Source organism: Kitasatospora sp. NPDC001175, assembly GCF_053598215.1.
In genome coordinates, this window is the sequence record NZ_JBSFJU010000039.1 from 1 (window position 1) to 57671 (window position 57671).

General features: G+C 73.0%; 48 protein-coding genes, 1 tRNA gene and 1 pseudogene. 30 read left to right on the forward strand and 20 right to left on the reverse strand.

Translation table 11 applies throughout. The features are described 5' to 3' along the window. The coding region (locus ACWDAK_RS25205; RefSeq protein WP_449806503.1) for a sensor histidine kinase at nt 1-1626 on the reverse strand (1626 nt) is incomplete at its 3' end. Then, nucleotides 1623-2348: a response regulator transcription factor gene (locus ACWDAK_RS25210; protein ID WP_344635168.1), complete on the reverse strand. Its 726-nt coding sequence runs from the start codon at nt 2346-2348 to the stop codon at nt 1623-1625. The genes ACWDAK_RS25210 and ACWDAK_RS25205, both read right to left, overlap by 4 nt. 222 nt (nt 2349-2570) lie before the next feature. Here ACWDAK_RS25210 and ACWDAK_RS25215 point away from each other — a divergent pair, with 222 nt between their 5' ends. Genes ACWDAK_RS25215 through ACWDAK_RS25225 form a run of 3 tightly spaced genes read left to right on the forward strand, consistent with a single transcriptional unit; the run spans nt 2571 to nt 5173 of the window. Then, nucleotides 2571-3947, forward strand: coding sequence for a ferredoxin reductase family protein (locus ACWDAK_RS25215; RefSeq protein ID WP_344635167.1), 1377 nt, complete (start codon nt 2571-2573; stop codon nt 3945-3947). Nucleotides 3948-3965: 18 nt separating this feature from the next. Further along, nucleotides 3966-4442, forward strand: coding sequence for an FMN-binding protein (locus tag ACWDAK_RS25220; protein ID WP_344635166.1), 477 nt, complete (start codon nt 3966-3968; stop codon nt 4440-4442). Nucleotides 4443-4462: 20 nt separating this feature from the next. After that, nucleotides 4463-5173, forward strand: coding sequence for an FAD:protein FMN transferase (locus ACWDAK_RS25225; RefSeq protein ID WP_344635416.1), 711 nt, complete (start codon nt 4463-4465; stop codon nt 5171-5173). Between the two features lie 114 nt (nt 5174-5287). On the opposite strand, the gene ACWDAK_RS25230 is transcribed toward ACWDAK_RS25225, so the two are convergent. Further along, nucleotides 5288-5515, reverse strand: a complete 228-nt coding sequence (locus tag ACWDAK_RS25230) for a hypothetical protein (protein WP_344635165.1) — start codon at nt 5513-5515, stop codon at nt 5288-5290. A 20-nt stretch (nt 5516-5535) separates the two neighbouring features. Next, nucleotides 5536-7677, reverse strand: coding sequence for a 4-alpha-glucanotransferase (gene malQ, locus ACWDAK_RS25235; RefSeq protein WP_425557545.1), 2142 nt, complete (start codon nt 7675-7677; stop codon nt 5536-5538). A gap of 346 nt (nt 7678-8023) precedes the next feature. On the opposite strand from malQ, the gene ACWDAK_RS25240 reads away from it, so the two are divergent. Next, nucleotides 8024-11860, forward strand: a complete 3837-nt coding sequence (locus tag ACWDAK_RS25240; protein ID WP_427394714.1) for a beta-N-acetylglucosaminidase domain-containing protein — start codon at nt 8024-8026, stop codon at nt 11858-11860. Nucleotides 11861-12186: 326 nt separating this feature from the next. On the opposite strand, the pseudogene ACWDAK_RS25245 reads toward ACWDAK_RS25240, so the two are convergent. After that, nucleotides 12187-12681, reverse strand: a pseudogene (locus tag ACWDAK_RS25245) (HNH endonuclease); the annotation flags it as partial. A gap of 323 nt (nt 12682-13004) precedes the next feature. Between ACWDAK_RS25245 and ACWDAK_RS25250 the strand changes: the two are divergent. From ACWDAK_RS25250 to ACWDAK_RS25285, 8 genes are all read left to right on the forward strand, one after another. Then, nucleotides 13005-14126, forward strand: coding sequence for a mechanosensitive ion channel family protein (locus tag ACWDAK_RS25250; protein WP_425557544.1), 1122 nt, complete (start codon nt 13005-13007; stop codon nt 14124-14126). A 219-nt stretch (nt 14127-14345) separates the two neighbouring features. After that, complete coding sequence (locus tag ACWDAK_RS25255; RefSeq protein ID WP_427394713.1) at nt 14346-15551, forward strand: ROK family transcriptional regulator; 1206 nt, start codon at nt 14346-14348, stop codon at nt 15549-15551. 91 nt (nt 15552-15642) lie between these two features. After that, complete coding sequence (locus ACWDAK_RS25260) at nt 15643-16989, forward strand: extracellular solute-binding protein (RefSeq protein WP_344635162.1); 1347 nt, start codon at nt 15643-15645, stop codon at nt 16987-16989. A 1-nt stretch (nt 16990) separates the two neighbouring features. Next, complete coding sequence (locus ACWDAK_RS25265; protein ID WP_427394712.1) at nt 16991-17968, forward strand: carbohydrate ABC transporter permease; 978 nt, start codon at nt 16991-16993, stop codon at nt 17966-17968. A 1-nt stretch (nt 17969) separates the two neighbouring features. After that, on the forward strand, nt 17970-18860 hold the full coding sequence (locus ACWDAK_RS25270) for a carbohydrate ABC transporter permease (protein WP_344635160.1): 891 nt from the start codon (nt 17970-17972) through the stop codon (nt 18858-18860). Beyond that, nucleotides 18860-20146: a 6-phospho-beta-glucosidase gene (locus ACWDAK_RS25275; protein WP_344635159.1), complete on the forward strand. Its 1287-nt coding sequence runs from the start codon at nt 18860-18862 to the stop codon at nt 20144-20146. The genes ACWDAK_RS25270 and ACWDAK_RS25275 overlap by 1 nt, the downstream gene beginning before the upstream one ends. A gap of 93 nt (nt 20147-20239) precedes the next feature. Then, nucleotides 20240-21286 (forward strand): N-acetylglucosamine kinase, encoded by a 1047-nt coding sequence (locus ACWDAK_RS25280; protein WP_427394711.1) that lies wholly within the window; start codon nt 20240-20242, stop codon nt 21284-21286. Between the two features lie 84 nt (nt 21287-21370). Continuing rightward, nucleotides 21371-21658, forward strand: a complete 288-nt coding sequence (locus ACWDAK_RS25285) for a hypothetical protein (protein WP_427394710.1) — start codon at nt 21371-21373, stop codon at nt 21656-21658. Here the strand turns inward: ACWDAK_RS25285 and ACWDAK_RS25290 are convergent. Further along, entirely contained in the window at nt 21622-22611 is a 990-nt protein-coding gene (locus tag ACWDAK_RS25290) for a GlxA family transcriptional regulator (RefSeq protein WP_427394709.1), read from the reverse strand. The genes ACWDAK_RS25285 and ACWDAK_RS25290 overlap by 37 nt on opposite strands. Before the next feature lie 71 nt (nt 22612-22682). Between ACWDAK_RS25290 and ACWDAK_RS25295 the strand changes: the two genes are divergently transcribed. Continuing rightward, the gene (locus ACWDAK_RS25295) at nt 22683-23279 is read left to right on the forward strand and encodes a cysteine hydrolase family protein (RefSeq protein ID WP_427394708.1); all 597 of its coding nucleotides are present in this window, start codon (nt 22683-22685) and stop codon (nt 23277-23279) included. Nucleotides 23280-23334: 55 nt separating this feature from the next. On the opposite strand, the gene ACWDAK_RS25300 is transcribed toward ACWDAK_RS25295, so the two are convergent. The 4 genes from ACWDAK_RS25300 to ACWDAK_RS25315 form a co-directional block, all read right to left on the reverse strand. Beyond that, nucleotides 23335-24114, reverse strand: coding sequence for a GNAT family N-acetyltransferase (locus tag ACWDAK_RS25300; RefSeq protein ID WP_427394707.1), 780 nt, complete (start codon nt 24112-24114; stop codon nt 23335-23337). 28 nt (nt 24115-24142) lie between these two features. Beyond that, a complete protein-coding gene (locus ACWDAK_RS25305) occupies nt 24143-24694 on the reverse strand; it encodes a hypothetical protein (protein WP_344635153.1) in 552 nt (183 codons plus the stop codon). 10 nt (nt 24695-24704) lie between these two features. Then, nucleotides 24705-25832, reverse strand: coding sequence for a PP2C family protein-serine/threonine phosphatase (locus tag ACWDAK_RS25310; protein ID WP_427394706.1), 1128 nt, complete (start codon nt 25830-25832; stop codon nt 24705-24707). 117 nt (nt 25833-25949) lie between these two features. Then, nucleotides 25950-26525 carry a nucleosidase gene (locus ACWDAK_RS25315; RefSeq protein WP_344635151.1) on the reverse strand — a complete coding sequence of 192 codons (576 nt, stop codon included), beginning with the start codon at nt 26523-26525 and terminating at the stop codon, nt 25950-25952. A 304-nt stretch (nt 26526-26829) separates the two neighbouring features. Here ACWDAK_RS25315 and ACWDAK_RS25320 point away from each other — a divergent pair, with 304 nt between their 5' ends. The 10 genes from ACWDAK_RS25320 (at nt 26830) to ACWDAK_RS25365 (ending at nt 39748) form a co-directional block, all read left to right on the forward strand. Then, on the forward strand, nt 26830-28239 hold the full coding sequence (locus ACWDAK_RS25320) for a hypothetical protein (RefSeq protein ID WP_427394705.1): 1410 nt from the start codon (nt 26830-26832) through the stop codon (nt 28237-28239). An 11-nt stretch (nt 28240-28250) separates the two neighbouring features. Next, nucleotides 28251-29198, forward strand: a complete 948-nt coding sequence (locus ACWDAK_RS25325) for a glutamate ABC transporter substrate-binding protein (protein WP_427394704.1) — start codon at nt 28251-28253, stop codon at nt 29196-29198. A gap of 84 nt (nt 29199-29282) precedes the next feature. Further along, nucleotides 29283-30629: a hypothetical protein gene (locus ACWDAK_RS25330; protein ID WP_427394717.1), complete on the forward strand. Its 1347-nt coding sequence runs from the start codon at nt 29283-29285 to the stop codon at nt 30627-30629. Further along, entirely contained in the window at nt 30626-33097 is a 2472-nt protein-coding gene (locus ACWDAK_RS25335) for a serine/threonine-protein kinase (protein WP_425557543.1), read from the forward strand. Before ACWDAK_RS25330 ends, ACWDAK_RS25335 begins: the two co-directional genes overlap by 4 nt. A 5-nt stretch (nt 33098-33102) precedes the next feature. Then, the gene (locus ACWDAK_RS25340; protein ID WP_344635147.1) at nt 33103-34239 is read left to right on the forward strand and encodes a PP2C family protein-serine/threonine phosphatase; all 1137 of its coding nucleotides are present in this window, start codon (nt 33103-33105) and stop codon (nt 34237-34239) included. Nucleotides 34240-34327: 88 nt separating this feature from the next. Continuing rightward, nucleotides 34328-35653: a vWA domain-containing protein gene (locus ACWDAK_RS25345; protein WP_344635146.1), complete on the forward strand. Its 1326-nt coding sequence runs from the start codon at nt 34328-34330 to the stop codon at nt 35651-35653. A 46-nt stretch (nt 35654-35699) separates the two neighbouring features. Beyond that, nucleotides 35700-36986 carry an FHA domain-containing protein gene (locus ACWDAK_RS25350; RefSeq protein WP_427394703.1) on the forward strand — a complete coding sequence of 429 codons (1287 nt, stop codon included), beginning with the start codon at nt 35700-35702 and terminating at the stop codon, nt 36984-36986. Between the two features lie 141 nt (nt 36987-37127). Continuing rightward, nucleotides 37128-38045 carry an ABC transporter ATP-binding protein gene (locus tag ACWDAK_RS25355; protein WP_344635144.1) on the forward strand — a complete coding sequence of 306 codons (918 nt, stop codon included), beginning with the start codon at nt 37128-37130 and terminating at the stop codon, nt 38043-38045. Next, nucleotides 38042-39175, forward strand: a complete 1134-nt coding sequence (locus tag ACWDAK_RS25360; protein ID WP_344635143.1) for an ABC transporter permease — start codon at nt 38042-38044, stop codon at nt 39173-39175. Before ACWDAK_RS25355 ends, ACWDAK_RS25360 begins: the two co-directional genes overlap by 4 nt. A 168-nt stretch (nt 39176-39343) precedes the next feature. Next, nucleotides 39344-39748, forward strand: a complete 405-nt coding sequence (locus ACWDAK_RS25365) for a globin (protein ID WP_344635142.1) — start codon at nt 39344-39346, stop codon at nt 39746-39748. 113 nt (nt 39749-39861) lie between these two features. On the opposite strand, the gene ACWDAK_RS25370 is transcribed toward ACWDAK_RS25365, so the two are convergent. The 5 genes from ACWDAK_RS25370 to ACWDAK_RS25390 form a co-directional block, all read right to left on the reverse strand. Further along, entirely contained in the window at nt 39862-40578 is a 717-nt protein-coding gene (locus ACWDAK_RS25370; RefSeq protein WP_344635141.1) for a hypothetical protein, read from the reverse strand. 139 nt (nt 40579-40717) lie between these two features. Then, the gene (locus tag ACWDAK_RS25375) at nt 40718-41191 is read right to left on the reverse strand and encodes an acyl-CoA thioesterase (protein ID WP_344635140.1); all 474 of its coding nucleotides are present in this window, start codon (nt 41189-41191) and stop codon (nt 40718-40720) included. Nucleotides 41192-41336: 145 nt separating this feature from the next. Next, nucleotides 41337-43001: an energy-dependent translational throttle protein EttA gene (gene ettA, locus ACWDAK_RS25380; protein WP_344635139.1), complete on the reverse strand. Its 1665-nt coding sequence runs from the start codon at nt 42999-43001 to the stop codon at nt 41337-41339. Between the two features lie 308 nt (nt 43002-43309). Next, nucleotides 43310-44698 carry a Cys-Gln thioester bond-forming surface protein gene (locus ACWDAK_RS25385; RefSeq protein ID WP_344635138.1) on the reverse strand — a complete coding sequence of 463 codons (1389 nt, stop codon included), beginning with the start codon at nt 44696-44698 and terminating at the stop codon, nt 43310-43312. 342 nt (nt 44699-45040) lie between these two features. Beyond that, entirely contained in the window at nt 45041-45619 is a 579-nt protein-coding gene (locus ACWDAK_RS25390) for a single-stranded DNA-binding protein (protein WP_344635137.1), read from the reverse strand. 597 nt (nt 45620-46216) lie between these two features. Here ACWDAK_RS25390 and ACWDAK_RS25395 point away from each other — a divergent pair. Further along, nucleotides 46217-46292, forward strand: a tRNA-Arg gene (locus tag ACWDAK_RS25395). A gap of 210 nt (nt 46293-46502) precedes the next feature. Here ACWDAK_RS25395 and ACWDAK_RS25400 read toward each other — a convergent pair. Next, complete coding sequence (locus ACWDAK_RS25400) at nt 46503-47123, reverse strand: TetR/AcrR family transcriptional regulator (RefSeq protein WP_427394702.1); 621 nt, start codon at nt 47121-47123, stop codon at nt 46503-46505. 151 nt (nt 47124-47274) lie between these two features. Between ACWDAK_RS25400 and ACWDAK_RS25405 the strand changes: the two genes are divergently transcribed. From ACWDAK_RS25405 to ACWDAK_RS25415, 3 genes are all read left to right on the forward strand, one after another. Further along, on the forward strand, nt 47275-47844 hold the full coding sequence (locus ACWDAK_RS25405; RefSeq protein ID WP_344635135.1) for a GNAT family N-acetyltransferase: 570 nt from the start codon (nt 47275-47277) through the stop codon (nt 47842-47844). Nucleotides 47845-47955: 111 nt separating this feature from the next. Next, a complete protein-coding gene (locus tag ACWDAK_RS25410; RefSeq protein ID WP_344635134.1) occupies nt 47956-48375 on the forward strand; it encodes a RidA family protein in 420 nt (139 codons plus the stop codon). A 128-nt stretch (nt 48376-48503) separates the two neighbouring features. Next, on the forward strand, nt 48504-49292 hold the full coding sequence (locus ACWDAK_RS25415; protein ID WP_344635133.1) for an enoyl-CoA hydratase/isomerase family protein: 789 nt from the start codon (nt 48504-48506) through the stop codon (nt 49290-49292). Between the two features lie 171 nt (nt 49293-49463). On the opposite strand, the gene ACWDAK_RS25420 is transcribed toward ACWDAK_RS25415, so the two are convergent. Beyond that, entirely contained in the window at nt 49464-50711 is a 1248-nt protein-coding gene (locus tag ACWDAK_RS25420) for an acyl-CoA dehydrogenase family protein (RefSeq protein ID WP_427394701.1), read from the reverse strand. Nucleotides 50712-50894: 183 nt separating this feature from the next. Between ACWDAK_RS25420 and ACWDAK_RS25425 the strand changes: the two genes are divergently transcribed. Then, nucleotides 50895-51572 carry a TetR family transcriptional regulator gene (locus ACWDAK_RS25425; RefSeq protein WP_344635131.1) on the forward strand — a complete coding sequence of 226 codons (678 nt, stop codon included), beginning with the start codon at nt 50895-50897 and terminating at the stop codon, nt 51570-51572. A gap of 78 nt (nt 51573-51650) precedes the next feature. Continuing rightward, nucleotides 51651-53099 (forward strand): glycoside hydrolase family 5 protein, encoded by a 1449-nt coding sequence (locus tag ACWDAK_RS25430; RefSeq protein WP_427394700.1) that lies wholly within the window; start codon nt 51651-51653, stop codon nt 53097-53099. Nucleotides 53100-53112: 13 nt separating this feature from the next. On the opposite strand, the gene ACWDAK_RS25435 is transcribed toward ACWDAK_RS25430, so the two are convergent. After that, nucleotides 53113-54075 carry a helix-turn-helix domain-containing protein gene (locus tag ACWDAK_RS25435; RefSeq protein ID WP_427394699.1) on the reverse strand — a complete coding sequence of 321 codons (963 nt, stop codon included), beginning with the start codon at nt 54073-54075 and terminating at the stop codon, nt 53113-53115. 249 nt (nt 54076-54324) lie between these two features. On the opposite strand from ACWDAK_RS25435, the gene ACWDAK_RS25440 reads away from it, so the two are divergent. Beyond that, complete coding sequence (locus tag ACWDAK_RS25440) at nt 54325-55038, forward strand: G1 family glutamic endopeptidase (protein ID WP_344635128.1); 714 nt, start codon at nt 54325-54327, stop codon at nt 55036-55038. 64 nt (nt 55039-55102) lie between these two features. Here ACWDAK_RS25440 and ACWDAK_RS25445 read toward each other — a convergent pair whose 3' ends face one another. Next, complete coding sequence (locus ACWDAK_RS25445) at nt 55103-57136, reverse strand: M3 family metallopeptidase (RefSeq protein ID WP_344635127.1); 2034 nt, start codon at nt 57134-57136, stop codon at nt 55103-55105. Between the two features lie 72 nt (nt 57137-57208). Further along, nucleotides 57209-57643 (reverse strand): ester cyclase, encoded by a 435-nt coding sequence (locus ACWDAK_RS25450; protein ID WP_344635126.1) that lies wholly within the window; start codon nt 57641-57643, stop codon nt 57209-57211. Nucleotides 57644-57671 lie beyond the last annotated feature (28 nt).

The following is a 57671-nucleotide window of genomic DNA, read 5'->3' on the forward strand; positions in this document are numbered from 1 at the left end:
GCAGCCCGTACGTGGACGGCGGCTGCTGGTCGGCCACCAACGCCGACCTGATGGCGGAGCGCGAGCTGGACGAGGTGTACGTGCTGGCGCCGATGACGCCCCCGGCGGCGCGCTCCCCGGGTGAACCGGTATCCGCACCGTGAACGAGGTGCGGCCCGGGCGGGTCGAGAGGTCGACCGTCCCGTGGTGGGCCGCGGTGACCGCGCGGACGATGGCGAGGCCGAGACCGGTGCTGCCGGTGGTGCGGGCCCGGGCGGGGTCGCCGCGGACGAAGCGTTCGAAGATCCGCTCCGCGAGCGCCGGTTCGATGCCGGGACCGGTGTCGGTCACGCTGAGGCGGATTCGGCTGTCGTCGCCGGCGGCGGCCGAGAGCGCGAGCGTCACCCGGGTGCCCTCCGGGGTGTGCACCCGGGCGTTGGCGAGCAGGTTGCCCACCACCTGCCGCAGCCGGTCGGCATCGCCCGTGACCAGGACCGGCTCCTCGGGCAGTTCCAGCTGCCAGCGGTGCCCGGGCCCTGCGGCGCGGGCGTCGGCGGTGCAGTCCAGCGCCAACCGGGTCAGGTCCACCTCCTCGGCGGCGAGCGGCCGACCCGCGTCCAGCCGGGCCAGCAGCAGCAGGTCCTCGACGATCGCGCCCATCCGCTGCGCCTCCGCCTCGATCCGGCCGAGCGAGTGCCGTACCTCGTCCGGCACCGGGCCCGGATACCGCAACGCCAGTTCGGCGTGGCCGCGTACCGCCGCCACCGGGTTGCGCAGCTCGTGGCTGGCGTCGGCGGCGAAGGTCCGCAGCCGTTCCTCGACCGACTGGCGGCGGGCGAGCGCGTCCTCCACATGGCCGAGCATCCGGTTGAGCGCCGCGCCCACCCGGCCGACCTCGGTGGCGAGGTCGTCGTCGGGCACCCGGACCGGCACCGCGACCTCCCCGCTGGCCAGTGGCAGCCCGCTCACCCGCTCGGCCGCGCCGACCACCCGGTCCAGCGGGCGGAGCGAGACCCGGACCCAGAGCGCCCCGGCGACCCCGGTCGCGACCAGCGCCACCGCGAACACCACCAGCTCGATCATGACCAGCCGGTGCACCGCGTCCTCCACCGGGCTCAGCGGCAGCCCGGTGACCAGCACGTCGCCGTCCCGCCCGGCAGTCGCGCGCAGCCGGTAGCCGGCCAGGTCGGAGAGTTCGACACTGCGGGCCGGGCCGCCGGGCGGCAGGGCGGCCAGGGCCCGGCGGTCGGCGGCGGTCAGCACGACCCTGTCGTCGGTGTCCGCGGCCACCGTCCCCTCGGCCACCTCCGGGTCGTCGGCGTCGCCGTCCACCACCCGGGCGGCGGTGACCGTGCCGTTCAGCAGCCGGGCGCCGAAGGTCCCCGGCGCCTGGGCCCTGGTGTCGCCACGGGCCGCGTCGCCCGCGGCCCGCGATCCCGGGTGCTCCAGGCTGGCCGCGTAGCGGCCGCCGGTGTCGGCGAGCTGCTGGTCGAGCCGGTCCACCAGGAAGTGCCGCAGCGCCTGGGCGGTGGCCAGTCCGACGCCCGCGCAGGTGAGCAGCAGGAGGGCGAGCAGTCCGGCTATCAGTCGGGCCCGCAGGGTGCGCGGCACCGACCGGCCGAGGACGCCCCGGGCCCGGCGGATCACCGGGGTGCCTTGATCACGTAGCCCGCGCCCCGGACGGTGTGGATCATCGGGGTCCGGCCGAGGTCCACCTTCTTGCGCAGATAGCTGATGTAGAGCTCGACCACGTGCGCCTGCCCGCCGAAGTCGTACGACCAGACCGCGTCGAGGATCTGCGCCTTGCTCACCACCTGCCTGGGGTGCTGCATCAGATAGCGCAGCAGAGCGAACTCGGTGGGGCTGAGCTCCACCGCCTCACCGCCGCGGGACACCTCGCGGGCGCGCTCGTCGAGCACCAGGTCGCCCAGTACCAGCGCGCCCTTCGGCACCTCCGGCCGGGCAGCTCCGGCCGGCTGCGCGCGCCGGAGCAGGCTGCGCAGCCGGACCACCACCTCGGCCAGGCTGAACGGCTTGGTGACGTAGTCGTCGCCCCCGGCGGCCAGCCCGGAGATCCGGTCCTCGACGGCGTCCCTGGCGGTCAGGAACAGCACCCTGGTCTCCGGCCGGGCGGCGTGGATCCGCCGCAGGACCTCCATCCCGTCGAAGTCCGGCAGCATCATGTCCAGCACCACGGCGTCGGGCCGCCACTCGGCCGCCGCCTCGACGGCCGCCCGCCCGGCGGTGGCCCCGCGCGCCTCCCAGCCCTCGTAGCGGAGCGCCCCGCAGAGCACCTCGACCAGATCGGGCTCGTCGTCGACGACCAGGATCCGCCACGGGCACCGCTCGGGCTCGGTTGGGTAATCCATGGGCACCTCCTGGGGGTCGACTCGTCACCGGGAACTGCCATCTTGCCTGCCCGCGATGAGAATGCGGTGAGATCCGCACCCCGCCCCCGAGCCGGGAAATGCCAGTTGACCTGGGAAAACGCTGGATTTCCGACCGGATGCCAGCGGCCGTTTCATAGCCGACTGAGAGCTTGCAGTGCCAGGGTTGCCACCGAGCTGCCCCGGACGGCGAGGAGGTACCCCGTGGCCGCACCCGCCCACACCGACCAGCGCGGACCGCTTGCGGCCCCCGCACGGCGGCGCGCTCCCGGGCCCCGACGGCTGCCGGACGAACTGCTGCCGGCGGCCGCCCTGGCGGCGATCGCCTCCGGTGCCCTGGGCCTGCTCGCGCTGTGGTGGCGGGACACCCCGTGGGTCGCCGGCACCGCCCAGTGGCTGACCGAGTCCGGCCGGATCACCGGCCTGCTGGCCGGGTACGCCGCTCCCGTCCTGCTGCTGCTGATGGCCCGCATCCCGCTGCTGGAGCGGGAACTGGGCGCGGACCTGCTGGCCCGCTGGCATGCGATGGGCGGGCGCTATCTGGTCGGGCTGGTCTCGCTGCACGTGGTGACGATCGTCTACGGCTACGCGCTCACGGACCGGCAGGGGCCGATCGGCGAGGGGGTCGAGATCGTCTTCCACTTCCCGGACATGCTCAAGGCCACCCTGGCCACGCTGATCATGTTCGGTACCGGCGCCGTCTCGGCCCGGGCCGCACGCCGCCGGCTACGCCACGAGACCTGGTACTACCTGCACCTGGCCACCTACCTGGCGGTGGCGCTCGGCTTCGGCCACCAGCTGGCCACCGGCGCCAACCTCGGCGAAGGTCCGGCCCGCGCCGCCTGGTACGCGCTGTACCTCGGCACGGCGGCCCTGATCGGCTGGTACCGGCTGGCCGTGCCGTACCTGCGGGACCGGCGGCACCGGCTGCGGGTCGCCGAGGTGCGTCCGGAAGGGCCAGGGGTGGTCTCGGTCTTCCTGACCGGCGAGCGGCTGGCGGAGCTGGGGGCGGAATCCGGGCAGTTCTTCCGGCTGCAGTTCCAGACGCCCGGCCTGCGCTGGGCCGCCAACCCGTACTCGCTCTCCGCTCCCCCGCAGCACGGCTTCCTGCGGTTCACCGTCAAGAACCTCGGTGACCACAGCGCCGCGGTGGCCGGGCTCCGGCCCGGTACCAGGGTCCGCGCCGAGGGCCCGTACGGTGCGTTCACGGCGCGCCGGCGGCGCGGGCACCGGGTGCTGCTGCTCGGTGTCGGGGTCGGGATCACCCCGCTGCGCGCGCTGTTCGAGACGCTGCCCGGTGAGCCGGTCCTGGTGCAGCGTGCCCGCCGGCCCGAGGACCTGCTGTTCCGCGCGGAGCTGGCCGCCGTGGCCCAGACCAGGGGCGCCCGATACCACGAGCTGGTCGGCAGCCGGCAGCAGGTCGGCGACCTCGGTGCCGCGCTCCGGCGGCTGGTCCCCGACCTGGCCCGCCACGAGGTCTACCTGTGCGGGCCGGACGGCCTCACCGAGGAGGCCGTCCGGGCGCTGCGGGCCGCCGGGGTCCGGCGGTCCCGGATCCACCACGAGTCCTTCGTCCTCTGATCTGCTCAGGAGCCCATCGTGCGACGAGCCGTCGTCACCAGTACCGCCACCGTGGCAGGGGTGATCCTGCTGCTCTCGCTCAAGCCCCACGGGGGAACGCATGCCACCGCCCAGGTGATCAGCACCGGCACCGGCCCCGGCACGGGTTCGGCCCCCGCCGCGGGTCCGACCCCCGGTGCGGGGGCGACCCCCGGTGCGGGTGCGGGCTCGACGGGTTCGCAGACGGTCACGGGCGATGCCGTCGACACCCGCTACGGCCCGGTGCAGGTACGGGTGTCGCTGAGCGGCGGGCGGATCAGCCGGATCGACGTCCTGCAGTACCCGGACGGCAGCGGCCACGACCGGCGGATCAACGCCGACGCCCTGCCCGCGCTCAACCAGGAGGCCATGGCCGCCCAGAGCGCGCAGATCGACGCGGTCTCCGGCGCGACGTACACCAGCGACGGCTACACCCGCTCGCTGCAGAGCGCGCTCGACAAGGCGGGCACCCGGTGATCCGGCACGCCGAGCACGTCATGGGCACGGTGTTCTCGTTCGCCGTCCGCGAGCCCGGGCCCGGGGTCACCGAGGCGCTCGAACGGGTGGTCCGCCGACTGCACCGGATCGACGAGGTCTTCTCGACCTACCGGCCGCAGAGCGACATCAGCCGGTTCGGACGCGGGGAGCTGACGCTCGCCCGGTGCGATCCGGCGGTCGCCGAGGTGCTGGAGCGGTGCCGCGAGGTGGCCGCCGAGACCGGGGGCTGGTTCACCGAACGGCCGGGCGGGCGGCTGGACCCGAGCGGGTGGGTCAAGGGCTGGGCGGTCGAGGAGGCGTCCGAGCACCTGCGGGCCGCCGGCTCCCGGCAGCACCTGGTCTCCGGCGGCGGCGACATACAGACCTGCGGCGGCCCCTGGCGGATCGGGATCGCCGACCCGCTGCGACCGGGAGGCGTCGCCGCGGTGGTGGCGGGCCACGACCTGGCCGTCGCCACCTCGGGCACCGCCGAACGCGGCGCCCACGTCCTCGACCCGCGCACCGGCCGGCCGGCCACCGGCCTGGCCTCGCTCACCCTGGTCGGACGCCGCATCGCCCGCACCGATGCCTGGACCACCGCCGCCTTCGCCATGGGACCCGACCGCGGCCTCGCCTGGGCGGCCGCCCGTCCCGAGGTCGAGGCCCTCGCCATCCTGCCCGACGGCACCCACCGCCGGACCCCCGGCTTCGGCTACGCAGAACCCGCCTAGCCGCACCGCGTCCGGCGCCCTCGCCCGGCGCGAACCACTGCCGGACAAGCTGAAACGCCGCCGGGGCTGCTCCCCCGGCGGCGTTCGCGGTCTTCTGCTACGGCTGTGCCGCGCTTACTTCTTCTTGGCCTTGGGCGACATCACCATGACCAGTCCAGCGATGATCGCGAAGAGCACCAGCGGGGCCACCACGAACAGCCCGATGGTCTGGGCCGCGCTGATACCGGGGCCCGGGTTGTCGCCGTCGTCCCGGGTCAGGGCCATGGCGGGCGACGACATCAGCATCATCAGCGTGGCCGCTGCGGTGACCGCACCAGCGCGCAAAGCGTTCCTCTTGTCCACGTTTCCAAGGTACCGGCCCCTTACCAACCCCCGCGCGCCGGGGTGTGCCTGCCGCACCCCGGCGCGACGCCCGCCGTGAGCGCCGCCACCAACCGGGCGGTGCCGGGGGCCGCGGCGAGCTCGTCCAGGGTCACCGGCCGACCGGTCCGATCGGCCACCGGGAGCCGCCAGTTGGGGTACTGATCCCAGGTGCCGGGCAGGTTCTGCGGGCGCGGATCGCCGACGGTGTCCGGCAGCCAGACACCGACCAGAGCGGCGGGGGTGGCGAGCAGGAAGCCGTACAGCGCCTCCGGGGTCAGGGCGTCCCCCTCGGCCAGCAGCCCGGCCCGGACCAGCTCGGCCCGCCACTCGGCCAGTTCGCGCACCGCCCCGGCCTGTTCCTCCCCGAGCGGGCGGGTCAGCAGCCCGAGCCGGTGCCGCAGCTCCACGTGCTCGCCGCTGAGCCTGGCCGCGGTGCTCGGCAGGTCGTGGGTGGTGAGGGTGGCCAGGCAGTCGGCCCGCCAGAGCTCCGGCGGCAGGACGGCACCGCCCAACCGCCAGTCCCGCTCGAACCAGAGCACCGAGGTGCCGAGGATCCCGCGCGCCGCCAGTTCCTCCCGCACGCCGGGCTCCACCGTGCCCAGGTCCTCGCCGATCACCCGGGTACCGGCCCGGTGCGCCTCCAGTGCGAGCACCCCGAGCATCGCCTCCGCGTCGTAGCGGACGTACGCCCCCTGGGTCGGCGGGTGGCCGGCCGGCACCCACCAGAGCCGGAACAGGCCCATCACATGGTCGATCCGCAGTGCCCCGGCGTGCCGTGCGGCCGCCCGCAGCAGCTGGGCGTACGCGGCGTAGCCGCTCGCCGCCAGTGCGTCGGGGCGCCACGGTGGCAGGCCCCAGTCCTGGCCGTGCGGGTTGAACGCGTCCGGCGGGGCGCCGACCGAGATGCCCTCGGCCAGGACGTCCTGCAGCACCCAGGCGTCCGCGCCCTCCGGGTGCACTCCCACCGCGAGATCGTGGATCAGCCCGATCGGCATGCCCGCCCGCTCGGCCGCGCCCTGCGCGGCACCGAGCTGCTCGTCCACCAGCCAGGCCAGCCAGCGGTGGAACTCGATCAGCGCGGCGTGCTCGGCCCGTGCCGCGGCCACCTGCGGGCTGTCCGGCCGGCGCAGGCCCTTCGGCCAGCCGCGCCAGTCACTGCCGTGGACGTCGGCCAGCGCGCACCAGGTGGCGTACCGTTCCAGCCAGTCGCCCTCGCGCCGGACGAACGCCCGGTACGCGGCCTCCCGGCCCGCCCCGCGCGGCACCCGGTGCAGCCGCTCCAGCGCCTCGCGCTTGAGCGCCCAGACCTCGTCCCGGTCGATCAGCCCGTCGTGGCGCAGCACCTCCTCGCGCAACCTGGCGGCCCGGGCGGGAAGTTCACCGAGATCGGCGTAGGCGTACTCGGGGACCGCCTCGATCCGCAGGTGCACCGGGTCGGCGAAGCGGCGCGAGGAGGGACGGTAGGGCGACGGGTCGGAGGGCATCCCCGGACGTCCCGCGTGCAGCGGGTTGATCTGCAGGAAGCCCGCCCCCAGCGCGCTGCCCGACCAACTCGCCAGCTCCGCCAGGTCCCCGAGGTCGCCCATCCCCCACGAGCGTTCCGACAGCACCGAGTACAGCTGCGCCAGGAAACCCCAGCTGCGGCCCTGCGGCGCGGGCACCCGCTGCGGCGCCACGATCAGCGCGGCGCTCTGCTCCCGCCCTTCCAGCCGAACCGTCAACCGGTGTCGCCCGAGCGGGAGATCGGCGGGCAGCCAGTGCGAACGCCCGCCGGGCAGCGTCCACTCCCCGCCGTCCTCCAGGGCGATGCTCAGCCGCGCCCGGGCCGGCACGTCCAGCGCCGTCCGCCGGCCCGACCGCACCACCACGCACGGCGGCAGCAACCGCCCTGCCGCGTCGGCCAGCTGGCGCTCCGACGACTTCCGCACCGCCTCGGGAGTGTGCGCGTCCACCCCGAGCGCGGCCAGCACCGCCACCAGCGTGTGCGCCGCCACCTGTACCGGCCCGCTGCCGGGGTCGTAGGTACTGTCCACCCCGTACGCGTGCGCCAGCGCCACCAACTCCGGCGGCGGGGGCGGGGCGTCCTCGGCGGGGGCCTGCGTGCTGCCGGCTGCTTCGGGACGGTCCAGATAAGCGGCCACTCTTGCACTCCTGCGGGTCCAGAAGGCGGTACGGGACTCCCCAGTCCTACCCGCGCCCACCGCACCCGACCCCGCACGACACGACCGGTCCCGATCACCGGACGGGTGAACCTTCCCGCGCGGCACGGCCGCCGGGACCGGCACCCGAGCACGGGCTGCGACCGGGCCGGTCCGATGGTCGGGAGGGGAATGCACGGGACATATCATCTATACCCATCAGCCACGTTGACACCGGACCAGGTAGCTGGTGGGCTGTGCGGCGGGTGGGGCCGAGGGTGGCAGACCAGCCGGAGGTGTACGGGCACCGGGCCGGTGAACTGGGGTTTTCGGGTGCGAGGAGGCTGCTTTGCAGGCGCGGGTTTCGGAATTCGCGGGGCGGCGGCTGAGGCAGCAGATCGAGCACAGCGCGGCCTTGCGCGAGGTGCTCCAGCATCCGGCGGCGCTGGCCGCGCGCCGGGCGACGGCGCGCACCGCACGACAGCTGGCGCCGAAGACGGCGGACCGGCTGATCGCGGATCTCAAGGGCACCGAACCGCTGCTGGCCTCGGTGCGGGCCGAACGACGGGCCGTCGGCAGTGCCGGCCACCGCCGGGCCGCGCTGCAGCTCGCGGCCACCCTGTCGGCCGCCGCGGTGGTGAGCGGACTGCTGGTGGGCCCGCCCGCGTACGCCGGTGCGCCGCAGGGGCAGACCGCGGTCAGCACTGCCCAGCAGGACCAGCCGGTGCAGCTGGGCACGGTGACCGACCCCCAGGTGTACCCGCGCCCGCAGGAACTCCGTACCGCCGGGCGCCCCGTCAACGTTCCCCAGGACGTGGTACTGGCCGCCGCGCCCGACGCCGACGGCGCAGCGCTGGACGTGGTACGCCAGGTGCTCGGCTCCGCCGGAGCCACCCGGATCACCACGACGGTGCCGCGGGTCCCGGACGCCGGTTCGCTGGTGGTGTACGTCGGCGGACCCGCCGAGGGCTCGGGCGGCACGACCGACCGGGTGCTGCGCGAGCTCGCCGCGGCGGGCACGACGGACAAGGACGCCCCCGCCCCCTCCCTCAACGGGATGCCGGGCGGAGGCTACCTGCTGACGATCGGCCAGCTGCCGGCCGGCGCCGGGACGTACGGCGCGGTGGTGCTCGCCGGGGTGGACAAGGCCGGGACGTTCAACGCCGCGCAGAGCCTGCGCCAGCTGCTCGCCCCGGTACCCGCCGGACAGGGGCAGAGCGGGCCGGACCAGGGCGGGCAGGGCCAGGAGGGCGACGCGAAGGGCTTCCCCGGCGTCAGCATCCGGGACTGGCCGAGCGGCGCGCCCGTGCGCGGGATCGCCGAGTCCTTCTACGGCTCCCCGTGGACCACCGAACAGCGGCTGAGCCAGCTCGACTTCCTCGGCCGCACCAAGCAGAACTTCTACCTCTACGCCCCGGGCGGCGACCCGTTCCGGCTCACCCGCTGGCGTGAGGCGTACCCCGAGGCACAGGCCGCCGACCTGCGGCAGCTGGCGGACCGGGCCCGGCGCAACCATGTCACGCTCGGGTACTCGATCGACCCCGGCCAGTCGTTCTGCTTCAGCTCCGACCGGGACGTGGACGCGCTGGTGACCAAGCTGGAGGGGCTCCGGCAGATCGGGTTCAGCGCCTTCCAACTGCAGTTCCTGGACATCAGCTACGACGAGTGGCACTGCACCCTGGACCGGAAGAACTTCGGCAAGGGCCCGGCCGCCGCCGCCAAGGCGCAGGCCCAGGTGGTCGCCAAGGTGCAGGACCGGCTGATCGCCAAGCACCCCGAGCTGGCACCACTGTCCATCGTCCCGACCGAGTACCAGCGGGCGGGCACCAGCCCGTACCGGTCGGCGCTGGCCGCCGCGCTGCCGCAGGGCGTCCAGATCGCCTGGAGCGGCGGAGCGGTGATCCCCGCGAAGATCACGGACGCCCAAACCGCCCAGGCCGCCCAGCAGGCGGCCGGCCACCCGCTGATGACGCTGGACAGCTACCCGGTCAACGACTCCGCCCCGGACCGGCTCTACCTCGGCGGCTACACCGGCCGCGACCCGGGTGTGGCGAGCAGGTCGGCGGTACTGCTGACCTCCGCGATGAGCCAGCCCCTGGCCTCCCGGATCCCGCTGGCGACCGCGGCCGACTTCGGCTGGAACCCGTCCGGCTACCGTCCGGCCGACTCCTGGCAGGCCGCGCTGCGCCCGCTGGCCGGCGACGGCACCAAGCTCACGGCGCTCACCACGCTGGCGGCCAACAGCGAGTCCTCCCCGTTGGCGAAGGGCGAGTCCGGCTATCTGACGCCGCTGCTGGAGAAGTTCTGGGCGGCGCTGGAGCCGAGCGCGGGCAGCCCGCCCGACCTGGCGAAGCTGCACGACGCGGCGACGCCGGTCCGGGACGCCTTCACCACCATGGCCGGCGCCCAGCGCGCGCTCGCCCAGGCACCGATCGGCGGCGAGGCCGCGCCTTGGCTGGCCCAGCTGAGCACCTACGGCCGGGCCGGGCAGTCCGCGGTGGACATGCTGCTCGCCCAGCGCGGCGGTGACGGCTCGGCCGCCTGGCAGGCCCGGACCGAGCTGCGGCGGCTGCGCGAGCAGCTGGCCCAGAGCGGAGCGACGGTCGGGTCGGGCGTGCTCGACCCGTTCCTGGACCGGGCGCTGCAGGCGGCGGACAACTGGTCGGGGGTCAGCGCGGGCTCGCTGACCCCGACCACCACGCTGGGCACCGCCAACGACCACGGCCCCGCGCTGATGGTGGACGGCGCCACGGACACCTTCTACTGGAGCTCCCGCCCGCCGCAGGCCGGCGATTCGATCGGGGTCGGCCTCGGGCCGGCGCGGGCGATCGGCCAGATCACGGTGCTGATGGGTTCCTGGGGCGACGACCCCGACGCCCTGAGCGCGGCCGACGACTACCTGCACGACGGGGTGCTGGAGTACGCCACCGCCGACGGCGGCTGGAAGCAGCTGGCCACGGTGCACAAGCAGAAGACGATCACCCTCACGGCACCGGCCGGGACGGTCGCCAAGGCCATCCGGCTGCGGGCCACCAGCGGCCAGAAGACGGCGGTGGCGGTGCGCGAGTTCACGGTGGGGGCGCCCGGCGACACCCCGGCTACGGTCACCGGCGGCCCGGCCGCCGCGCCCGGCTCCTCGCCGTCGGCCGTGCTCGACGGCAATCCGGACACCGCGTTCCGCGCCGCCAGCGCGCCTACCGCCGACGACGCCCCGCTCACCATCGAGCTGGGCACGGCCCGCCCGATGGACCGGGTGACCGTGCTGACCGACCCGACCGTGCGGGCCACCGCCACCGTCGAGGTGCGCCGGGCGGACGGCTGGGCGACGATCGGCACCGCGCAGCCCGGCTACAACGAACTGCCGGCCGGCGGCCTGAGCGCGGACGCCATCCGGCTGACCTGGGCGCCCGGCGGCGAGCCGCCCGTGGTGAACCAGGTCATCCCCTGGTACACCGACATCCCGGCGGCCCGGCTCAGTCTGGCCGCCGACTCCCTCGACGTGGTCGCGGGCGCCCCGGCCCCCGCGCAGACCCAGGCCGTGGTCGAGTCCGGCCGCCCGGAGGGCGCCACCGGCGACCTCAAGACCGAGGTCCCGGCGGCGGCGAAGGGGCTGACGGTCACTCCGGCCTCCGCCGTCAACGTGCCGCGCGGCGGGAAGGTCGGCACCCCGTTGCTGGTGACCGCCGCCAAGGACACCCCTTCGGGCACGTACCAGGTGCCGGTCACCTTCACGGCGGGCGGGACGACGGTCCGTCAGGTCCTCCAGGTGCGCGTGGTGCCCGCCACCGCCGGGGCCGACCTGGCGCGCACCGCCACGGCCACCTCCTCGGGCGACGAGACACCGGACTTCCCGGCCACCGCGGTCAACGACGGGGACCCGAAGACCCGGTGGTCCTCACCCGCGCGGGACGACGCCTGGGTGCAACTGGCGCTGCCGCAGGCCGCCCGGCTGGGGTCGGCGGTGCTGCACTGGCAGGACGCGTACGCCTCCGCCTACAAGCTGCAGACCTCGCCGGACGGGGTCACCTGGACCACGGTCTCCTCGGTGACCGGCGGGAAGGGCGGGACGGAGACGGCGCACTTCGACGCGCCGGGGGTGAAGTACCTGCGACTGCAGGGCGTCTCACGGGCGACCAAGTACGGGTACTCGCTGTACGGCATCGAGCTGTACGCGGTCGCTCCTTGAGCGGGCCCGTGCGGGGTTCGCTCCGTGACGGCGGTCTCCGGCGACAGGGGTGAACACCCGGGTGCGGGCTGCCCCGCCTCCCCGGCCGCCCGCGCGCGAACGGCGGGCCGCCGGCGCTCCCACTGAGGGGTGCGCCGGCGGCCCATGAGGCGTACCGGTCGGTGTGACGGGCAGGCCCGTGTCGGTCAGGCGGAGAGCGGTTCCGGAGAGGGACGGTCGCCGCGGCGGACTGGGTGGACGGGGTGGGAGCGGCCGAGTGCGGCCGGCAGGGCCGTGTTCGACTCGGTATGGTCGTGGTGCTCGTACTCGCGGAACTGCTCGACCCCGCCGTACGGCTCCAGGTAGGGCCGCCAGCTCGGGTCCTTGATGCCGGTGCCGATGACGCGCCAGGCCAGGCCGCTGGGCGGGGCCGGGGGGCGCTTCATCCGCCAACCGAGTTCGGTGAGGTGGCGGTCGGCCTTGGTGTGGTTGCAGCGGCGGCAGGCTGCCACCACGTTGTCCCAGCGGTGCTGGCCGCCCCGGCTGCGCGGGATGACGTGGTCGACGCTGGTGGCGGTGGCACCGCAGTAGACGCAGCGCCCGTGGTCACGGGCGAACAGCGCGCGGCGGGTGAGGGGGACGGGGCCTCGGAACGGGACCCGGACGAAGCGGGTCAGTCGGACGACGGACGGCGCCGTGACGGCGCTGGTGGCGCTGTGCAGAGTGACTCCCGAGTCCTCCAGGCTGACCGCCTTGTGGTTGAGGACCAGGATGAGCGCTCGGCGCATGGACACCACGCCGAGCGGCTCGTAGGACGCGTTGAGGACCAGGACATGCGGCACGGATGCCTCCTTGGACGCCTGCGGCGCGTGGCTCGCGCCGGGACGAGCGGGTGATCGCGTCGTTTTCCGCAACGCGATCTCCACCAGTGTCGCCTCACGCCGTGGCGGGGCGCCACCACTCCTGTGTAACGGGTCTGATGTGGGTTCCGTCATAGCGGGTATGCCCGCCCTCCGGCGCCGTTGCACCGCGAGGCCGCTGGTCGGGGCGCACCGGCGGCTGCGACGGGGGCTCGCGGGGTCTCTGATGGGGCGTCCGTCCGGGTGCCGCGCGGCCGCTACGCTGGTCCGGAACCACCGATCCCTGTTGGAAAGAGGCTCCGTACGTGTTCCGGTCCGGTGTCACCGGCCTTCTCGCCAGCGCGGCCCCCACCGCCACCCCCTCCGCCCCCTCCTCGTCCGACCCCCTGCCCAAGCTCGACCTCAAGCTGCCGACCAGTGCGAACGAGGTGTCGGCCAGCACCCGGCAGGCGGCGAGCTGGCTGGACGCCAACTGGCAGAGCTGGGTCGAGGGAGTACTGCGGATCGTCTTCCTGGTGCTGCTGGCGCTGGTGCTGCGGGCCGTGGTCCGCAAGCTGATCACGCAGCTGATAACGCGGATGACCCGGCACCACGAGCACGACTCGGACTACGGCCGGCTCGGCGGACTGCTGGCCAACCACGGGGTGGTGAACCCGGAGCGGCGCCAGCAGCGGGCCGAGGCGATCGGCTCGGTGCTGCGCAGCGTGGCCTCGTTCAGCATCCTGGGGACGGCCGCGCTGATGGTGCTGTCCGCACTCGGGGTGAACCTGGCCCCGCTGCTGGCCAGTGCCGGTGTCGCCGGCGTGGCGATCGGTTTCGGCGCGCGGAACCTGGTGACGGACTTCCTCTCCGGGGTCTTCATGATCATGGAGGACCAGTACGGCGTCGGCGACGAGATCGACACCGGAGTGGCCAGCGGCACCGTGCTGGAGGTGGGCCTGCGGGTCACCAAGCTGCGCGGGGGCAACGGTGAGATCTGGTACATCCGCAACGGCGAGGTGAAGCGGATCGCCAACATGAGCCAGGGTTGGGGCACCGCCACGGTGGACGTCCAGATCGCCTACCGGGAGGACCTGGAGCGGGTCGAGGGGCTGATCAGGGAGAGCGCCGAGCAGCTGGGCAAGGAGACCCCGTACGACGAGCTGATCTGGGGCCGGGTCAAGGTGCTGGGTGTGGAGTCGGTGGCGGCCGACTCGATGGTGCTGCGGGTGGAGGCCAGGACCACGCCGGGCGAGTCGGCGAAGGTCGGCCGGGCGCTGCGGCAGCGGCTGAAGCTCGCCTTCGACGAGGCCGGGGTGAAGCTGAAGGAGGAGCCCGCGCCGGTGGTGGCGGCACCCGCGGTGGAGTCGTCCGCGCCCTCGGCACTGGCCGATCCCAGCTCGGCGCGCTCACTGGCGGCCAAGCCGATCCCGTTGCCGACCGACTGACCGCGTACCCGGCAAAGAGCCCGTCCACCCCCGGCGGTGGACGGGCTCTCCGCGTTCCCGGTAACGCTTCGGCATCCACCCGCCATGCGGTCATTGACACCCTCCCGCGGCGGGACCTAACGTCCTCTCAGCGATTGGAAACTTTCCTAACAGTTCCTGGCAGTCAGCTTTCCCACCCCAGCGCCGCACGGGCCGCCAGGGACAGAGGAGGATCGGGCCGTGAACGACAAGATCCCCACCCCGCCGGGCAGGCCCACCCCGTTGGCCGGCACCCCCAGCCTGCTGCGCGCGATCAACGACCGGGCCGCACTGGAGCTGCTGCTGGCGCACGGTCCGCTCTCCCGCACCCAGATCGGCGCGATGACCGGGCTCTCCAAGCCCACCGCCTCCCAGCTGCTGGCCCGGCTCGAGTCGGCCCGGCTGGTCGAGGCGGTGGGCACCACGGCCGGCGGCCCCGGGCCGAGCGCACAGCTGTACCGGGTCAATCCCGCCGCCGCGTACGTCGCCGGGCTCGACGTGGACACCGCCCGGGTGCGGGTCGCCGTCGCCGACATCACCGGCACCGTGCTCGCCGAGCACACCGTCCCCACCCGGGGCCGGCCCGCCACCGAGGCGGTGCCGCGGACGGTCGCGGCGGTCGCCGAGACGGTCCGGCAGGCCGGCCTCCCGGCGGACTGCCTGCGCGAGATCGTGATCGGGGTACCCGGAGCGCTGGACCCGGTCAGCGGCAAACTCAGGTACGCCTCGCACCTTCCCGGCTGGCACTCCCCCCGGCTGCTGGCCGAACTGGCCGAGGCGCTCGGCACCACGGTGAGCATCGAGAACGACGTCAACCTGGCCGCCGTCGCCGAGCGCTCCTCGGGCGCCGCGCAGGGCTGCGACGACTTCGTGCTGCTCTGGGCCGCCGAGGGCGTCGGTGCCGCGATAGTGCTGGCCGGCCGGCTGCACCGGGGCTTCACCGGCGGTGCGGGCGAGATCGGCTACATGACGGTGCCCGGCGCCCCGGTGGTGCACGACGTCCACCGCAAGAACTCCGGCGGGTTCCAGGAACTCGTCGGTGAGGAGGCGGTGCTGGCCCTGGCCGCCGAGCACGGTCTGGCCGCACCGACCGCCGAAGGGGCCGTCGGGCTCGCCCTGCGGACTCCCGGCGCGGGCGACCTGTTCCTGCGGACCCTGGCCGAACGGCTGGCCGTCGGCCTGTCGGTGGTGGTCGCGGTGGTCGACCCGGAACTGCTGGTGCTCTCCGGCCGCACCCCCACCGCGGGCGGCGAACGGCTCTGCCGGCTGGTCCAGGAGGAACTGGCCAAGATCAGCATCCCCCGCCCCCAGGTGCGCTGCAGTACCGTGCCCGACTCCCCCGTCGTGCACGGCGCCCTGCAGCGCGCCCTGGCCGCCGCCCGGGAAGCGGCCTTCACGACCCACTGATGCTCCCCTCCCCCGCGCACCGCCTCCCATCCCCCGAGCCGGGGCCGAAGGGCGATGCCGCCTGCCCCCGTCCCCCCAGGAGGTCCGACCGATGCACACCCCCCGCCGCTCCCGCCGCCCGGCCGCCGCCGTGGGCTGCGCCGTCCTCGCGCTCCTCGCCACCGCCTGCACCGGCACCGACCCGGCCGGGGGTACCGACGACTCGGCCTCGGGCAAGGACGTGACCATCACCTTCTGGCACGGCTGGAGCCAGGAGAACGAGACCAGGGCGATCCGGGCCAACATCGACGCCTTCCAGAAGCTGCACCCCAACATCCACGTCAAGGTGGTCGGCAACATCGCCGACGACAAGAGCGAGCAGGCGCTGCGGGCGGGCGGCCCGGACGCACCCGACGTGGTGTCCTCCTTCAGCACCGACAACGTCGGCAAGTTCTGCTCGGCGCACGTCTGGACCGACCTGAACCCGCTGCTGAAGAAGGACGGGATAGACCCGGCCACGACCTTCCCGGCCGCGATGCTCAAGTACAGCCAGTTCGAGGGCGACCAGTGCTCACTGCCGCTGCTCGGCGACGCGTACGGGCTCTACTACAACAAGACCGCCTTCGCCGCCGCCGGGATCACCGCGCCGCCGAAGACCTTCAGCGAGTTCGACCAGGACGCGGTCAAACTGACCGTCGCCGAGGGGGACAGCTACCGGCAGCTCGGCTTCATGCCGAACTTCCACGGCTACGAGTCCAGCCCTTCCCACTACTTGGGCCAGTACGACGCCGACTACTTCGCCGCCGACGGCAGGTCGGACATCGCCACCGACCCCAGGGTCGCCGCGATGTTCACCTGGCAGAAGAACCTGATCGGCAAGCTCGGCGGCTTCGAGAAGCTGGAGAGGTTCCGCACCGGCTTCGGCGACGAGTACAGCGCCAAGAACCCGTTCGAGACCGGCCAGGTGGCCATGGCCATCGACGGCGAGTGGCGCACCGCCTCGCTCGCCGACGACAAGGTCCCCTTCGAGTGGGCCACCGCGCCCTTCCCGGTGCCGGACGACCAGGCCGAAACCTACGGGCGCGGCTACCAGACCGGCACCATCATCGGCATCGCCCGGACCAGCCGGAAGCAGACCGCCGCCTGGGAGCTGGTCAAGTACCTGACCTGCGACACCGACGCCGTGGTCGGCTTCGCCAACGCGATCCACAACGTGCCCAGCACCATCGCGGCACTGAGCTCGCCCAAGCTGAACGCCGATCCGGGCTTCAGGACCTTCGTCGAGATCGCCAGGAACCCGCACTCCGACACCACGCCGGCCAGCATCAACGGCGGCGCCTACCAGCTGTCGGTGCAGAACCTCGGCTACGCGTACGAGTCCGGGCAGCAGACCGATCTGGCGGCCGGGCTGGCGGCCACCGCCAAGGAGATCGACACCGCCGTCGAGCAGGCGAAGTGACATGACGGGCAACAGCACTGCCCACTCCGCGGCACTGCGGCGCAAGCGCCGCCGGGAGCGGGCCCGCACCCTGGCCTTCCTGTCCCCCTGGCTGATCGGCTTCGGCCTGTTCTTCGCCTACCCGCTGGCCTCCACCGTCTACTTCTCCTTCATGAAGTACGACGGCTTCACCGCCCCCGTCTTCAGCGGTCTGAAGAACTGGGACTACGTCTTCAACCACTACCCCTTCTTCTGGCAGGGGCTGCGCAACACCCTCTGGCTGGTGGTCGTGATGGTCGCCCTGCGGGTCGCCTTCGGCCTGGGCATCGGCCTGCTGATCACCAAGGTCAAGACCGGCGCCGGCTTCTTCCGGACCGCCTTCTACCTGCCGTACCTGGCACCGCCGGTGGCCGCCACGATGGCCTTCGCCTTCCTGCTCAACCCCGGGACCGGGCCGGTCGACCACCTGCTCGGCGACCTGGGGCTGCCGCAGCCGGGCTGGTTCAACGACCCGTCCTGGTCCAAGCCGGCCCTCACCCTGCTGGCGCTGTGGGGCATCGGCGACCTGATGGTGATCTTCATGGCCGCCCTGCTGGACGTGCCCAGGGAGCAGTACGAGGCCGCCGAGCTGGACGGCGCGGGCGCCTGGCAGCGGTTCCGTTACGTGACCCTCCCGAACATCTCGCCGATCTTGGCGTTCGCGGTGGTCACCGGGGTGATCCAGACCATGCAGTACTACACACAGGCGATCGTCGCCGGGAAGGTCGCCAGCGGGGTGATCGGCGGCTCCGGCCAGCAGTTCGAGCCCGGCTACCCGCACGGCTCCACCTGGACGCTGCCGCAGCTGGTCTACAACCTCGGCTTCCAGCGCTTCGACACCGGCTCGGCCTGTGTGGTCGCGCTGGTCCTGTTCGCCGTCTCGATGGCCGTCACCTCGGCCCTGCTGCGCCGACGTTCGGCCCTTCTCCTCGATGGAGCCGCCCTGGAGAGCGAGGACTGAGATGACCACGACCACCATGTCCCTGCCCGTCCCGGGGAAGACCGCCACCGCCGTACGGCTGGCCCGCAGACGGGCCGTGCTGCACTGGGTGGCCGTCCACTCGACGGCCGTCGCGGCGGCGCTGTTCTTCCTGCTGCCGTTCGTCTTCGTCCTCCTCACCTCGGTGATGTCGGACCGCCAGGCGCTCACCGGCGACCTGTGGCCGCACCAGTGGGTGTGGAGCAACTACGCCAAGGTCTGGCGGACCCCCGGCTTCCTCAGCTGGTGGCGCAACACCCTGCTGTACGCCGGGCTGGGCACCGCGCTGACCGTCGTCTCCAGCGTCCCGGTGGCCTACGCGTTGGCCAGGTTCCGCTTCCGGGGCCGGAGGGTGGCCCTGATGGCGGTGATCTCGATGATGATGTTGCCGCCGCAGGTCACGGTCATCCCGATGTACCTGTTCTGGGCCAAGCAGCTCCATCTCTCCGGCTCGCTCTGGCCGCTGATCATCCCGATGGCGTTCGGCGACGCCTTCTCGATATTCCTGCTGCGGCAGTTCCTGCTGACCATCCCGAAGGAGTACGTGGAGGCCGCCAGGATCGACGGCTGCGGCGAGATCGGCTCCCTGCTGCGGGTGATCCTGCCGATGGCCAGGCCGGCCGTCGCGGCCGTCGCGCTGTTCCAGTTCTTCTACTGCTGGAACGACTACTTCGGCCCGCAGATCTACGCCAGCGAGAACGAGGGCGCCTGGACGCTCAGTTACGGCCTGGAGTCCTTCAAGGGCGCGCACCACACCGACTGGAACCTCACCATGGCCGCCACGCTGCTCGTGATGGCGCCGGTGATCCTGCTGTTCTTCTTCGCGCAGAAAGCCTTCATCGAAGGCGTGACACTGACAGGGGTCAAGGGCTGATGTCTCTCAAACTGGCCGTCGTGGGCGGGGGTTCGACCTACACACCGGAGCTGGTCGACGGTTTGGCCCGTCTGAGGGACACGCTCCCGATCGCCGAACTGGTGCTGATCGACCCGGCGGTGGAGCGGCTGGAGCTGATCGGCGCGCTGGCCCGGCGGATCTTCGCCCGGCAGGGACACGGCGCGGCCGTCACCACCACCTTGGATCTGGCGGCGGGCGTGGAGGGGGCCGACGCCGTACTGCTGCAGCTGCGGGTCGGCGGGCAGGCGGCCCGCAACGAGGACGAGACCTGGCCGCTGGAGTGCGGCTGCATCGGCCAGGAGACCACCGGCGCGGGCGGGTTGGCCAAGGCGCTGCGGACCGTCCCGGTGGTGCTGGACATCGCCGAACAGGTCCGCCGCACCAGTCCGGACGCCTGGATCGTCGACTTCACCAACCCGGTCGGCATCGTCACCCGCGCACTGCAGAGCGCCGGGCACCGGGCGGTCGGGCTGTGCAACGTCGCCATCGGCTTCCAGCGCAAGTTCGCCGCCCACCTGGGCGTCGCACCCGAGCTGGTCCGCCTCGACCACGTCGGCCTCAACCACCTCACCTGGGAGCGCGGCGTCACCCTGCTGGACGCCCCGGGCGCAGCGGGCGGCCGCGAGGTGCTGCCCGAACTGCTGGACGGCTTCGGCCCGCTGATCGCCGAAGACCTGCGGCTGCCGCTGCCACTGATCCGCCGCCTCGGCGTGGTCCCCTCGTACTACCTGCGCTACTTCTACCAGCACGACGCGGTGGTCGAGGAGTTGCGGACCAAGGGCTCGCGAGCCGCCGAAGTCGCCGAGATCGAACGGCAGTTGCTGGCGCTGTACGCCGATCCGACGCTGGACCGCAAGCCCGACCTGCTCGCCAGGCGCGGCGGCGCGTTCTACTCCGAGGCCGCCGTCCAGCTGATCGGCGCACTGCTCGGCACCGGCAGCGGCACCGACGTGCAGGTGGTCAACACCCGCAACGACGGTGTCCTGCCCTTCCTGCCCGACGACGCGGTGATCGAGGTGCCCGCCGAGGTGGACGCCCGGGGCGTACGGCCGCTGCCGCAGCGGCCGGTCGAACCGCTGTACGCGGGCCTGATCGCCGCGGTCACGGCGTACGAGCGGCTCGCCCTGGAAGCCGCCCTCAGGGGCGGCCGGGACCGGGTCTTCGACGCCCTGCTGGCCCATCCGCTGGTCGGCCAGTTGGACCTCGCGGACCGGCTGACCGACCAGCTGCTGGCGCACAACCACGCCCACCTGAGCTGGGCCTGAACCGTCCCGGACGGTCTCATGCGACACCGGCCGGGCCCCTGAGGGCGCGGCCGGCTGCCCGAGGCGGCCGGACAGGACCTGGAACGAGGACTGATGGACCAACCGATGGACCGGCAGCAGGCCGAGCAGCTTCCCGGCGTGCTCGCCATCGACGCCGGCAACAGCAAGACCGATGTCGCCCTGGTCGGCGCCGACGGCACGGTGTACGGCTCGGCGCGCGGCGGCGGTTTCCAGCCGCAGCTGGACGGCGCCGAGCAGGCCATCGCCGGGCTGGCCCCGCTGGTCGAGGCGGCGGCCGCCGAGGCGGGCCTCAGACCCGCCGACGGGGTGCTCACCACCCACGTCAGCGCCTGCCTCGCCAACGCCGACCTGCCCGTCGAGGAGCAGCAGCTCCAGGCCGCGGTCGCCGCCCGGTCGTGGGGGCTGGGCAGCGCCGTCGCCAACGACACCTTCGGGCTGCTGCGGGCCGGCACGGACGGGCCGCGCGGGGTCGCGGTGGTCTGCGGCGCCGGCATCAACTGCGTCGGACTGCTGCCCGACGGCCGTACCGCGCGCTTCCCCGCCCTCGGCCGGCTCACCGGCGACTGGGGCGGTGGCGGGGGGCTGGCCGCCGAGTCGATGTGGCACGCCGCCCGCGCCGAGGACGGCCGCGGCCCCGCCACCGCGCTCGCCTCCGCCATCGCCGCGCACTTCGGGTTGCCGAGCGCGACCGCGGTGGCGGAGGCGATCCACCTCGGGCAGCTGGAACGGACCCGGCTGCACGAGCTCTCCCGGGTGCTGTTCCAGGTCGCGGAGGCGGGTGACACCATCGCGCTGCGCCTGATCGACCGTCAGGCCTGCGAGATCGCCGGCCTCGCGCTGGTCGCCATGCGCCGGCTGAACCTGCTGGACCGGCCGACACCGGTGGTGCTCGGCGGCGGAGTACTGGCCGCCCGCCAGCCCCTGCTGGTCGACAACGTCACCGCCCGGCTGGCCGCTTCCGCGCCGCTGGCCGAGCCCCGGGTCGTGGTCGCCCCGCCGGTCCTCGGCGCCGCCCTGCTCGGCCTGGACCAGCTCGCCGCGGGCAGGATCGGCGGCGGCCCGGCCGCCGAACGCCGCCTGCGCGCCGCCTACGCCGCCCACCACGAGGCGGCTGCCTGAGGCCGCGGCCGGCAACCGGACCTCACGACGACCGGACCCGTCCGGCGGTACCGCGGCGCCCCGGGGCACCCGATCACCGGTCGGGTGCCCGGCGCGCGCCCGACCCCGCACCCGGCGCGCGGCCGACGGTCCTCGACCCCGGCCGCCCCGGGGATCGCCTCCGCCCTGGAGGCGCTGACGGACGCCGCCCGGTCAGCCGGCATGGCGCTCGGCCCGGCCGGTGTGGTCCTGGTCGCCGCGCCCTGGGCGCACGACACCCGGGCGGGTACGGGCGCACCGGTCTCCGCGGGCCAGGTGACCCGGCCGGCCGTGCGGTTCGCCGCGCCCCGGCGGGCTCACCCCGGGCCGCGGCCGCGGAAGGCCCGCCGGTAGTCGCGCGGGGCGACGCCGATCCGGCGGACGAAGGCGGGGCGCAGCGAGACCGCCGAGCCGAAGCCGCAGCGGGTCGCGATCTCGTCCACCGGCAGGTCCGTCTCCTCCAGCAGGCGCTGGGCCGCCAGGACGCGTTGCTCCAGCAGCCAGCGCAGGGGCGGAGTCCCGGTGGCGGCGGTGAAGTTACGGGCGAAGGAGCGCTCGGACATGGCCGCCAGCTTCGCCAACTCACCTACGGTCCAGGGAACTTCGAGGGCGCCGAGCACGGTGGCCCGGACCGCCGCCAACGGGTCGCCGTCGGCGCCGCCCTCGGGTACCGGCGAGGGAATGAACTGGGCCTGCCCACCGGACCGGAACGGCGCGGTGACCATCGCCCGGGCGATCTCCGCCGCCGCCTGCTGGCCGTATGCCGAGCGGACCAGGTGCAGGCAGAGGTCGATCCCGGCGGCGACCCCGGCCGAGGTCCAGATCTCGCCGTCGCCGGTGAACAGCACTTCCGGGTCCACCTCCACCGCCGGGTGGCGGCGGGCGAGTTCGGGCGCCAGCGCCCAGTGGGTGGTGGCGCGGCGGCCGTCCAGCAGTCCGGCCTCGGCCAGGACGAAGGCCCCGGCGCAGAGCGAGGCGATCGGCACACCGCACGCGTGGGCGGCCCGCAGCGCGTCCAGGATCCCGGGGTCGCGCGGCGCCGTCGGTTCCTCGACTCCGGGCACCAGGACGAGGTCGCAGTCGGCGAGCGCGTCCAGCCCGTGGTCTGGCAGCCGCTCCAGCCCGCCGCCGAGCCGCACCCGTACGCCCTCGGGCCCGCAGACCCGCAGCTCGAAGGGGGGTACCCCGGGCCGGGTGTTCCGGTTGGCCCAGACCTCGCCGATCACGGCGTAGTCGAAGGCCCGTACGCCGTCGAAGAGCAGGCACCCCACCGTACGCATGGCGAACGGGCCGACCGCAGCACTCATGGCAGAAATCTATCGATCATCGGCGCTCCCGCCTCTCACCGCGCCGCCGCCCCGGGCCGCATGCTGAAGCCATGACGAACACCGCTCCCTTCGGCGCCCCGCTCCGCCTCACCGACGACGCCGTGCTGATCGTGATCGACGTCCAGCAGGGTTTCGAGGATCCCGTCCTCGGTGCCCGGGACAATCCCGAGGCCGAGCAGCGGATCGCCGAGCTGCTGGACCTCTGGCACAACACCGGCCGCCCGGTCGTGGTGGTGCAGCACGAGACGACGGGCGGCACCCTGGACCGCGGCACCCCGGGGTACGAGCTCAAGCCCTTCGTGGCCGCGGCCAGCCGGGACCTGCACATCACCAAGACCGTGAACAGCGCCTTCTACGGCACCCCCGACCTGCACGAGTGGCTCCAACAGCGCGGTGCCACCCAGTTGGTGACGGTCGGCATCATGACCAACGTCTGCAACGAGACCACCGCCCGGATGGGCGGCAACCTCGGCTACGACGTGGTCTTCCCGATCGACGCCATGCACACCTTCGACATGGCGGGCCCGGACGGCGGGAAGATCCCCGCCGCCGACCTCGCCCGCGCCACCGCCGCGACGCTGCACAGCATGCGGTTCGCCAAGGTGGTCACCACCAAGGACGTGCTGGCGGCGGGCGCGCCCGAGTGATACCGGCCGGCAGCAGGGAGCGCCGCGGGCCCTGCTGCCGGTCGGTCCAACGGCCCTACCGGGGTTGGTGGAGGTACGGGGTGGTGGTGCCCAGCTCGACGAAGCCCAGCCGCTTCAGGATCGGGCGGCTCTGGTCGGAGGCGTCGACCTGGAGGTAGCGGTAGCCGCGCTCGGCGGCGAGGCGGGCGCGGTGGGCGACCATGGCCCGGTAGATGCCCCGGCCGCGCCACTCGGCGAGGGTGCCGCCGCCCCACAACCCGGCGAACTCGGTGCCCGGGTTGAACTCGAGCCGCGCCGCGCACACCGGCTGCTCGCCCGCCATGGCCAGGACCACGATGAGCGACTCCGGGTCCACGGCCAGCCGGTCGAGCAGCCGCTGCCGCAGCCGGGAGCCGTCCGTGCCGAAGACCCGCTCGTGCACGTCCTTCACCAGGTCGATCCCGGCCTCGTCGGTCACCGGCACCAGGCGTACCCCGCCCGGCGGTTCGGCCTCGGTGGACAGCGCCTCGACCGGCGCCACCAGCAGCGTCTCCGCGGGTTCCGGCACGAACCCGGCCGCCCGCAGCCGGCCACCCAGGTCGGCGGGCCGGTCGTGCGAGTAGAGCTTCCATTCGAACTCCACGCCCAGCGCGCCGAAGTGCCGCAGCTGCGCCGCGATCGCCGCGTCGGCGGTCTCCTCGTCCAGCCCCGACCAGAGCACACCGTTCCACGCGTGTCGCGCACCGGTCTGCCGCACCACGCCGTCCACCCGTTCGACCACGGCCCCGGGGCCGTCGGGTACGGCGTCTCGCCTCATCTGCCGGTCGAAGACCGCCAGCAACGTCTCACTGTCCATCAGCCGGTACTCCAGCACCGGCCCGTGGTCACGGCAAGTCGTTTTCCCGCGGCGCCCAGAGGAAGCGGTAGGCCGTCCCCTCCTCGGCGTTGAGCAGCACGTACTCCCGCCCCGGGCCGGTGGCGACCTCGTACAGCCTGGTCAGCAGCTCGGTCCGGTCCAGCACCGGCAGGCCGAGCGCCGCCGCGGTGGCGGCCTGGTCGGCGTCGAAGTCGGGGTGGTACTCCAGCAGTTCCTCCAGCGCCTCCTCGTCCTGGGCGAGGGTCCGTTCCAGACTCTCGTCCAGGCAGCTCTGCCAGTGCGGGGCGCCGATCAGCAGCCGGAGCAGTTCGGGGAGGCCGGCGGCGAGCAGCGTGGCCCCGCCCTCGGAGTCGGCGTAGAGGATCGGGCGTTCCTCGCCGCCCTCGCCGCAGAAGAAGTACGTGCCGCCCGCGCCGTCCTTCGCGATGCCCTCCAGCGCCTCGCCGGAGGCCAGCCGGACCTCCTCCACGTGGTCGTAGTAGGCGATGTCGAACTCGCCCGGCCAGCAGAGGAAACCGGCGACGTCGTCGTTGTCCCGGATCAGCTTGAGAAGTCCCATGCGCCGCACTTTAGAAGACGGCACCCTCGGCGGGCGGAGCGGCCGTCCGGCGGATGGCGACCATTGCCGCGTCGTCGCCCAGCCTTCCCTGGACGTGCGCGAGCAGACCGTCCCTCAGGTACCGCAGCAGGTCCTCCGGTTCGTCGCCCGACCACGCCGCCGCCCGCTCGGCGAGCGGGTAGAAGGCACCCGCGTCGTCGCGTGCCTCGATCACACCGTCCGTGTACAGCAACAGCAGGTCGCCCGGACCGAATCCGAAGGTCACCGGCTCGAACTCGGCGAGGCCGAGGGCGATGCCCAGTCCCAGCGGCAGTGAGGACGGCGCCCTCAGCTCGCTCGTGCGGCCGTCCCGCACCAGCAGGGCCGGCGGATGGCCGCAGTCGACCAGGTGGACCAGCGGTTCGTCGTCGGGGATGTCGAGCACCATGGCCGTCACGAACGACTCGCTGTGCTCGGACGGCTCGTGGTCGGGGCCGGCGTCCCGCCACTGGACGGCATCCCAGTGGACGGCACCGTCGAGATGGATCCCCAGATTGGTCAGGGTGGCCTGCCGGTGGGCGGCGGCGCGGAAGGCGCCGAGCACCAACGACGCCAGGTTGATGGCGGCGAGGCCCTTGCCGCGGACGTCACCGATGATCATCCGGGTACCGCCCGTCCTGCGGGCCGCCGCGTACAGATCGCCGCCCATCTGCGCCTCGGCCTCGGCGGGAAGGTACAGCGAGGCGATCTGGAGCGGGCCCGCCCGGCCCGGCAGCGGCTGCAGCAGCACCTTCTGGGCCGCCGCCGCCACCGACCGCACCTTCGTCAGCTCACGCGAGTGCCGCTCCCGTACCAGGGTGAAGACCACCACCAGGGCGGAGACGACCACCAGTGCGGCGATCTGCACCTGGATGTTCTCGGTGCCGATCACGCTCCGCTGGACACCGATCGCGACCTGGCCGAGCACCGCGAGCACAGCGACCAACGCCGTCCCCCGGGCCCGGGCGAACGACGCCGTGATCGCCGGGGCCGCCACCAGCAGTGGCCCCAGATGGACGTCGGGCGGGGCCAGGATGTCCACGACACAGACCACCACGATCAGCCCGAAGGGAATCAGCAGCAGCGACCGGCGGAGATGCGACCACAGCCGGAAGGACATGGGTCATAGTTACACCCCGGCACCCCCGCGCCCCGGGTGGACACGGCGCGCACTCGGGTTGTGCGCGCGGCAGCGCCCGCGCGCACCCGCCGTTCAGCGCCCACCCGTCCCGTACGCTCACCGGAGCTCGGTGCGCACCCACTCCGCCAGGACCTTGGCGCAGCCGTCCACCGACTCCCGCCAGCTGCGGGCGGCCCCCTCGTCGGCCTCGTCGCTGACGTGCTTGATCAGGCGGATCGGCACCCCCGCGCGCTGGGCGACGGTGGCGAGCGCGTAACCCTCCATGTCGACCAGGTCGGCGCGCTCGGCCAGCCGGTCGCGGGCCCCGGGGTCGGAGACGAACAGGTCACCGGTGGCCAGCACCGGCCCGGGGGTCCCACTCACCGTGATCGGCGCGCCGTAGAGCCGGCCGCTGAGCGCGTGGAGCGCCGGGGTGTCGATGTCGTGCTGGATCACCTGCGCCACCTGGTGGGTGCCGAACCAGCCGGGCCGCAGCGCGCCGGCGGTACCCAGGTTGACGATCTCGGACGGGACCTCGCCCCGGGCCAACACGGTGGCCAGCGAAGCGGCCGCGTTGACCTTCCCCATGCCGGTGAGCAGCACGGGGAAGCTGTCGTCGAGGTGGACGGCCTCCTCCTGGACGGCGACGACGAGCAGCGGACGGTCGGGAGTGATCGTTCCAAGCAGACGCATACGGTCCATGGTAGGCGCCCCCTCCACGCCCCGGCAGGTGCCGGTCAGGTACCAGGGCCGTCCCGACCCGGTACCGGTTCCGCACGGCCGTACCCGCCGTGCCCGGTCACCGCTTAGGGTGCATCCGCGCCGCCGGCCGCCGGGCACCACCGGGGGCTCCGGCCGGACGGGGCACGGGAGTTGGGAACAGGCGAAGCTCAAGAGGCGCACAACTCGCGTGTGGCCGCCCGGGGCCGTGGCCATACTGCTTGGCAATGGCGGGCTCCGGTGAGGCGGGGCCGCCCTTGGGGGGAGGGTGGGGCAGGTGGCAGCACCGGCGCAGACCGCGAGAGCAGCACCCGGACCGGTGGTGGCTCCGGTACCCGGACCGGCGGCGGCGCCCGTCCCGCCCGTGGTCCGGCGCGCCATGGCGTGGCCGCGCCGCGCCACCCGGACCGCGCCCGCCCGACTGCGTACCGCCGCCGTCCTGTTGACCGCCCTGGTACTGGCCTTCGGCGCGCTGACGGCCTGGCAGGCCGCCGCCCGGGCCCGCGCGGCCGGCCAGGTGGTGTCGCACAGTCAGCCGCTGAGCCAGAACGCCGCCGAGATCTACCGCTCGCTCGCCGACGCCGACGCCACCGCCGCGTCCGCCTTCCTGCTCGCGGGCGACGCGCCGCAGGCCGTCCGCGACCGCTACCACGGCGACCTGGACACCGCCGCCCGGCTGCTCGCCGAGGCCGCCGCCCGGGCCGGCTCCTCCTCCGAGGCCCAGCAGTGGGTCGCCACCCTGAACCGGCAACTCCCGCAGTACGCGGGCCTGGTGGAGACCGCCGGGGCGGACGACCGGCAGGGCCTGCCGCTCGGCGGAGCGTATCTGCGCTACGCGTCCGGCCGGATGCAGGACACCATGCTGCCCGCCGCCCAGCACCTCGCGGCGGTGGAGGCCGGGCGGCTGGACGGTGACTACCGTGCCGCCGACTCGTTCCCGTGGGCGGCCCTGGCGCTCGGACTGCTGACGCTCGTGGTACTGGTCCGCTGCCAGGTGCTGCTGCTGCGCCGGACCAACCGGGTGTTCAACCCGGGTTTGCTCGGCGCGAGTGCCGCCGTGCTGGCCGCGCTGGCCTGGCTGACGGCGGGCAGCCTGTCCGCCCGGTCCGGGCTGGCGGACAGCCGGGCGAACGGCGCCGTCCCGCTGCGCACGCTCGACCAGGCCAGGATCGAGGCCCTCCAGTCGCACACGGCGGAGAACCTGGACCTGGTCGCCCGGGGCGCCTCCGGCACCTACACCAGGCAGTGGTCCGCGCTGACCGCCTCGCTGGCCGGCCCGCCCGCCGCGGACGGCGTGAACGGCGGCGGGCGAAGTGGCGGCACCCTCGCCCGGGCCCGCTCGAGCGCGCCCGGCGAGGCGGCTGCGGCCCTGGCCGAGGCCCAGACGCTCTTCGCCGCCTGGGACGACCGGCACAGGACCGCCGCCAGGAGCAACGAACAGGGCGACTACGACGCCGCACTGCACGCCACGGTCGGCGGCACCGATGCCTCCGCGGAGAGCGCCTTCACCGCCCTGGACCAGCAGTTGGCCCGGGCGGCGACGGCGGAGCAGGCGGCGTTCACCCACTCGGCCAAGGGCACCGACGGGGTGCTGGACGCGGTGGCGGCGGGGTCCGCGGTCCTGGCCGTGCTGGCGGCGGCCGGGGTGCTCCGCGGCCTCGGCCGCCGGCTGGCCGAGTACCGGTGAGGGGGCTGACGATGCGTAGCACAGTGGCACGTACCGCACGACTGGGCGGCGTTGCCGTACTGGCGGCCTGGCTGCTCGGCGCGGGCGGTCCGGGGGCGCCCGTCCGCACGGCGGTGCAGCGGCCCGAGGCCGTCCCGCCGCAGGCCGCCCCGGCCTCGGCGGGCGGCTGCGAGGACCGCACGCCGGCGCCGAGCCGCAGCGAGAGCGGGCCCAAGGTCCAGCAGATCAAGCAGCGCGGCACCCTGATCATCGGAGTGGACCAGAACAGCTACCACTGGGGCTACCGCAACCCGCAGACCGGCCGGGTCGAGGGCTTCGACATCGACCTGGCGCGAGCGGTGGCCAAGGCGCTGCTCGGCGATCCGGACAAGGTGACCTATCGGACCGTGCCGACGGCCAAGCGTATGGAAGCCGTCAAGAACGGCCAGGTCGATCTCATCGCCCGTACGATGACGATCACCTGTGAGCGGTGGCAGGAGATCGCCTTCTCCGCCCCGTACTTCGCCTCCGGCCAGCGGCTGGTGGTACCGAAGGCGGCCAAGGTCACCAGCCTGGCGCAGGGGCTCAGGGGCAGCCGCGCCTGCGTGGCCGACCAGTCGTCCTCGCAGGCGGTGCTCAGTCCCGGAGGGAACCGGAACCCCTACGGGACGGCCGGCATCAGGGTGGTGGAGAACCAGCTGGACTGCCTGGTGCTGATGCAGCTGGGACAGGTGGACGCCACGCTCACCGACACCGCGCTGGCGGCCGCCCAGGCCGCACAGGACCCGACGGTCGAGCAGGCCGGCGAGCAGATCGCCTTCGCCCACATGGGCATCGCGATGCGGAAGGAGGACACCGACCTGGTGGCGCGGGTGAACCAGGTGCTGGTGGACTACCGGGCGGACGGCGGCTGGCGGGCGAGCTACGACCACTGGCTGGCCGGGAGCATGGGGGCCGACCCGGCCGCGTACCTCAGGTGACCCGTCCGGAATAGTGGCGGCCATCGGAGCTGGACGTACGGACGAAGGAAGGACGGAGCATTGGCAGGATCTGCTGGCCCGGTGATGAACCGGGAGGAGGTGGACCGCGCCCTGGCGCGGCTCGGTGCCGAGCGCGATGCCGTGGAGGCGGCGCTGCTGGCCCTGCAGGACCACCAGGGCCGCCGGCTACTGGAGGGCGCCGCGCTGAGCGGGCGCACCGAGGAGCGCTGGTCCGTCGCCGCGCAGGCCCTGACGCTGCTCTGGGAGCTGTTCGACCGCTACTCGGAGGCGCTGGCCTCCGCCCGGGCGGTCCGCTCCCGCCGCAACCGTCCGGGTAGCGCCGAACTGGCCGAGCTGAGCGAGCTGCTCGGCGGCCCGGCCGTGACCGTCCCCGGCGGCCGGCTGCCGGAGGCGGCGGGCCCCGGGCCGGCCCGGCTGGTGGAGCGGATCAGCCTGGACGAGCTGATGGAGCGGATGAACGCCTGGTACGCCACCGTGCTCGAGGTGGTGAACGCCGCCGACGCGGTCTGGTCCGCGCTGCCCGCCCGGATAGACCTGCTGCTGGTCGAGCTGGGCCGGGTGCAGATGCTCGCCGTCTCGGTCGGCGTCCGCCCGGGCAGCCATCCGCTCGGCGACGATCTGGCCGGTCTGGCCGAGGAGTTGACGACACTGCGGGCCGAGGTGCTGGCCGACCCGCTGGCGCTCTGGCGTCCGGCCCGGGTGCCGGCGCAGCGTGCCGGCGACACCCCCACCGGGGCCGGCCCGTTCGCCCCGGCCGCGGGTGTGGTCGACACCGAGCGCTTCGACCGGGCCGGGCGCGGCCTGGACGACATCCGGGTCGAGCTGGAGGGGCTGCTCCGACTGCGGGACGAGGCCCATGAGCGGTTGCAGCAGGTCGGCGACCTGCTGCAACGCGCCGATGCCACACTTGCCGAGGCCCGCCGGGCCCGCGGCGAGGTGCTGGCGAAGATCGCCGCGACCGAGGTGCCGGCCGTGCCGGGGCCCGCCTCGGCACTGCGTGAACGGATCGTCCAGGCAGTGGAGTTGCAGCAGACCGGCCAGTGGCACCGACTGGCACCCCTGCTGGACACCCTGGAGGACGCCGCCACCAAGGAGCTCGCCCGGGCCCGGCAGTCACTCACCGAGGTCGCCCAACCGCTTGCGCTCCGGGCCGAGTTGCGCGGGCGGCTGGAGGCGTACAAGGCGATGGCCGCCCGGCTCGGACTGGCCGAGGACCCGGAGGTGGTCGAGCGCTTCGAGAAGGCCCGCTGGCTGCTGTGGAGCGCGCCGTGCGACCTGCGGGCGGCGGCGGAGGCGGTGAACCGCTTCCAGCAGTCGATAAGACCCGCCCGGCCGCCGGCGCCGCGGCCCGAGGCGGGCGGGCCGGTTGACCGACCGGCGATCGGGTACCAGGACGAACGGGGGGCATGAGATCCATGGGCGAGGCATGTGTACGGCCGGAGTGCTCCGGCTCGGGGACGATCGACGCGGACGGCTACTGCGACGAGTGCGGGCTCGCCCCCGCGGCGGGTGCCGCCGCGGCCACCTCCACCGGCGCCGGGCCCGCTCCGGCCCGGCGGGCGGGCCCGGGTGACGGGTGCGCCAGGGGCGAGTGCACCGGGACGATCGACGCGGACGGCTACTGCGACGAGTGCGGCCTGGCCCCGCTGGAGACGCTCCCCCCGACCCAGCCGTACCTGCCGTCGGCCCGCACGGCCTCCCCGGACTCCAGCCGCTCGGCGCGGACCATGTCGGGCCGTTCCCGTTCGCACCGCTCCACCCGTACCGGCAGCGGCCGTTCGCTCTCGGTCCGCAGCAGCAAGGGCGGCAGCACGGGTACGGCACGGCGCGGCAACCTGGGCGCCGGCCTGGTGACAGTGCCTGCGGTGCCCCGACCCGACCCGGCGGCGGCCGTGCTGACGGACCCGCAGGTGCCCGAGCACAAGCGGTTCTGCAGCAAGTGCGACACCCCGGTGGGCCGGGAGAAGAACGGCCGGCCCGGCCGGCCCGAGGGCTTCTGCACCAAGTGCGGCACGCCGTACTCGTTCACGCCCAAGCTGGTCCGCGGCGACCTGGTCGGCGGCCAGTACGAGGTGCTCGGCTGCCTGGCCCACGGCGGTCTCGGCTGGATCTACCTGGCGGTGGACCGGCGGGTCAGCGACCGATGGGTGGTGCTCAAGGGCCTGCTGGACACCGGCGACGAGGACGCGCTGGCGGTGGCGATAGCGGAGCGCCGCTTCCTGGCCGAGGTGGACCACCCGAACATCGTCCGCATCATCAACTTCGTCGAGCACCCCGATCTGCGCACCGGCTCCACCGACGGCTACATCGTGATGGAGTACGTCGGCGGCAAGTCGCTCAAGGACATCGCGGGCGGGCGCCGCACCCCCGACGGCCGCCGCGATCCGCTGCCGGTGGAGCAGGCCATCGCGTACGCGCTGGAGGCGCTGCCCGCGTTGGGCTACCTGCACAGCCGGGGGTTGGTCTACTGCGACTTCAAGATCGACAACGTGATACAGGCCGAGGACTCGCTCAAGATCATCGACATGGGCGCCGTCCGCCGCTTCGACGACGAGGGCCCGATCTACGGCACGGTCGGCTACCAAGCCCCGGAGATCGCCACCCACGGCCCCTCCCCCGCCTCCGACCTCTACACCGTGGCGCGCACCCTGGCCGTGCTCACCTTCGACTTCCAGGGCTACTCGACCGCCTACCGCTACGACCTGCCCGACCCCGAGCAGGTCCCGGTCTTCGACCGGTACGAGTCGTACTACCGCCTCCTGGTCCGAGCCACCGATCCGGACCCGGCCCGCCGATTCGCCTCCGCCGAGGAGATGGCCGACCAGCTGACGGGCGTGCTGCGCGAGGTGCTGAGCCTGCAGGACGGGCGGGCCAGGCCCGCCGCCTCCACCCTGTTCGGCCCCGAACTGCGGGTGGTGGACACCGAGTTGACCACCGAGCCGCTGGACGCTGCGGCCGCCGCGCTGGCCCTGCCGGTACCCCGGGTCGACCCAGGCGACCCGGGCGCCGGATTCCTCGCCACCCTGGTCGCCGGCTCGCCCGCCGAGGCGCTGGCCGCCCTCGCCGCCGCACCGGTCCCCTCGGTCGAGCTGCGGCTGCGCGAACTGCGCGCCCACCTGGAGCTGCGGGACGACGCCGCGGTGGACGCCGCTCTGCACGCCCTGGCGCAGGAGTACCCGGACGACTGGCGGACGGTCTGGTACCGGGGGCTGGCGGCGCTGGTGATCCCCGCACCGGACCCTGCCTCCCGGCCGGCCCGGATCGCCGAGGCGGCCGAGGCCTTCGACGCCGTCTACGACGCGTTCCCCGGCGAGGCCGCGCCCAAGCTGGCCCTGGCCGTCTGCGCCGAACTGGCCGGCTCGGGCGAGGACGCGGCCGAGTTCTACCGACTGGTCGGCAGCACCGACCCGGCCTACGTCAGTGCCGCCTTCGGCCTGGCCCGGGTCCGGCTGGCCGCCGGCGACCGGCCGGGCGCGGTGCGGGCGCTGGAGGCGGTGCCCGAGGTGTCGACGCACTACACCGCCGCCCGGATCGGCGCCGTCCGGGCCCGGCTGCGCGGCCGGGCAGCGGGTGATCCGCTCGGTCCCGACCTGGTCCGCTGCTCCGAGCAACTGGCCGGGCTCACCCTGGACGCCCGGCGGAGCGAGGAACTGGCGATCGAGGTGCTCGACAGCGCGTTGGCCTGGGTGCTGGCCGGGCGGCCGGGAGCGGGCCCGGACGCCGCCGTTCGGGTACTCGGACATTCGACCGGTGAACGGGAACTGCGCTTCGCTCTGGAACACTCCTACCGAGTGCTGGCCCGGTTGTCCGACCGGACCGAGACCAGGATCGAGATGGTGGAACGGGCGAACCGGGCCCGTCCCCGGACGTGGGTGTGAGTGCGATGCCGCAGCAGACCGTGTGCCCGAGCTGTGCCGAACCGCTGGAGGTGGAGGACGTCTTCTGCGGCGCCTGCGGCCGGGACCTGAACGAACCGGAGCCCCCGGCCGAACCGGAGCCCCCCGCCGGTCCCGAAGCCGGCGCGGGCCCCGTGGCCGGCGCGTCGTCGGCCTGTGTGCACTGCGGTGCCGCCGAGGTCGCCCCCGACGGGTACTGCGAGTCCTGCGGCGGCGTGCAGCCCCGACCGCGCGACCACCAGGAGCGCTCGGTCACCGGCGTCGCCGGCGTCACCGACCGCGGTCTGCGCCACCACCGCAACGAGGACGCGTTCACCGTGGCCGCCACCTCACTGCCCGGCGGCGAGCCGGCCGTGGTCGCGGTGGTCTGCGACGGCGTCTCCTCCTCCGCCCGGCCCGACGATGCGTCGAAGGCCGCCGTCGACGCCGCCTCCGAGTCCCTGCTGACCGCCCTGGAGCACGGCGAGGAGCCCGAGGCTGCGATGCGCGCCGCCATCGAGACGGCGGCGCGCGCCGTCTCCGAGCTGGCGCAGGACGGAACGCTCACGCCGGGTGGCAGCCTCAACGCGCCGGCCTGCACCTACGTCAGCGCGATCGCGGCCGGCGGACGGGTCACCATCGGCTGGGTCGGCGACACCCGGGCGTACTGGATCCCGGACGACCGGGTCGCCGCCGTCCCGTACCGGCTCACCGAGGACGACTCCTGGGCCGCCAGGATGGTCGCCGCCGGGCTGATGAGCGAGACCGAGGCGTACGCCGACCCGCGCGCGCACGCCATCACCGGCTGGCTCGGCGCGGACGCGGAGGAGCTCGAACCGCACACCGTCGGCTTCACCCCGCACGTCCCCGGTGTGCTGCTGATCTGCACCGACGGCCTGTGGAACTACGCCGAGGCCGCCACCGACCTGGCCTCCTTCGTCCGCGCCGACGCCCGCACCGAACCGCTGGCAGCCGCGCAGGCGCTGGTGAGGTTCGCGGTCGCCGCCGGCGGACACGACAACATCACCGTCGCCGTCCTCCCGATCGACCCGCCCGCCATCGAGCCCGCTCCCACGCTGGTGGACTTCCAGCCCTTCCGGACCCTGCCGGACCAGCCCTCCCCGGCAGCCACCACCAGGCCCTGACGCCCCATCAGGCCGATCCGTACCCGCACCACCGTCTCCCCCGGCTCACTCACCGCTCTACTTCACTCAACGTTCGACAGGAGCAGCGATGGCCACCCAGTCCAACTCGCACCCGGGTTTCAGCGTCGACATCTTCCAGAACGAGTACCTGGCCGACGGTGCTCGCGAGGTGAACGCGATCGTCACCGTCACCGCCACCGGCACCGCGGCCGGGCTGCCGTCCACCGACGGCGCGCGGGGCGCGGACTCGGCGGTGGTGATCATGGTCGACTGCTCGGGTTCGATGGACTACCCGCCCACGAAGATGCGCAACGCCCGCGAGGCCACCGCCGTGGCGATCGATGCCCTGCGGGACGGCGTCGCCTTCGCCGTTGTCAAGGGCACCCACGAGGCCGTCGAGGTCTACCCGGGCGAGGGGCGGCTGGCCGTCGCCGGCCAGGCCACCCGTGAGCAGGCCAAGCAGGCCCTGCGCAAGCTCAACCCGGCCGGCGGCACCGCGATCGGGACCTGGCTTTCGCTGGCGGACCGGCTCTTCGAGACCCGGCCCGACATCGCCATCCGGCACGGCATCCTGCTCACCGACGGCCGCAACGAGCACGAGAAGCCCCGCGAACTGCAGCGCGTCCTGGACGAGGTCACCGGCAGGTTCACGGTGGACTGCCGCGGCGTCGGCACCGACTGGGAGATCGACGAGCTGCGCCGGATCTCCTCCGCCCTGCTCGGCACGGTGGACATCGTCGCGGAGCCCTCCGGCCTGGCCGAGGACTTCCGCAGCATGATGGAGAAGACCATGGGCAAACAGGTCGCCGACGTGGCACTGCGGTTGTGGACCCCGGCCAACGCGGTGGTCAAGTACGTCAAGCAGGTCGCCCCGACGGTCGAGGACCTGACCGGGCGCCGGGCGGAGGCCGGGCCGCGCGCCGGCGACTACCCCACCGGCTCCTGGGGCGACGAGAGCCGCGACTACCACGTCTGCGTCGAGGTCCCGAACGCCCCGGTCGGCAACGAGATGCTCGCAGCCCGGATCAGCCTGGTCCTCCCTCGGCCCGACGGCAACTCCGAGGTGCTCTCCCAGGGCCTGGTCCGGGCGATCTGGACCGATGACCTGGTCTCCTCCACCCGGATCAGCCCGCAGGTGGCCCACTACACCGGCCAGGCCGAGCTCTCCGCGGCCGTCCAGGAAGGGATGGCCGCGCACCGGGCGGGGGATGTGGACCGTGCCACCGCGAAGTTGGGCATCGCCGTGCGGCTCGCCCACGAGACCGGCAACGAGGGCACGTTCAAGCTGTTGCAGAAGGTGGTCGACGTAGTGGACGCGAAGGAGGGTACGGTTCGGTTCCGTAAGAACGTGAGCGAGGCCGACTCAATGACTCTTGAGACCCGGTCGACCAAGACGGTACGGGTGAAGAAATGACCGGTTCAGCCGAGCGTGGCGGACCTGCCGGAATGTGGGGGAACTGATGCCGATCTGCCCGAGGGGCCATGAGTCGCAGGCCGAGGACTGGTGCGACTTCTGCGGCTTCCCGATGACCCCGCCGCCGGGCGTGGCCGTCCCGGGCTCGGCCCCGTTCGGCGGTCCGGGCATGCCCGGGCCATCCGGCATGCCCGGTTCGGCCGCTCCGCACGGGGCGCCGCCCGGTGGCCGCCCGATGGGCGCGCCGGCCGGCGGGCCCGTCCCGCCGGCTCCCCCACGGCTGCCGATGGCACCGCCGCCCTTCGCCGCCCCGCACGAGCCGACGGCCCCGCTGGTCACCTGCCCGATCTGCCGCACCCCGCAGACCGGGCGGTACTGCGAGGAGTGCGGGTACGACTACGACCTCTCCGCTCCCTCGGGCCACCAACAACCCCCGGCTCCGCCGGCCGGCCCGGCCCAGGGCGGCGGTTACGGCTACCCGCCGCCGGCGCCCGCGCCGTACCAGCCGCCCGCGCCGCCGCCGGGCCCCGCCCCCAGCCCGTACCAGCCGCCGACCCCGCCGCCCGCGCCGGCACCGGAGCCCCCGCCGTTCCCCGCGCCCGGCCCGGCACCGTTCGAGGGTGGCGACCCGTACGCGCGGCGCGATCCGTACGCCCAGCCGCAGGCCGCGCCGTACGAGAACGCCGCCCCGTACCCACAGGACCCGTTCGCCAAGGCGGACCCGTTCGCCAAGGCCGCGCCGTACGAGGGCGGGCAGACGTACGAGCAGGCCTCGGCGTTCCCGGATCCGGACGCCTTCGAGCGGACCGGCCCGGTCTACGCGCAGCCCGGGCCGACGGCTCCGGGCGACGAGTTCGGGACGTCGTTCCGCCTCGCGCCGCCCGCGAACGCACCCTCCGCGCCGCAGCAGCAGCCGCCCGCACGTGCCACCTGGATAGCGGTGGTCAGCGCCGACCGCGACTACTTCACCGACATGATGGCGCGCAGCGGCCCCGAGGCCGCCGGACTGTTCTTCCCGCCGTACTGCCCCGAGCGCCGGATCCCGCTGACCGGCCGCGGCCAGCTGCGGATCGGGCGCCGCAGCCAGCACCGGGGCACCGTCCCGGAGATCGACCTGTCGGTCGCGCCGGAGGATCCGGGGGCCTCGCACCAGCACGCCCTGCTGGCCGAACAGAACGACGGCAGCTGGGTGCTGGTGGACCAGGACTCCACCAACGGCACCACGGTCAACGGCAGCTCCGACCCGGTGCCGCCGCACACCGCGATCCCGCTGGCGGACGGTGACCGCATCCACGTCGGCGCCTGGACCACCATCACCCTGCACCGTTCCTGACGACCAGTCTCATCGACTCGGCGTCAGGTTGACACCCTGCCGGGTGGGACCCGCCTCCAACGGGCCCCACCCGGTCACAATTTCACCACGCACGCTGCTCTGACCTGCACGGGAATCCCTTCGACCTCTAGGGTTCAGGACATGACTGCAGCTATATCCGCTGACGGGATCCGGAAGCGGTACGGGGATGTCCAGGCTGTCGACGGGGTGTCACTCACCGTCGAGACTGGCGAGTTCTACGGGATTCTCGGCCCGAACGGGGCCGGGAAGACCACCACCCTCGAAATCCTCGAGGGTATCCGCGAGGCCGACGAGGGCCGTATCGAGTTGCTGGGGGTGTCGCCCTGGCCGCGCAACAGCAAACTGCTGCCGCGCATCGGCGTACAGTTCCAGGCCTCGGCCTTCTTCAACAAACTGACCGCCCGTGAGACCATCCGAACCTTCGCGTCCTTCTACGGGGTGGGTCCCAAGCGGGCCGACGCGATGCTGGAGCGGGTGGGACTGACCGACTCCGCCTCCGTCCTCACCGACAAGATGTCCGGCGGCCAGGCCCAACGCCTGTCCATCGCCTGCGCGTTGGCGCACGACCCGGAGCTGGTCTTCCTGGACGAGCCCACCACCGGCCTCGACCCGCAGGCCCGCCGCAACCTCTGGGACCTGCTCCGAGACATCAACGCCGAGGGCCGTACGGTCGTCCTGACCACCCACTACCTGGACGAGGCCGAGGTGCTCTGCGACCGGGTTTCGGTGATGGACCACGGCAAGGTGCTGAAGACCGGCGCCCCGGCTGCCCTGGTCCGCGAGATCGACGACACCGTGCGGGTGAGCGTCGAGTCCGGCCAGCTCACCGCCGCGCGGGCGCGCGAGCTGTTCGGCGCGGCCGACGCCGAGATCGCCAACCTGGAGGACAACGGGGTCTCGCTGTCCGTCTCCACCCGCGCCCCGGCGCCGGTGCTGTCGGTGCTCGCGGAGCAGAACGCCCTGCGCGGCCTGGAAGTACGCGGAGCCACCCTGGAGGACGTCTTCCTCCAGCTGACCGGACGGGAGTACCGGGCATGAGCACGACCTCGGCCACGGCACAGCAGACACCGACCGGAGGGCAGCCGGCGGAGCAGGAACGGGTGAGCGCCTTCGCGGGGCTCGCCAGGGTGATGCTGCTCGGCTTCCTGCGGGACCGCGGGACCGTGTTCTTCACGCTGGTCCTCCCGCTGCTGTTCCTGGTGCTCTTCGGCAGCCTCTACAAGAACTCCAGCACCCCTCAGGTGAAGGTCGCCCAGGTCGGCGCGGTGCAGTTGCTCGACCAGGTGCCGAGCGAGGTGCACGCGCAGCTGGACAAGACCCTCAAGATCACCAAGTACTCGGACGAGGCCTCCGCGCTGGAGAAGGTGCGCAAGGGCCAGCTGGACGGCCTGGTGGAGTCCGGGCCGAACGGACAGGTCGTCCTCCGCTTCAGCGCCTCCGACCAGGTCAAGGCCGGCAGTGTGCAGGCCATCCTGAGCTCGGTCGTCGAGTCGGCCAACCAGGCCGCCTCCGGGAAGGCCCCCTCCTACACACTGGCGGCCAGCCAGGTCGAGGACGACTCGATCAAGACGATCCAGTTCCTCACCCCCGGCCTGCTCGCCTACGCGATCGCCATGGGCGCGGTGTACGGGTCCTCGTTCACCCTGGTCACCTGGCGCAAGAAGCGGGTGCTGCGACGGCTGCGGCTGACCCCGGTCTCGCCGCTGGCCATCGTCGGTGCCCGGGTCTGCGTCAGCGTGCTGGTGGCGCTGGCCCAGACCGGGCTCTTCCTGTTGGTCGCCACCACGCCGTACTTCGGCCTGAAGCTGACCGGCAACTGGTGGCTGATCGTGCCGCTGGTGCTCTGCGCCACCATCGCGTTCATGTCGATCGGTCTGGTCACCGGATCCATCGCCAAGTCCGAGGAGGCGGCGAACGGCATCAACCAGATCATCGTCCTGCCGATGTCCTTCCTGGGCGGCGCGTTCATCCCGCTGGACGTCGCGCCCGGCTGGCTGCAGACCGTCTCGCGCGCCCTGCCGCTGCGGTACATGATCGAGCCCGCCAAGTCGGTGCTGAGCAAGGGCGGCGGCCTGATGGACGTGCTCCCGTCCATGGGCATCCTGCTCGCCTTCGCTGCCGTGATGTCCTTGATCGCGTCCCGCTTCTTCAACTGGGACGACGCGTAGTCGTCTGGACGACGCGTGGCCGCTGGGACAGCGCTTGACCAGTGAGGCACGCGTGGCCGCTGGGACTGCGCGTAGCCGCACGCTCCCGGCCGCCCCGGGCCACCCCGCAGGGGTCGTACGCCGAAAGACCGGTGTACGGCCCCTGCGGCTGTCTGCGACCATGGTCGGGTGAATGACACCCCACGTGGCACGCTCAGCGAGGAGACCTTTTACGACGCCGTCGGCGGCGAGCCGACCTTCCGGCGGCTGGTGCACCGCTTCTACCAGGGCGTCGCCGAGGACGAACTGCTGCGGCCGATGTACCCCGAGGAGGACCTGGGCCCCGCCGAGGAGCGGTTGGCCCTGTTCCTGATGCAGTACTGGGGCGGCCCCCGCACCTACAGCAACGAGCGCGGCCACCCGCGACTGCGGATGCGGCACGTGCCGTTCCGGGTGGACCGGGCCGCTCACGACGCCTGGCTGAAGCACATGCGGGTGGCCGTGGACGAGCTGCGGCTCCCCGCCGACGCCGAACGCCAGCTGTGGGACTACCTGGCCTACGCCGCCGCGTCGATGATCAACACCTCCGGCTGACGGCACCCCGGCAGCACCTGGCGGGTCCGGTGCGCCGACGGCCGCCCAAACGGCACCCGCCGAACCCCGGCGGGCCCGGACAACAGGGTCAGTCAGTCGAGGAACAGGACCCGTCAGTGCAGCGGGCTGAGGCCCAGCCCGGAGCCCGGCGCCGCGGCAGTGCGCACCGCCACCGACCCGGCCGGAGCGCTCAGCCTCAGCCAGGCCCCGGCCCGGTGCACGGCGAGCGGGACGGCTGGGCGCAGGAACCCCATCACATACGCGGCATGCACCGCCCGTAGCGGCACCTCGGGCGCGGCCGTCAGCGGACGGGACCAGATCTCGTCGGCCAGCCCGTCCAGTACGGCACGGGTCCGGTGGTGCTCGGGCACCGCCTCGCTGCGCGTCTTGAACTCACTCACCGCCGCCATCAGTTCGGGGAAGACCCGCAACGCGGGCGGCTCGGCCAGCAGTTGCCACCCGGTCCGGGGCGGCAGCAGACCGGCCCAGGCGGGCCCGGTCACGGCAGCGGGGACCGGAACGGTGCCGGCCTGCTCGTCGACGGACTCCAGCAACTGGCCCGCGGAGACCGTGACATCGGTCGGCTCGCCCAACTCGGCCAGCCTCGCCGTACGGATCGCCAGTGCGCCCGAACTCCCCAGCGGCAGCCGTCCGAAGACCGCCAGCACCCCGCCGCCCGGCACCCCCGCCCCGCCGCCGGCCCCGGCCGACGGCACGGCTTGCAGGCGCACCGCGGCCGCCCGGTCGAAGCGCAGCAACCGCTCCAGGAAGGCGACCAGGTCGGCAGCCTCCCCCGCATCGGCGAGTATCAGGCGGACTGGCGTGTTCAACGGATCAGCTCACTCGGTGCAGGGGACTGTTCTCAACGGACTCGGTACACGGCGTTCGCTGGTCAACCGCCGGCGACCGGCGTTCGATGGTCAGCGACCGGCAGTCGCCGACCACCGCACCGGTACGGGCTGCCGCCCGCTAGACGGCGGCAGCGACGGCGCCGGCAGCGGCGCCGGTGGCCACCTCGTCCGCGTCGTCCATGAAGGCGCTGAGGAACTTCCGCTCCACCGGGCTGATCCGGCGCGGCCGTCCCTCCACCAGGTTGTACGGGACGACGACGGTGGACGCCTCGACGTAGATCGTCTCGGTGCCGTCCTCGTTGATGTCCTTGATCTGGTACGAGACGGTCAGCGAGGCACCGCCGATCGCCGTCACCCAGGTCTCGATGGTGACCGGCGTGGGCCGGTGGACCAGCGGACGCTTGTAGTCGATCTCGTGCCGCGCCACCACGGAGCCGCCCGCGAACTCCCCGGCCCCGGCGGCGGTGGCCTGGGTGAACATGAAGTCGATCCGGGCCTCCTCCAGGTAACGCACGAAGACCGCGTTGTTGACGTGCCCGAAGGCATCCATGTCGGACCACCGCAACGGGCAGGCGTAGATGTGGCGTGCCACGAGTCTCTCCTTCAATCCGGACACCCGTCGGCGGGTGTCCGCCGACGGGCCGGCCACTGGCCGGCTATCCGCCGGCCAGCTTACGGGCGGCGGCCCGGCAGCCCGCCGCAAGGGCGGTCTGCCGGGCCGTCGCCGGGCCTGGTCGTCAGCCTCGGGTCAGCTTCTTGTAGGTGGCCCGGTGCGGACGGGCGGCGTCGGGGCCCAGCCGCTCGATCTTGTTCTTCTCGTAGGACTCGAAGTTGCCCTCGAACCAGAACCACTTGCTCTCGCCCTCGTAGGCGAGGATGTGGGTGGCCACTCGGTCCAGGAACCAGCGGTCGTGGGAGATGACCACGGCGCAGCCCGGGAACTCGAGCAGGGCGTTCTCCAGCGAGGAGAGGGTCTCGACGTCGAGGTCGTTGGTCGGCTCGTCGAGGAGCAGCAGGTTGCCGCCCTGCTTGAGGGTGAGCGCCAGGTTGAGGCGGTTGCGCTCACCACCGGAGAGCACCCCGGCCGGCTTCTGCTGGTCCGGGCCCTTGAAGCCGAACGCCGAGACGTAGGCGCGGGACGGCATCTCGACCTGGCCGACGTTGATCCAGTCGAGGCCGTCGGAGACGACCTCCCACAGGGTCTTCTTCGGGTCGATGTTGGCCCGGTTCTGGTCGACGTAGCTGATCTTGACGGTCTCACCGACCTTGACCTTGCCGCCGTCCGGGGTCTCCAGGCCCTGCAGCATCTTGAACAGCGTGGTCTTGCCGGCACCGTTGGGGCCGATGATGCCGACGATGCCGTTGCGCGGCAGGGTGAAGGACAGGTCGTCGATCAGGAGCTTCTCGCCGAAGGCCTTGTTGAGGTTCTCCACCTCGATGACGATGCTGCCCAGGCGCGGGCCCGGCGGGATCTGGATCTCCTCGAAGTCCAGCTTCCGCATCTTGTCGGCCTCGGCCGCCATCTCCTCGTAGCGGGCAAGACGCGCCTTGGACTTCGCCTGGCGGCCCTTGGCGTTGGAGCGGACCCACTCCAGCTCTTCCTTGAGGCGCTTGGCGCGCTTGGCGTCCTTCTGGCCCTCGACCTTCAGACGGGCCTGCTTGGTCTCCAGGTAGGTGGAGTAGTTGCCCTCGTAGCCGATGGCGCGGCCGCGGTCGAGCTCCAGGATCCAGCCGGCCACGTTGTCCAGGAAGTACCGGTCGTGGGTGACCGCGACGACGGTACCGGGGTACTTGGCCAGGTGCTGCTCCAGCCAGTTCACCGACTCGGCGTCCAGGTGGTTGGTGGGCTCGTCGAGCAGCAGCAGGTCGGGGGACTCCAGCAGCAGCTTGCAGAGCGCGACCCGGCGCTTCTCACCGCCGGAGAGCTTGGTGACCGGCCAGTCGCCGGGCGGGCAGCCCAGCGCGTCCATGGCCTGCTCCAGCTGGGCGTCGAGGTCCCAGGCGTTGGCGTGGTCCAGGTCCTCCTGGAGCTTGCCCATCTCGTCGAGCAGCTCGTCGGAGTAGTCGGTCGCCATCAGCTCGGCGATCTCGTTGAACCGGTTGAGCTTGCCCTTGATCTCCTTGACGCCGTCCTCGACGTTCTCCAGGACGGTCTTGGACTCGTCGAGCGGGGGCTCCTGGAGGAGCATGCCGACGGTGAAGCCCGGCGAGAGGAAGGCGTCGCCGTTGGACGGCTGCTCCAGCCCGGCCATCATCTTCAGCACCGTCGACTTACCGGCGCCGTTGGGGCCGACGACGCCGATCTTCGCTCCGGGAAGGAAGCTGAGCGTCACGTCGTCAAGGATGACCTTGTCGCCGTGTGCCTTGCGCACCTTGCGCATGGTGTAGATGTATTCCGCCACGTGAGATCGCTCCGGCGTCGTCATGAATATTCTGCTTACAGCCTTCCATTCTGCCGCACGGCGGCAGAGGTCCCGAACGGCCTTGGTCAGGCGGCCCCCTGGAATCGGACCGCCCTGCCGCCGGGACCGGACCGCCCTGCCGCAGGTGCCCGAAACGGGCCGGTCCCGCCCTCCGCGCTCAGCGGAGGACGGGACCGGGTGCCCCTCGGTGTTTCAGCGCTTCGGCGGCTCGGAGGCCGCAGCACTCCCCCGCACCGGATCAGGGCGGGAGATCACCGGGTGGGGCGGGGACGGCTCGGACCGGGAGGTCAGACCGTGGTGCGGCTGTGACGGCCGCGGCGACGCAGGGCGAAGACCGCACCGCCACCGGCGACCAGCAGCGCACCGCCGGCGCCGACCAGCCACGGGGTCTCACTGCCGCCACCGGTGAAGGCCAGGCCGCCACCGGTCGACCCACCGGTCGAACCGCCCGTGCCACCGCCGGTGGACGAGCTCGTGGAAGGACTGGGCTTGGCGCTCGGGGTGGAGCTGGGGGTGGTGGTGCCGGTGTCGGTCTTGCAGTTCAGGACACCCTGGATGTCCTGCTTGAAGCCGTTCGGGCCGGTGACGGTGAAGTGGTACGACTTGTCCTCGTCCACCTTGATCGGAACGCTGGTGCTGGCGCCCGGCTTCACCGTGTAGGTCTTGCCGTTGAGCGTGAAGGTGTAGTCCTGGTCGCCGTTGTTGGCGGCCGTGACGACCACCGCGCCCTGGACGCAGTCCACCTTGCTGGTGACGGCCGGGATCGGGCCGGTCGGGGCCCAGTTGACCTTGACGCTCGCGGTGGCCGGGACGGCCTCGGAGCCCGCCAGGATCAGTGTCTGGCTGTGCACGTTGTCCGCGTTGACACCGGTGAAGGCACGGCCGACGGAAATCTGGGCCGAGGTGGTGGCCTTGATGCCGGCAGTGCCCTTGGCACCGCCGCCCGGGGCCTTGGCGTAGATCTCGTCGCCGGACTTGGCGCTCGTGATCGCCTTGCCGTTCTTGTCGGTGACGGTGAGCCCGGCCTTGGCGCCGTCCGCGTCCACCGAGAGGTCCACGGAGGAGCCGTTGGTGGTGACCGAGATCGGACCGAGCAGCGCGCCGCTCTTACCGGAGACGGCGTTCGGCGACAGGCTGAGGGTGGGCTTGGGCTCCTCCAGCGGCTGCGCGCTCTTGATCAGGTACTTGGCCAGGTCGTTCGCCTTGCCGTCCTTCGGGACGGCGTTGGCACCGTCCGAGAAGTACCAGATCGCCGCCTGGGTACCGGCCGCGGCCTCGTCCTCCGTCAGGCCGGCGATGTTCGCGTCCTTGGCCAGCTGGTCCGCGCTGATGTGGGGGTAGGAGTGCTCGAGGATCCAGAGGATCTTCCCCGCGTCCTTGTTGCCCGCCAGCGAGCTCGACTCCCAGCCGGTCTCCTGGTACTGCGCGCCGCGCTGGGTCGGGTTGTGCAGGTCGATGCAGTAGGTGTCGAGGGTCTGGTCGCCGGTTTTCAGCTCGATGAGCCCGCCCTGGGCGTGCTCGACCTTGCCGTCCTTCATGGGGATGTCGATGGCTTGGCCGTGCCTGAGCGGCCCGTCGACCAGCACCGCCTTGGCGCCCGAGGTGGTGACGTCGACCGCGGCGGCCGCGCCCGCCGTGATCATGCCTGCACTGATCGCGATGCTCGACGCGAGCATGACAGCGCCTATGCGGGAGACAGCCCGCCCCTGCTTCTGGAACATGAGATCCCTTCGGGCTGGGTCGTGCCGATGGCAGCCCGCCTTGCAAAGCGGCGCGCCCCGTGGCGCCGCTGCACTTGTATGAACCAGACGCATCTTATTGACCCGTTGCGGCCTGCAAACCTCCATGCCAAACCAGGACAGTACCGTATCTGTTTCGTTATCAAGGAACCTAAACTCGAGCAAACTTGACGCAGAACCAGTTTCCGATCGTCAATCAACAGTCTCTACCCGAACCACACCTTCCCCACCGGGAACCACGGGTCGCGAGAGGCCCTGCCCCGGGACGCAGCGCCCCATTCAGGCCGCGCCGACCGGCTCCGCCGCGGGCGACCCTGCCGCCGCGTCAACCTCGCCAGCCCCGCCGTCCCCACTCCCCCCTTCCGCCCCATCGGCAACAGCACCGCCCACGCCGACCCGCTGCCCGGCCCCTCCCGCCGAGACCGCCGCGACGATCCAGTCCGGCACCGCGGGCTGCCCCTCACGGCCCGGCCGCGATGCGACCAGCTCCGGCCTGGCCTGCACCGCCCAGCGGAACGCCGAGGTGCCGCGTCCGAGGTCGTGGCCGACCACCCGGGCGTCGATCTCCACGACGGAGCGCCGCTTGCCCTCCTCGCCCCACTCCCGGATCCGCAGCCGGCCGCTGACCACGACCGGATCCCCCTTGCTCACCGAGCTCACCACGTTGGCGGCCAGCCAGCGCCAGGCCACCACGGTGACCCAGTTGGTCTCACCGTCCACCCAGTCGCCGGTGGCACGGTCGAATCGGCGCTCGGTGGCCGCCATCCGAAAGTTGGCCACCGGCACGCCAGCCGGAGTTTCCGCATAGCTCACAGTGGAGGCGACATTGCCGACCATCGTCACCAGGGTCTCGTTCATGACACACACTCCGCTCCTCGGGAATTACCAAGCGGAATCACCGCCGCGAGGAGAGAGTGCCCAGAGCCGGAAATCCACACCAGCCCACCGGGAAATCCTGTGGATAACCCGGCCCTGTGGATAACTCAGGTAACTCTCCGGAGTGAAACAGAGACGGAAATGAACCATAGTGCGACATCAGGGCAACGAGGCCATGACAACATCGGTTCGCTCGCGGGCACCCGGCCGAAGGACCCGAACGGGTGGCCCAGTAGACACGTCCGGCCTTGTCATCCGACCGAACGAACCCATATCTGCCCCCCTCCAGACAGGACAGACCCGGATTCTCCGCACCAAATCCATAACGGGTGGGGCTCCAGCCCCGTAACGACTGCACAACGTCCGGCGCCAGAACGTGCCAGAGCGCTGCAGACCCAGCCGCCACCTGCGATTATCGGACCGCTCCACCGGGCCCGACACACCCGAACCGGTGCCCTAAGACTCGGCGGAGTATCCGGGCACCCTTATCCTGTCCCGGAACAACCGGTCGCCACCGCGTGCGCACCGGCGGACTCCAAACCGGCCGAAGCCCCACCCGGGCTGACTCCGCCCTGTAACGCCCTCATAGCTCAGCGGATAGAGCACCCGCCTTCTAAGCGGTAGGTCGCAGGTTCGAATCCTGCTGGGGGCACCAGCGCCACCCGCCAATTCGGCACGCCCCGAGCCCGCCGCAGCCGGCAGGCCCACGAGAGCGACCGGACAGCACCCAGCACCTCCCGGGCCGGGCACGGCGCCTCTCAAACCGTGCGCAGCCGCCCCCTGGGCCGCACCCAGCACCTCCCGGGCCGAGCACGGCACCTCTCAAACCGTGCGCAGCCGCCCCCTGGGCCGGGCACGGCACCTCTCAGGCCGTGCGCAGCGCGTCCAGGTAGGCGTCCAGCAGGGCCGTCTGCCGCTCGGGCGGGAATTCCTGCGGCGCGAGGAGCGCCTGCACCACCAGGCCCAGCACATGACTCTGCGCCGACGCCGCCAGGTCCGCTGCCGAACGGCCCGGGGGCAGCGCCCCGGCCCGCTGCGCGTCCGCGATCAGCGCGGTGAGCCGCTCGCGGGCGCGCCGGTAGCGTGCGGCGTGCTCGGCCGCGAGCTCCGGGTCGGTCAGCGCCACGTCCCAGGAGCCGACCCAGATCCGGTTGCCGTCCCGGCTCTCGGGCGTGAGCGGCAGGATGTCGAGCAGGACGGCCCGCAGCAGCCGCAGCGTCGAGGCCCCCGACCCGTCGGCGGCCCCCACCGCCGCCACCGCGGGACGCGGACGGTCCGCGGAGCGCTGTTCCAGGACCTCCAGGGCGTGTGCCACCAGGGCCCGCTTGTTCGGGAAGTAGTGCGTGAGCAGTCCGGTGGTGGCCTGCATCTCGGCGGCCACCGCGCGCAGTGTCAGCCCGCCGAAGCCCCGCTCGGCCAGGACCCGCCACACCGCCTCGGAGACATCGGCACGTCGGGCGTCATGGTCTCCACGGGCAGGCGTCATGGGCGATATGGTACCTGCCAAACGTTTGTTATGTACTCTCTCCACCAGGCGCCGGAGGCCGGTCCGGCCCGCCTCGACCCGCTCTCGACCAAGACCACCAGAAGCTCACAGAAGCCCTCACACCCCCTCGCAAGCCCACCCCGGAGGCCCCGTGTACGCGATACCGCTCGCAGACGACGCCGAACTGCGCCCGCTCGAACCCTGGCAGGCCGCCGAGTTCCTGGCCCACATCGACCGGGCCCGCCCGAACACCGACCCCTGGATCCCGTGGGCGTCCCGGTCCACCGACCTCGCCTCGGCCCGCGCCACCCTGCAGGGCTACGCGGACCGGCAGGCCACTGACACCGGCCGGATCTACGGCATCTGGCGCGCGGGAACGCTGGTGGGCGGCGTGATGTTCGTGCACTTCGACACCGCGTCGGGCAACTGCGAGATCGGGGTCTGGACGGAGGCCGCCGGTGAGGGACGCGGTCTGATCAGCGCCGCCGTCCGCCACCTGCTCGACTACGCGCTGATCGAGCGCGGGATGCACCGGGTCGAGTGGTGGACCAGCACCCGCAACGCCCGCAGCCGGGCGGTCGCGCAGCGGATGGGCATGCAGCTGGACGGCGTGCTGCGCGAGTACTTCCCGCACAACGGGATCCGGCACGACAAGGAGATCTGGTCGCTCCTGGCCCACGAGTGGGCGAAGCAGCGGGCCGCGGACACTTCGGACGCCTAGCCGGACCGGAGCGGCCACGGGTGCGTCGCCGGGCAGCCCGAAAACCAGGTGCCGAACACGGGCCCCCCGGCCATGATTTCGATCACTGCCACCGGCCCGAGGAGCATGTCCATGGCTCAGCACCGCACCGTTCCAGCGCTCTTCCCGCCACCCGGCTACGCGCACACCGCCGTGGTCGAGGCCGGTGAGCGGCTGGTGTTCCTGGCCGGTTCGGTACCGCTGGACGCTGACGGCAAGCTGGCCGGCCCCGGCGACTTCACCGCGCAGGCCCGGCAGGTGCTGGCCAACCTGGAGACCGCCCTGGCGGCCGTCGGCAGCGGTCTGCCGCAGGTGGTCGCCAGCACGGTCTACGTGGTGGCCGACGAGCCCGCCCGGCTGTCCGAGGTCTGGGACGTGGTCAACTCCTCGGCCCTCGCAGAGGGTCCGCACACCTCGACGCTGCTCGGTGTGTCCTGCCTCGGCTACACCGGACAGTTGGTGGAGATCACAGCCACCGCCGTAGTCCCCGGGGTCCCCGCTGTGGAAGGGTGAACGCCGACCCGAGGATCCCGGAGGCCGCCTTGCCCCAGCACGACCCGAACAGCACCGGCCCGACGACCGCGCCGCCCGGGACCGGGCGCGCCGGAGCCCCCGCCGCGGAAACGGCCATGGGAACGGCCATGGGAACGGCCGTGGACACCGGGGTGGACGGCCTGCGCGCGTACGTCGAGGACGGCGGCGTGGCGGTCCTGGTGCTGGACCGCCCGGAGCGGCGGAACGCCCTGACGATGGAGATGTGGCAGCGGCTGCCGGGCCTCCTGGAGCGGCTCGCCGCGCTGCCGGGCGTCCGGGCGCTGCTGCTGACCGGCGCGGGCGGCACCTTCAGCGCGGGCGCCGACATCGCCGAACTCGCGGAGGTGTACGGCACCCCGGACCGGGCCTGCGCCTACCATGCGGTGAACGTCGCGGCGGAGGAGGCGCTGGCCGCCTTCCCGCACCCGACGATCGCCGTGCTGCACGGCTACTGTGTCGGCGGCGGCTGCCAGTTGGCGGTCGCCTGCGATCTGCGGTTCGCCGCCGAGGGCGCCCGGCTGGGGATCACGCCCGCCAAGCTCGGGGTGGTCTATCCGGCCGTGCCTACGCTCCGCCTGGCCGGCCTGGTCGGTCCCGCCCGGGCCAAGTACCTGCTGTTCTCGGGCGAGTTGGTCACGGCCGAGCGGGCCGAACGCTTCGGCCTGGTGGACGAGGTACTGCCGGACGGTGAACTCGACGACCGCGCCCGGGATTTCGCCCGCCTGCTGGCCCGCCGCTCGTCGCAGACCATCGGCGCGGCCAAGGCCGTTCTCGCCGCCTCCGGGCCGGCCGACGCGCAGGCGGCGGTGGCGCCGTGGGAACGCAAGTCCCGCCTGGCGCCGGATGTGCGCGAAGGGCTGGCCGCTTTCCTGGAACGCCGCGAGCCCCGGTTCTGAGCCCGACGGTCCAGCGACCCGACCCGCGGCCCGACGACCAGGAAGCGCAGCGGCCCGACAGCGCAACGAACCCGGTAGCCCTACGGCCCGACAGCCAGGCGACCCGGCAGCCCAGCACCCCGGCAGCCGGGCAGCCGGGCGGCCCGGCGGCACGACCGGCCCGGGCGGGCGTCAGCGGATCGGCAGCCCGGAGATGCTGCGTGCGATCACGAGCCGCTGGATCTCGCTGGTGCCCTCGAAGATGGAGTAGATCGCGCTGTCCCGGTGCATCCGCTCGACCGGGTACTCCCTGGTGAAGCCGTTGCCGCCGAGGATCTGCATCGCCTGCGCCGTCACCCACTTCGCGGTCTCGCCCGCGTACAGCTTGGACATCGAGCCCTCGGCGGCGGTGAACGGCTGGTTGTTGGCGGCCATCCAGGCGGCCCGCCAGACCAGCAGCCGGGCGGCGTCGATCCGGGTCCTCATGTCGGCCAGGATGAAGGCCACTCCCTGGTTGTCGATGATCGGACGGCCGAACTGCACCCGGGTGCGGGCGTAGTCGAGCGCCACCTCGTACGCGGCGCGCGCGATGCCGACCGCCTGGGCCCCGACCGCCGGGCGCGACGCCTCGAAGGTGGCCATCGCCGCGTTGCCGCCCCGCTTCGCCGGGCCTGCGGTGCCCGCCGCGCTCCGCACCGCCTGTTCGCGGGCCCGCGCCAGCCGCTCGTCGAGCCGCTCCTTCCCGCCGAGCAGGCAGTGGCCCGGCACCCGGACACCGTCCAGGACGACCTCGGCGGTGTGCGAGGCGCGGATGCCGTGCTTCTTGAACTTCTGCCCCTGGGTCAGGCCGGGTGTGCCGGGCGGGACCACGAAGGAGGCCTGCCCGCGCGCCCCGAGCGCCGGGTCGACCGTCGCCACCACCACGTGGACGGCGGCGATGCCGCCGTTGGTGGCCCAGGTCTTGGTGCCGTTCAGCACCCACTCGTCCTTGGCGTGGTCGTAGACGGCCCGGGTGCGCAGCGCGGAGACGTCCGAGCCGGCGTCGGGTTCGGAGGAGCAGAAGGCGGCCACCTCGACGTCGTCCGGGGTGCCGAACATCTGCGGCGCCCAGGTGCCGATCTGCTCGTCGGTGCCGTTGGCCAGCACGGCGACGGCGGCGAGCGTGGTGCCGACGATGGCGAGCCCGATCCCGGCGTCGCCCCAGAACAACTCCTCCATGGCGATGGGGATTCCGACGCCGGAGGGGTCGAAGTACTGCTGGGCGTAGAAGTCCAGGGAGTAGATGCCGAGCCTGGCCGCCTCCTGGATGACCGGCCACGGGGTCTCCTCCCGCTCGTCCCACTCGGCGGCGGCCGGCCGCATCACGTCGGCGGCGAAGCCGTGCAGCCAGTCACGTACGGCGAGTTGGTCCTCGCCCGGGTCGAGGGAGAAGGTGCTCATGTTTCCTGCCTCCGGTCACAGGTGCCTGGCGGATCGCCCGGGATGCAGCCGGACGCCGGCCTGGCGCGTCCACGCCACTACGGGTGTTACCCCCGGTAACACCGCCGGAGTCTGCTACTCATTGGTAACGCGTGTCAACGCCCCGCCGCCCGTCCAGTCCCAGCCGCCACCAGGAGCCAGTACGTGCCGACCGCCGACCCCGCACCGCCCGGTGAGCCCCGCCGGGAGCAGCTGCTCAACGCCGCCGACCGGGTGGTCCAGCGCGACGGGCCGGGCGCCAGCATGAACGCGATCGCCGCGGAGGCCGGGATCACCAAGCCCATCCTGTACCGGCACTTCGGCGACCGGAACGGGCTGATCGGGGCACTGACCGAGCGGCACACCTCCGGCCTGCTGGCCGCAGTCAGGGCGGCGCTCGACGAGCCGCTGGAGCGCCGCGACCGGGTCGAACACGTCCTGGACGTCTACCTCGCCGCGATCGAGTCCCGGCCGCAGGTCTACCGACTGCTGACCCACCCCGAGCCCGGAGATCCCACCGGTGCCGGGAACGCGCTGGCGCCCGCGCTCAAGCGGATCGCCGACGAGATCGGCGAGGCCGTGCGCGCCCAGATCGACCTCGGCTCGGACGGCCCGCTGCTCGCCGATGCCTGGGGCCGGGCGATCACCGGAATGGTGCTGGCGGCCGGGGACTGGTGGCTCGAACAGCAACCCTGCTCCCGCGCCCGGATGGTGCGGTCCCTTGCCGACCTGCTCTGGGGCCGGCTGGCCACCGCCGCGCCACTGCCGCAGGCCGCCGTCCCGCCGGGCGTGCAGAGCCCCGACGCGGTGCAGCCCAACCGGGCTCCGGGGTACGGAACATGAGCTCTCCTCACCTCTTGTGAAGGCCGGCGGGGTGCGGCATCATCGGCGGTCACCACCCCTCCCCTTCCGAGGTGTCCCGTGCGCTTTGGCCGGACCGCCGCAGCACTCACCCTCGCCACCGCCCTCCTGGGCACCGTCGCCGCCGCACCCGCCCCCGCGGCCGAGGCGGCCCGCTTCCCCACCGGCACCGCCACCTCTGCCGACGGCCGTACCGTCCTGGCCGATCAAGGCGGCCGGGCACTCCAGCTGCGCGGCTTCAACGTGGACAAGTACGACGAGACCACCGAAGGCGACCTCAGGTCCATCGCCGCGCACGGCTTCACGCTGATCCGAGTGGCCGTCTCCTGGGCCCGTCTCGAGCCCGCCCGGGACTCCTACGACCAGACCGAACTGGCCAAGCTGCGCGGGCTGCTCGACCGGGCGGCCGAGTACCGACTGCTGGCCGTGATCGACTTCCACCAGGACGTGTACGGGCCGGAGTTCGGCGGCGGCGACCGCGGCATTCCGCTCTGGGCCACCCGGGACGACGGACTGCCGTTCACCCCGGACCCGGACGACTGGTTCGCCGGGTACTTCCAGCCCGCCGTGCAGGCGGCCTTCCGACACCTCTACGACGACCCCGACCTGCGGCGGTGGCAGACCGACTTCTACACCCGGATCGCCCGTGAACTCGGCGGCCACCGCGCCCTGCTGGGCTACGACCTGTTCAACGAGCCGTTCGGCCCCGTCGACGGCGACCCCAGTGACCCGGCCGTCCTGGCGGCGTCCGCCGCCGAACTGGAGCAGGGGCGGCTCGCCGCGATGTACCAGCGGCTGATCGCAGCCGTCCGCCGGGTGGACACCCGCTCCTGGCTGTTCGTGGAGCCCACGGTCCTGGTCGGCGAGGGCCTACCGACCCGGCTCCCGGCCTTCGCGGACCCACGCGGCGGCGCGCCCAGGCTCGGCTACGCCCCGCACTTCTACGACACGGCGGTCGAGGCGGGGCAGGACTGGGACCCGTCCGACGGCTTCGTCGAGCACTACACCGCCGCCATCACCGCCTACCCCCGGGCCGGCCGCCTCCCCGTCCTGGTCGGCGAGTGGGGGCCGCCCGACTCCCGTACCCCGGGCAACACCCGGCTGGTGCGGCGGCAGGTCGACGCCATGGCGGGCTTCGCCGCCGCCTGGACGATGTGGTACTGGTGCCGGGGCACCGGCGGCTACTGCGCGCTGGGCCCGGACGGCCGGCCCGCGCCCGGCGACGGACCCGCCTTCGAACCGTACGCGGTCGCCCTCGCCGGACTCCCCGGGACGGAGTCCTACCGGAACGGGCTCTACCGGCTCGCCTTCACCTCCGGCCGCCCGGGCTGGACCGAGGTGGTGCTCCCGCCCGGCAGCAGCACCGGACCGGAGGGGGTGAGCGTCAGCGGTGCCCGCGTCTCGGCGGTGGTGGTCGAGCGGCCCGGCCCCGACCGCTCCGGTCTGGCCCGGATCCTGCTCCCGTGCACCGCCCCGGGCACCCGGGTCGCCGTCACCATCAGGGTGTGAGTCGGTCGGGCCGTCAGAGCAGATCGGCCCGCGCCGCCTGGATCCCCGCCTGGAACCGGGTGCGCGCGCCGAAGCGGTCCATCAGCTCCCGCACCCAGCGCTGCACCGTCCGGGTGGAGACCCCGAGCTGGCGGGCGATGCTCTCGTCGGTGAGCCCCGCGGCCAGCAGGCCGAGCAGGCGCTGGTGCCGGTCCTCCGGCTCCGTCTCGGTGTCCGTCGCCGGGAACCGCATGGCGTGCGACCAGTACAGTTCGAACAGCCCGATCAGCGCGTCCAGCAGCGAGGACGGCCGGACCAGCAGCACGTGCTGCGACTCGGTGCCCGCACTCACCGGCAGCATCGCCCAGCGCGAGTCGACCACCGCCAGCTTGAGCGGCAACTCCGGCAGCACCCGGGCCTGTTCACCGCCCCGGACGAAGCCGCGGATCTCCGCCACCCGGGCCGGCTCGCGCAGCACCCGGCTCTCGTACACCACGCGCATCGTCACGCCGCGCCCCAGCAGGGCGAGTTCGGTGTCGGGATCGCTGCGGCGGATGTACGGCGGTCGGTCGAGCAGCCGTAACTGCTCACGGGCGCCGAGCTGCAGGCTGCGCCAGAGCTCGGCGACCGACTCGCGGCCGGTGATCACCTCGACCAGCTCGCCCGCCCCCGACTGCCGCCGGCGGTAGGTGCGCATCAGCTCGTTGATCCGCCCGCGCGCCCGGCGGAGTTCGACCTCGCGCTGGAGAAGCAGCTCCTCCAGCGCCACATCGGGCGCGGCGGCCGTCCAGCGCCGCTGCCCCCTGGCCGGCCGCTCCACCAGACCGTGGTCGGCCAGCGACTCCAGCGCGGCCAGTGAGCGTTCGGCGCTCAGCCCGGCCCAGGCGCCGAGTTGCTGCGCGGAGGCGCTGCCGGCGTCGAGCAGTCGCAGATACAGCTCCTCCGCATCCGCGCCGATGCCCAACCCGGCGAATCTGGCCCCTGCGGGCTCCGGCATCGGTACCCCCTTCCCGATCCCCGTCCTGCGGGAGAAGTCCGCAGGTGAAGTCCGACTCTGTGCCATCGGGCGGGCGAACGCAAGGGACCTCCGACAAGACATGTACCCGCCATGACGCGTTCCTGACCTGCCCATTGCCTTCCGCCCGGGGTCGAGCTCCCCGCACGCTTGGCGACAACGTCCACCGGGGCCGACCCCACACCCCTCCGGTGGTCCGCCGAAGTCCCCGACCCCCACCAGGAGTTCTTCATGCGTGCGATCCGTACCGCCTCCTTCGCGGCAGCCGTCCTGCTCGCGGTCTCCACCGCCGCGCTCGCCACGCCCGCGAGTGCCGCGGCCCCCACCGGCTCCGCACGGGCCGTGCACTACTACGGCCATCACTCCCGGGGTTCGTACGACTACGACGGCGGCGTCTGGGGCGGCTACGTCGCCCAGGGCAGCAACTTCCGTACCGTCACCGGCTCCTGGACCATGCCGCAGGTGCAGTGCAACACCTCCGACGACCTGTTCGCGCCCTGGGTCGGCATAGACGGCTACGGCTCGCAGACGGTGGAGCAGACCGGCGTCCAGGTGGACTGCTCCAGCGGATCACCGGTCTACTCCGGCTGGTACGAGATGTACCCGGCCCCGCCGCAGTACTTCAACGACCCGGTGGACGCCGGCGACAGCTTCACCGGCAGCGTGGTCTACAACGGCAGCGGCAGCTACACCCTGAAGCTCACCGACAACACCAAGGGCTGGACCGAGACCACCCGTCAGCACCTGAACGCCCGGAACGTGAGCGCCGAGGCGGTCATCGAGTCGCCCTCCCAGAGCTACCCGTCCTTCGACAGCCTGGACTTCAGCGGTGTCACGGTGAACGGGCGGACCTTCGACGCGTACTCGCCGCAGGCCATCGACAGCGGCCAGTACACCGAGACGGGCCTGCAGAACGGCTCGTTCTCCATCGTCCCGGCGAACTGACCGGCCGCTCCGCTCCGCCGCGGGGCCGGACCCGGCGGCGGAGCGGAGCACAGGCGCCTTTGGATCAGGCTCCGGTCAGACCGCGCCGCTTGAGCAGCGGGGCGATCTCGGGGTCACGGCCGACCACGGCCCGGAAGCAGTCCAGCGCGTCCTTGCTGCCGCCGCGCGAGAGCAGTTCGGCGCGGAAGATCTCGCCACTCGCGCGCACCGTACGGCCGCCTGAGCGGAACCACTCGACGGTGTCCGCGTCCAGCACCTCCGACCAGATGTAGGCGTAGTAGCCCGCGCTGTACTCGCTCGCGAAGATATGGCTGAAGTACGTGCTGCGGTAGCGCGGCGGGACGGCCGGCAGTGCCAGCCCGGCCCGGGCCAGCGCGGCCGCCTCGAACTCCTGGGCGTCGGCGATCTCCTGGCCCGCGGGCACGGTGTGCCAGGCCCAGTCGAGCAGCGCGGCGGCCAGGTACTCGACCGTGCGGAAGCCCTGGCCGAACTGCTCGGCGGCGTCGATCCGCGCCACCACCTCGGCCGGCAGCGGCTCGCCGGTCTCGTGGTGCCTGGCGAAGTTGGCCAGCACCTCGGGCCAGTCCATCCACATCTCGTTCACCTGGGACGGGAACTCCACGAAGTCGCGCGGCACCTCGGTCCCGGAGAACAGCGGGTAGCGGACGGCGGAGAACAGGCCGTGCAGCGCGTGGCCGAACTCGTGGAAGAGCGTCCGCACCTCGTCCCAGGTCAGCAGGGCCGGCTCAGCGGGGGCGGGGTGGGCGATGTTGAGGTTGTTGACCACCACCGGACGCCGGCCGAGCAGCTCCGACTGCGGGACCAGTTCGTTCATCCAGGCGCCGCCGCCCTTGGACTCCCGGGCGTAGAAGTCGCCGAGGAACAGGCCCAGCGGGCTGCCGTCCGCCTCGAACACCTCGAAGACCCGGACGTCCGGGTGGTACCCGGTGAGGTCGTCCCGCTCGGTGAAGGTCAGACCGTAGGCCAGGTTGGCGGCGTGGAACACGCCGTCGCGCAGCACCCGCTCCAGCTCGAAGTACGGGCGCAGCGCGGCGGTGTCCAGGTCGTAGACGGCCTTGCGGACCTGCTCCGAGTAGTAGGCCCAGTCGTGCGCGGCGAGCTCGGTGATGCCGTCGGCCGCGGCGGCCTTGGCCAGTTCGGCGGCCTCGCGCTCGGCGTTGGCCACGGCGGGGGGCACCAGGCGGGCCAGCATCGCGTCCACCGCCTCGACCGTGCCGGCGGTCTCGTCGGCCACCACGTACGCGGCGTAGCTGGGGTAGCCGAGCAGCGCGGCGCGCTCGGCGCGCAGCTGGGCCATCCGGATCGCCACCGGGCCGTTGGACTCCACCGCCCGGCCGAGCGAGGCCTCCAGCAGCCGGGCGCGCACGGCGCGGTCGGTGAGGGAGGCCAGCTCGGGCTGGTTGGAGAAGTTCTTCAGGCTCAGCACGTGGGTACCGTCCGGGTGGCCGAGCGCCTTGGCGTTCTCGGCGGCCGCGGCGATCTGGCCGGCGGGCAGGCCGTCCAGCTGCTCGGCACTGTCCAGCACCAGGGCCCGGGCCCTGGTGTCGTCGAACACGTTCTGCCGGAAGGTCGTCGCGTCTGAGGCCAGCTGGGCGTTGATCTCACGCAGCCGCTGCTGCTCGGCGGGCGACAGCCTGGCCCCGGCCCGGACGAACCGGGTGTGGTGGCGCTCCAGCAGGCGCAGCGCCTGGGCGTCCAGGTCCAGGGTCTCGCGGGCCTCGTACACGGCGCGCACCCGGGCGTAGAGCGCAGGGTCGAGGTGGATCGCGTCGGCGTGCGCCGCGAGCCTCGGACTGATCTCGGCGGCCAGCTCCTGCAGCGCGTCGGTGGCGTCGGAGGCGAGCTGGTTGTCGAAGACCAGCCGCACCCGGTGCAGCAGCACCCCCGAACGCTCGAGCGCCACCAGCGTGTTGTCGAAGCTAGGCGGCTCGGGGTCGGCCACGATCGCCGCGATCTCGGCCAGCTGGTCGGCCATTCCCCGCTCGAAGGCGGGCAGATAGTGCTCTTCCCGGATCTCGGCGAAGGGCGGGAGTCCGTAGGCCAGGGTGCTGGGCTCGAAGAAGGGGTTGTCGCTCATTGCCCGAACCTTACGCGCTGTCAAGACCGCTGCCTACGGGCCGATCGACCCTCGTGGCGCCCGGTGGGCCGGTCAGTCCTCGGTCGGCCAGTCCCAGCCGAGCTGCAGGAACAGGCCCAGTCGGTCGGAGACGCAGCGCATCTCGCTGATCCGCCCGGCTGCGACGGTGAAGACGAAGATGGCCTCGTTCCTGAAGCTCCGTCCGGTCGGCTCCGGCATCCGGGGGTGCGCCGCCGAGCTCACGCCGGTCTGGGTGATCCGGGCGACCACCCGGTCGCCCTCCGCGATCAGCTCCTCCACCTGCGCGCGGTAGGGCGCCAGCGCCGTCAGTTGGGTCGCGATCGCCGCGAAGGCGGCGCCCGGCTCGTCCGGCTCGCCGAAGACGACCTTGTTGTGGTCGATCACGTCGGCGGCCAGGAAGTCGCCCAGGTCGGTGATCCTGGCCTCGTTCAGGGCGGTGAAGAAGTCGGCGACGAGCCGCTTGTTGCTCCCGATGGCGTCGGTCATGTCGGTGTCCCCCTCGGACGGTCTCTTA

What these genes read in the sequence shown, in the direction of transcription:
- ACWDAK_RS25210 (WP_344635168.1), bottom strand. Translation starts at nt 2,348, where the DNA reads ATGGATTACCCAACCGAGCCCGAGCGGTGCCCGTGGCGGATCCTGGTC.
- ACWDAK_RS25225 (WP_344635416.1), top strand. Translation starts at nt 4,463, where the DNA reads ATGGGCACGGTGTTCTCGTTCGCCGTCCGCGAGCCCGGGCCCGGGGTC.
- ACWDAK_RS25260 (WP_344635162.1), top strand. Translation starts at nt 15,643, where the DNA reads ATGCACACCCCCCGCCGCTCCCGCCGCCCGGCCGCCGCCGTGGGCTGC.
- ACWDAK_RS25265 (WP_427394712.1), top strand. Translation starts at nt 16,991, where the DNA reads ATGACGGGCAACAGCACTGCCCACTCCGCGGCACTGCGGCGCAAGCGC.
- ACWDAK_RS25270 (WP_344635160.1), top strand. Translation starts at nt 17,970, where the DNA reads ATGACCACGACCACCATGTCCCTGCCCGTCCCGGGGAAGACCGCCACC.
- ACWDAK_RS25275 (WP_344635159.1), top strand. Translation starts at nt 18,860, where the DNA reads ATGTCTCTCAAACTGGCCGTCGTGGGCGGGGGTTCGACCTACACACCG.
- ACWDAK_RS25280 (WP_427394711.1), top strand. Translation starts at nt 20,240, where the DNA reads ATGGACCAACCGATGGACCGGCAGCAGGCCGAGCAGCTTCCCGGCGTG.
- ACWDAK_RS25290 (WP_427394709.1), bottom strand. Translation starts at nt 22,611, where the DNA reads ATGAGTGCTGCGGTCGGCCCGTTCGCCATGCGTACGGTGGGGTGCCTG.
- ACWDAK_RS25295 (WP_427394708.1), top strand. Translation starts at nt 22,683, where the DNA reads ATGACGAACACCGCTCCCTTCGGCGCCCCGCTCCGCCTCACCGACGAC.
- ACWDAK_RS25300 (WP_427394707.1), bottom strand. Translation starts at nt 24,114, where the DNA reads ATGGACAGTGAGACGTTGCTGGCGGTCTTCGACCGGCAGATGAGGCGA.
- ACWDAK_RS25305 (WP_344635153.1), bottom strand. Translation starts at nt 24,694, where the DNA reads ATGGGACTTCTCAAGCTGATCCGGGACAACGACGACGTCGCCGGTTTC.
- ACWDAK_RS25310 (WP_427394706.1), bottom strand. Translation starts at nt 25,832, where the DNA reads ATGTCCTTCCGGCTGTGGTCGCATCTCCGCCGGTCGCTGCTGCTGATT.
- ACWDAK_RS25315 (WP_344635151.1), bottom strand. Translation starts at nt 26,525, where the DNA reads ATGCGTCTGCTTGGAACGATCACTCCCGACCGTCCGCTGCTCGTCGTC.
- ACWDAK_RS25325 (WP_427394704.1), top strand. Translation starts at nt 28,251, where the DNA reads ATGCGTAGCACAGTGGCACGTACCGCACGACTGGGCGGCGTTGCCGTA.
- ACWDAK_RS25330 (WP_427394717.1), top strand. Translation starts at nt 29,283, where the DNA reads ATGAACCGGGAGGAGGTGGACCGCGCCCTGGCGCGGCTCGGTGCCGAG.
- ACWDAK_RS25335 (WP_425557543.1), top strand. Translation starts at nt 30,626, where the DNA reads ATGAGATCCATGGGCGAGGCATGTGTACGGCCGGAGTGCTCCGGCTCG.
- ACWDAK_RS25340 (WP_344635147.1), top strand. Translation starts at nt 33,103, where the DNA reads ATGCCGCAGCAGACCGTGTGCCCGAGCTGTGCCGAACCGCTGGAGGTG.
- ACWDAK_RS25345 (WP_344635146.1), top strand. Translation starts at nt 34,328, where the DNA reads ATGGCCACCCAGTCCAACTCGCACCCGGGTTTCAGCGTCGACATCTTC.
- ACWDAK_RS25350 (WP_427394703.1), top strand. Translation starts at nt 35,700, where the DNA reads ATGCCGATCTGCCCGAGGGGCCATGAGTCGCAGGCCGAGGACTGGTGC.
- ACWDAK_RS25355 (WP_344635144.1), top strand. Translation starts at nt 37,128, where the DNA reads ATGACTGCAGCTATATCCGCTGACGGGATCCGGAAGCGGTACGGGGAT.
- ACWDAK_RS25360 (WP_344635143.1), top strand. Translation starts at nt 38,042, where the DNA reads ATGAGCACGACCTCGGCCACGGCACAGCAGACACCGACCGGAGGGCAG.
- ACWDAK_RS25385 (WP_344635138.1), bottom strand. Translation starts at nt 44,698, where the DNA reads ATGCTCGCGTCGAGCATCGCGATCAGTGCAGGCATGATCACGGCGGGC.
- ACWDAK_RS25390 (WP_344635137.1), bottom strand. Translation starts at nt 45,619, where the DNA reads ATGAACGAGACCCTGGTGACGATGGTCGGCAATGTCGCCTCCACTGTG.
- ACWDAK_RS25400 (WP_427394702.1), bottom strand. Translation starts at nt 47,123, where the DNA reads ATGACGCCTGCCCGTGGAGACCATGACGCCCGACGTGCCGATGTCTCC.
- ACWDAK_RS25410 (WP_344635134.1), top strand. Translation starts at nt 47,956, where the DNA reads ATGGCTCAGCACCGCACCGTTCCAGCGCTCTTCCCGCCACCCGGCTAC.
- ACWDAK_RS25415 (WP_344635133.1), top strand. Translation starts at nt 48,504, where the DNA reads ATGGGAACGGCCGTGGACACCGGGGTGGACGGCCTGCGCGCGTACGTC.
- ACWDAK_RS25420 (WP_427394701.1), bottom strand. Translation starts at nt 50,711, where the DNA reads ATGAGCACCTTCTCCCTCGACCCGGGCGAGGACCAACTCGCCGTACGT.
- ACWDAK_RS25435 (WP_427394699.1), bottom strand. Translation starts at nt 54,075, where the DNA reads ATGCCGGAGCCCGCAGGGGCCAGATTCGCCGGGTTGGGCATCGGCGCG.
- ACWDAK_RS25440 (WP_344635128.1), top strand. Translation starts at nt 54,325, where the DNA reads ATGCGTGCGATCCGTACCGCCTCCTTCGCGGCAGCCGTCCTGCTCGCG.
- ACWDAK_RS25445 (WP_344635127.1), bottom strand. Translation starts at nt 57,136, where the DNA reads ATGAGCGACAACCCCTTCTTCGAGCCCAGCACCCTGGCCTACGGACTC.
- ACWDAK_RS25450 (WP_344635126.1), bottom strand. Translation starts at nt 57,643, where the DNA reads ATGACCGACGCCATCGGGAGCAACAAGCGGCTCGTCGCCGACTTCTTC.